The organism is Sphingomonas sp. (assembly GCF_050725575.1).
GTDB lineage: Bacteria > Pseudomonadota > Alphaproteobacteria > Sphingomonadales > Sphingomonadaceae > Sphingomonas.
On sequence record NZ_JBOHHW010000036.1, the window covers coordinates 1 to 55,351 of the forward strand.

The 55,351-nt window shown below is 62.7% G+C and carries 50 protein-coding genes; 17 read left to right on the plus strand and 33 right to left on the minus strand.

Annotated features, from left to right (window positions below; translation table 11 throughout):
- Positions 1-113: 113 nt before the first annotated feature.
- The 12 genes from ACRECS_RS19780 to ACRECS_RS19835 all read right to left on the minus strand — a co-directional run bounded on the left by ACRECS_RS19780 (position 114) and on the right by ACRECS_RS19835 (position 9,122).
- Positions 114-1,955 carry a ParB/RepB/Spo0J family partition protein gene (locus ACRECS_RS19780; RefSeq protein ID WP_431584666.1) on the minus strand — a complete coding sequence of 614 codons (1,842 nt, stop codon included), beginning with the start codon at positions 1,953-1,955 and terminating at the stop codon, positions 114-116.
- An 88-nt stretch (positions 1,956-2,043) separates the two neighbouring features.
- Positions 2,044-2,442 (minus strand): DUF2958 domain-containing protein, encoded by a 399-nt coding sequence (locus ACRECS_RS19785; protein ID WP_431584667.1) that lies wholly within the window; start codon positions 2,440-2,442, stop codon positions 2,044-2,046.
- Complete coding sequence (locus tag ACRECS_RS19790) at positions 2,439-3,521, minus strand: ArdC family protein (protein WP_431584668.1); 1,083 nt, start codon at positions 3,519-3,521, stop codon at positions 2,439-2,441. Before ACRECS_RS19790 ends, ACRECS_RS19785 begins: the two co-directional genes overlap by 4 nt.
- A gap of 403 nt (positions 3,522-3,924) precedes the next feature.
- Positions 3,925-4,128 carry a hypothetical protein gene (locus ACRECS_RS19795; protein WP_431584669.1) on the minus strand — a complete coding sequence of 68 codons (204 nt, stop codon included), beginning with the start codon at positions 4,126-4,128 and terminating at the stop codon, positions 3,925-3,927.
- A 55-nt stretch (positions 4,129-4,183) separates the two neighbouring features.
- A complete protein-coding gene (locus ACRECS_RS19800) occupies positions 4,184-4,525 on the minus strand; it encodes a hypothetical protein (RefSeq protein ID WP_431584670.1) in 342 nt (113 codons plus the stop codon).
- Between the two features lie 61 nt (positions 4,526-4,586).
- On the minus strand, positions 4,587-5,498 hold the full coding sequence (locus tag ACRECS_RS19805) for a hypothetical protein (protein WP_431584671.1): 912 nt from the start codon (positions 5,496-5,498) through the stop codon (positions 4,587-4,589).
- Positions 5,499-5,733: 235 nt separating this feature from the next.
- Entirely contained in the window at positions 5,734-6,096 is a 363-nt protein-coding gene (locus tag ACRECS_RS19810) for a hypothetical protein (protein WP_431584672.1), read from the minus strand.
- 79 nt (positions 6,097-6,175) lie between these two features.
- The gene (locus tag ACRECS_RS19815; protein ID WP_431584673.1) at positions 6,176-7,618 is read right to left on the minus strand and encodes a S1 family peptidase; all 1,443 of its coding nucleotides are present in this window, start codon (positions 7,616-7,618) and stop codon (positions 6,176-6,178) included.
- Positions 7,587-7,721: a hypothetical protein gene (locus tag ACRECS_RS19820; RefSeq protein ID WP_431584674.1), complete on the minus strand. Its 135-nt coding sequence runs from the start codon at positions 7,719-7,721 to the stop codon at positions 7,587-7,589. Before ACRECS_RS19820 ends, ACRECS_RS19815 begins: the two co-directional genes overlap by 32 nt.
- A 12-nt stretch (positions 7,722-7,733) precedes the next feature.
- Positions 7,734-8,021, minus strand: coding sequence for a hypothetical protein (locus tag ACRECS_RS19825; RefSeq protein ID WP_431584675.1), 288 nt, complete (start codon positions 8,019-8,021; stop codon positions 7,734-7,736).
- 314 nt (positions 8,022-8,335) lie between these two features.
- The gene (locus tag ACRECS_RS19830; protein WP_431584676.1) at positions 8,336-8,884 is read right to left on the minus strand and encodes a DNA -binding domain-containing protein; all 549 of its coding nucleotides are present in this window, start codon (positions 8,882-8,884) and stop codon (positions 8,336-8,338) included.
- A gap of 31 nt (positions 8,885-8,915) precedes the next feature.
- On the minus strand, positions 8,916-9,122 hold the full coding sequence (locus ACRECS_RS19835) for a transcriptional regulator domain-containing protein (protein WP_431584677.1): 207 nt from the start codon (positions 9,120-9,122) through the stop codon (positions 8,916-8,918).
- A 176-nt stretch (positions 9,123-9,298) separates the two neighbouring features.
- On the opposite strand from ACRECS_RS19835, the gene ACRECS_RS19840 reads away from it, so the two are divergent.
- The 7 genes from ACRECS_RS19840 to ACRECS_RS19870 all read left to right on the plus strand — a co-directional run bounded on the left by ACRECS_RS19840 (position 9,299) and on the right by ACRECS_RS19870 (position 14,947).
- Positions 9,299-10,078, plus strand: a complete 780-nt coding sequence (locus tag ACRECS_RS19840; RefSeq protein WP_431584678.1) for a LuxR family transcriptional regulator — start codon at positions 9,299-9,301, stop codon at positions 10,076-10,078.
- Between the two features lie 74 nt (positions 10,079-10,152).
- Entirely contained in the window at positions 10,153-10,770 is a 618-nt protein-coding gene (locus ACRECS_RS19845) for an acyl-homoserine-lactone synthase (protein WP_431584679.1), read from the plus strand.
- The gene (locus ACRECS_RS19850; protein WP_431584680.1) at positions 10,760-11,638 is read left to right on the plus strand and encodes a phytanoyl-CoA dioxygenase family protein; all 879 of its coding nucleotides are present in this window, start codon (positions 10,760-10,762) and stop codon (positions 11,636-11,638) included. Before ACRECS_RS19845 ends, ACRECS_RS19850 begins: the two co-directional genes overlap by 11 nt.
- Entirely contained in the window at positions 11,635-12,264 is a 630-nt protein-coding gene (locus tag ACRECS_RS19855; RefSeq protein ID WP_431584681.1) for a GntR family transcriptional regulator, read from the plus strand. The genes ACRECS_RS19850 and ACRECS_RS19855 overlap by 4 nt, the downstream gene beginning before the upstream one ends.
- A gap of 74 nt (positions 12,265-12,338) precedes the next feature.
- Positions 12,339-12,458, plus strand: a complete 120-nt coding sequence (locus ACRECS_RS19860) for a benenodin family lasso peptide (RefSeq protein WP_431584682.1) — start codon at positions 12,339-12,341, stop codon at positions 12,456-12,458.
- A 69-nt stretch (positions 12,459-12,527) separates the two neighbouring features.
- Positions 12,528-13,190 (plus strand): lasso peptide biosynthesis B2 protein, encoded by a 663-nt coding sequence (locus ACRECS_RS19865; protein ID WP_431584683.1) that lies wholly within the window; start codon positions 12,528-12,530, stop codon positions 13,188-13,190.
- Positions 13,187-14,947, plus strand: a complete 1,761-nt coding sequence (locus tag ACRECS_RS19870; protein ID WP_431584684.1) for an asparagine synthase-related protein — start codon at positions 13,187-13,189, stop codon at positions 14,945-14,947. Before ACRECS_RS19865 ends, ACRECS_RS19870 begins: the two co-directional genes overlap by 4 nt.
- 63 nt (positions 14,948-15,010) lie before the next feature.
- On the opposite strand, the gene ACRECS_RS19875 is transcribed toward ACRECS_RS19870, so the two are convergent.
- A complete protein-coding gene (locus ACRECS_RS19875) occupies positions 15,011-16,075 on the minus strand; it encodes an aldo/keto reductase (protein WP_431584685.1) in 1,065 nt (354 codons plus the stop codon).
- A gap of 95 nt (positions 16,076-16,170) precedes the next feature.
- Here ACRECS_RS19875 and ACRECS_RS19880 point away from each other — a divergent pair, with 95 nt between their 5' ends.
- Positions 16,171-17,109 carry an AraC family transcriptional regulator gene (locus ACRECS_RS19880; RefSeq protein WP_431584686.1) on the plus strand — a complete coding sequence of 313 codons (939 nt, stop codon included), beginning with the start codon at positions 16,171-16,173 and terminating at the stop codon, positions 17,107-17,109.
- Between the two features lies 1 nt (position 17,110).
- Here the strand turns inward: ACRECS_RS19880 and ACRECS_RS19885 are convergent, their stop codons facing one another.
- From ACRECS_RS19885 to ACRECS_RS19915, 7 genes are all read right to left on the minus strand, one after another.
- Positions 17,111-18,775, minus strand: coding sequence for a cation:proton antiporter (locus ACRECS_RS19885; RefSeq protein WP_431584687.1), 1,665 nt, complete (start codon positions 18,773-18,775; stop codon positions 17,111-17,113).
- Between the two features lie 236 nt (positions 18,776-19,011).
- Positions 19,012-20,091, minus strand: coding sequence for a PLP-dependent cysteine synthase family protein (locus ACRECS_RS19890; RefSeq protein WP_431584688.1), 1,080 nt, complete (start codon positions 20,089-20,091; stop codon positions 19,012-19,014).
- Positions 20,092-20,094: 3 nt separating this feature from the next.
- Complete coding sequence (locus ACRECS_RS19895) at positions 20,095-22,434, minus strand: S9 family peptidase (RefSeq protein ID WP_431584689.1); 2,340 nt, start codon at positions 22,432-22,434, stop codon at positions 20,095-20,097.
- 83 nt (positions 22,435-22,517) lie between these two features.
- Entirely contained in the window at positions 22,518-24,482 is a 1,965-nt protein-coding gene (locus tag ACRECS_RS19900; RefSeq protein WP_431584690.1) for a S9 family peptidase, read from the minus strand.
- Positions 24,483-24,491: 9 nt separating this feature from the next.
- Complete coding sequence (locus ACRECS_RS19905; protein WP_431584691.1) at positions 24,492-25,319, minus strand: hypothetical protein; 828 nt, start codon at positions 25,317-25,319, stop codon at positions 24,492-24,494.
- A complete protein-coding gene (trxA, locus tag ACRECS_RS19910; protein ID WP_431584692.1) occupies positions 25,316-25,651 on the minus strand; it encodes a thioredoxin in 336 nt (111 codons plus the stop codon). Before trxA ends, ACRECS_RS19905 begins: the two co-directional genes overlap by 4 nt.
- Before the next feature lie 207 nt (positions 25,652-25,858).
- Positions 25,859-28,099, minus strand: a complete 2,241-nt coding sequence (locus tag ACRECS_RS19915) for a TonB-dependent siderophore receptor (protein ID WP_431584693.1) — start codon at positions 28,097-28,099, stop codon at positions 25,859-25,861.
- Between the two features lie 466 nt (positions 28,100-28,565).
- Between ACRECS_RS19915 and ACRECS_RS19920 the strand changes: the two genes are divergently transcribed.
- Positions 28,566-29,489, plus strand: a complete 924-nt coding sequence (locus ACRECS_RS19920; RefSeq protein WP_431584694.1) for a helix-turn-helix domain-containing protein — start codon at positions 28,566-28,568, stop codon at positions 29,487-29,489.
- Between the two features lie 834 nt (positions 29,490-30,323).
- Positions 30,324-32,084: an ABC transporter ATP-binding protein/permease gene (locus ACRECS_RS19925; protein WP_431584695.1), complete on the plus strand. Its 1,761-nt coding sequence runs from the start codon at positions 30,324-30,326 to the stop codon at positions 32,082-32,084.
- Positions 32,085-32,126: 42 nt separating this feature from the next.
- Here the strand turns inward: ACRECS_RS19925 and ACRECS_RS19930 are convergent, their stop codons facing one another.
- The 4 genes from ACRECS_RS19930 to ACRECS_RS19945 form a co-directional block, all read right to left on the minus strand.
- Complete coding sequence (locus ACRECS_RS19930; protein ID WP_431584696.1) at positions 32,127-34,229, minus strand: Atxe2 family lasso peptide isopeptidase; 2,103 nt, start codon at positions 34,227-34,229, stop codon at positions 32,127-32,129.
- On the minus strand, positions 34,223-36,766 hold the full coding sequence (locus tag ACRECS_RS19935) for a TonB-dependent receptor domain-containing protein (protein WP_431584697.1): 2,544 nt from the start codon (positions 36,764-36,766) through the stop codon (positions 34,223-34,225). Before ACRECS_RS19935 ends, ACRECS_RS19930 begins: the two co-directional genes overlap by 7 nt.
- A 72-nt stretch (positions 36,767-36,838) precedes the next feature.
- Positions 36,839-37,831: a FecR family protein gene (locus ACRECS_RS19940; protein WP_431584698.1), complete on the minus strand. Its 993-nt coding sequence runs from the start codon at positions 37,829-37,831 to the stop codon at positions 36,839-36,841.
- 28 nt (positions 37,832-37,859) lie between these two features.
- Positions 37,860-38,441: an RNA polymerase sigma factor gene (locus ACRECS_RS19945; RefSeq protein ID WP_431584699.1), complete on the minus strand. Its 582-nt coding sequence runs from the start codon at positions 38,439-38,441 to the stop codon at positions 37,860-37,862.
- Positions 38,442-38,799: 358 nt separating this feature from the next.
- Between ACRECS_RS19945 and ACRECS_RS19950 the strand changes: the two genes are divergently transcribed.
- Complete coding sequence (locus tag ACRECS_RS19950; RefSeq protein WP_431584700.1) at positions 38,800-39,408, plus strand: TetR/AcrR family transcriptional regulator; 609 nt, start codon at positions 38,800-38,802, stop codon at positions 39,406-39,408.
- A 205-nt stretch (positions 39,409-39,613) separates the two neighbouring features.
- Here ACRECS_RS19950 and ACRECS_RS19955 read toward each other — a convergent pair whose 3' ends face one another.
- The 7 genes from ACRECS_RS19955 to ACRECS_RS19985 all read right to left on the minus strand — a co-directional run bounded on the left by ACRECS_RS19955 (position 39,614) and on the right by ACRECS_RS19985 (position 44,513).
- On the minus strand, positions 39,614-39,910 hold the full coding sequence (locus tag ACRECS_RS19955; RefSeq protein WP_431584701.1) for a hypothetical protein: 297 nt from the start codon (positions 39,908-39,910) through the stop codon (positions 39,614-39,616).
- Between the two features lie 555 nt (positions 39,911-40,465).
- Positions 40,466-41,263 (minus strand): alpha/beta fold hydrolase, encoded by a 798-nt coding sequence (locus ACRECS_RS19960; protein ID WP_431584702.1) that lies wholly within the window; start codon positions 41,261-41,263, stop codon positions 40,466-40,468.
- Between the two features lie 109 nt (positions 41,264-41,372).
- The gene (locus tag ACRECS_RS19965; RefSeq protein WP_431584703.1) at positions 41,373-41,753 is read right to left on the minus strand and encodes a hypothetical protein; all 381 of its coding nucleotides are present in this window, start codon (positions 41,751-41,753) and stop codon (positions 41,373-41,375) included.
- A 73-nt stretch (positions 41,754-41,826) separates the two neighbouring features.
- Complete coding sequence (locus ACRECS_RS19970; protein ID WP_431584704.1) at positions 41,827-42,357, minus strand: ester cyclase; 531 nt, start codon at positions 42,355-42,357, stop codon at positions 41,827-41,829.
- Positions 42,350-42,748: a VOC family protein gene (locus tag ACRECS_RS19975; RefSeq protein WP_431584705.1), complete on the minus strand. Its 399-nt coding sequence runs from the start codon at positions 42,746-42,748 to the stop codon at positions 42,350-42,352. The genes ACRECS_RS19970 and ACRECS_RS19975 overlap by 8 nt, the downstream gene beginning before the upstream one ends.
- Before the next feature lie 7 nt (positions 42,749-42,755).
- Positions 42,756-43,466 (minus strand): SDR family oxidoreductase, encoded by a 711-nt coding sequence (locus ACRECS_RS19980; RefSeq protein ID WP_431584706.1) that lies wholly within the window; start codon positions 43,464-43,466, stop codon positions 42,756-42,758.
- Between the two features lie 24 nt (positions 43,467-43,490).
- The gene (locus tag ACRECS_RS19985) at positions 43,491-44,513 is read right to left on the minus strand and encodes a polysaccharide deacetylase family protein (RefSeq protein WP_431584707.1); all 1,023 of its coding nucleotides are present in this window, start codon (positions 44,511-44,513) and stop codon (positions 43,491-43,493) included.
- 62 nt (positions 44,514-44,575) lie between these two features.
- Between ACRECS_RS19985 and ACRECS_RS19990 the strand changes: the two genes are divergently transcribed.
- Positions 44,576-45,508, plus strand: a complete 933-nt coding sequence (locus ACRECS_RS19990; RefSeq protein WP_431584708.1) for a LysR family transcriptional regulator — start codon at positions 44,576-44,578, stop codon at positions 45,506-45,508.
- Positions 45,509-45,728: 220 nt separating this feature from the next.
- Here the strand turns inward: ACRECS_RS19990 and ACRECS_RS19995 are convergent, their stop codons facing one another.
- Complete coding sequence (locus ACRECS_RS19995; protein WP_431584709.1) at positions 45,729-46,841, minus strand: alpha/beta hydrolase; 1,113 nt, start codon at positions 46,839-46,841, stop codon at positions 45,729-45,731.
- A 105-nt stretch (positions 46,842-46,946) separates the two neighbouring features.
- Positions 46,947-47,150, minus strand: coding sequence for a hypothetical protein (locus tag ACRECS_RS20000; protein ID WP_431584710.1), 204 nt, complete (start codon positions 47,148-47,150; stop codon positions 46,947-46,949).
- Between ACRECS_RS20000 and ACRECS_RS20005 the strand changes: the two genes are divergently transcribed.
- The 5 genes from ACRECS_RS20005 to ACRECS_RS20025 all read left to right on the plus strand — a co-directional run bounded on the left by ACRECS_RS20005 (position 47,149) and on the right by ACRECS_RS20025 (position 55,252).
- On the plus strand, positions 47,149-48,792 hold the full coding sequence (locus tag ACRECS_RS20005; RefSeq protein ID WP_431584711.1) for an acetolactate synthase large subunit: 1,644 nt from the start codon (positions 47,149-47,151) through the stop codon (positions 48,790-48,792). The genes ACRECS_RS20000 and ACRECS_RS20005 overlap by 2 nt on opposite strands.
- 11 nt (positions 48,793-48,803) lie before the next feature.
- Positions 48,804-50,186: an aldehyde dehydrogenase family protein gene (locus ACRECS_RS20010; protein ID WP_431584712.1), complete on the plus strand. Its 1,383-nt coding sequence runs from the start codon at positions 48,804-48,806 to the stop codon at positions 50,184-50,186.
- 138 nt (positions 50,187-50,324) lie between these two features.
- Complete coding sequence (locus tag ACRECS_RS20015; RefSeq protein ID WP_431584713.1) at positions 50,325-51,272, plus strand: AEC family transporter; 948 nt, start codon at positions 50,325-50,327, stop codon at positions 51,270-51,272.
- A gap of 1,119 nt (positions 51,273-52,391) precedes the next feature.
- Positions 52,392-54,179: a hypothetical protein gene (locus tag ACRECS_RS20020; protein ID WP_431584714.1), complete on the plus strand. Its 1,788-nt coding sequence runs from the start codon at positions 52,392-52,394 to the stop codon at positions 54,177-54,179.
- Positions 54,176-55,252: a hypothetical protein gene (locus ACRECS_RS20025; protein WP_431584715.1), complete on the plus strand. Its 1,077-nt coding sequence runs from the start codon at positions 54,176-54,178 to the stop codon at positions 55,250-55,252. The genes ACRECS_RS20020 and ACRECS_RS20025 overlap by 4 nt, the downstream gene beginning before the upstream one ends.
- Positions 55,253-55,351: the final 99 nt, after the last annotated feature.

The following is a 55,351-nucleotide window of genomic DNA, read 5'->3' on the forward strand; positions in this document are numbered from 1 at the left end:
CCCGCGCCCCGTCAGGGGCGCGGGCGCGCGGCCGGATTTCGAGCGGCTGCACGTTCAAAGGCGTGACAAAGGCCCCGCGCGGACAAGGCTCGCGCGGGGATCGTGAGGACCGATCAGGCGGCGAGCGCTTCGGGCGCCACCGCGACCGGCGCTGGCGGCTCCGGCGTTTCGTCCATGCCGGGATCGATGGCGGGCGCGGGCGCTGCCGGATCGGGCTCCGGGCGATCACGTTCGGCGAGCACGAAGGCGACCCTGGCATGAGCCGTCACCGACCCCACACCACCCCGCTTGGTATAAGCGGCGGGCGGGAACCGCATCCATCCAGGGACCCAGCGCTCGACCTTGGTGCGGCCATCGGCACCGGCCAGATGATCCGTGACGATCTTCTTCAGGACCTTGCCTGTCTCGCCCGCATTGGCGCTGGCGATCGTCGGTCCCGCGACCTCGGCGACCATGGCGCCAAGCACTTCCTTGTCGCGGATCAGGTCGAACAAGGCGGGGTCGGCCTGCCACCAATCGGCCATGTCCATACCGAGCGTCAGCCCCAGCGCATCGATCGGCGGGCTGCCCATGGCGAGCGTCTCGCCCATCACCACCGCGACCACATCGAGCACTGCTGTATCGGGCACGTCGAGCAAGCGCAGGAAGATCGCGGTCAGCCGGTCGCCTTGCCGTCCGAACGGGTCACCATCGCCGCCGGTCACCGTTGCTTCCTCGCTGTTAAAGCCCAGAAGGTCGAGCACCGCGCGACGGTGCCGGTCGAAGGCGGCTTCGCCCGCACAAGTCTCGACGCTTTCGCAAACGCCCAAATCGCGTGTGCTTTGCGGCTCGAGACGGACCGACCAGAGCGGCGACCCGGCAATGACGTGCGCCACCATCAGCCGCAGCGCGACATGCGGGTGGCCGGTCATCACCGCGCGAACGGCGGCGTGGCGATGCAGGTCGATATAGGTACCTAGCGCGCTCGTGACTTCCGGACGAGCGGGCTTTGCCTCGCCGCCCGGCTGCTGGCGCTCGGCCCGCGCGTGTTCGCGGCGGCTGACATAGCCTTCATGGAAGCTGACCTCGCCGTTCGACCGGACATCGATATAGACGCGCCCGCCCTTGCGCTTGGAGGTCTTTTCATACTCCCATTGGCTGAAAAACTCGCCGGGCGGCATGATCATGACCTCAGCCCAGCCGACCGCCAGATAGGCCGCGCGGTGTGCCTCGACCGCCGCATTCTGCTCTTCCCAAAATACCATGGGATCGGGGAAATAGCGATCCTCGCCGAACAGGTCGGCGACCGTCGCGAGCCCGCTTTCGGCGATGTCGAACAGGGCATGACTCGCCGGAATCACCTGCCCGCCGAGCAGCCATGCCTTGAGGTCGCGGCCAGTCGGTGCGCAGCATTGCGGATCATTGGCGAGTTGCAGCCAGTCCTGTTGCTGGCGTTTGCTGGCCAAGGTCAAATGGCGGATCGACGCAGCATCGATCTCCTGCCGCGCATAAAGGTCGCGGATACGCGGCAAGAGGTTGCCGAGCGCCAGCACGCGCCGGACCGCAAGGTCGGGCAAGCCGAAGGTCGCGGCGATGTCCTCGGGCGTCCGGCCCTCCTTGACCAGCCGGACAAAGGTTGCCCACCGCGTCACCTCGTCGGGGTCGAGCCGCGCGATATTCTCGATCAGCGACGCCTCGATGGCATCCGCGTCGTCACTGTCGTCAAGGATCGCGCAGGGCAGCGGACCATGGTCGATGCCCTCGGTGCGCGCGAGACTGTCGGCGGTCCAGCGGCGGCGTCCGGCGACGATCCCGAACCGGTCATCGTCAGGCGCGGGCCGCACGACCAGCGGCTGGAGAATGCCGCGCTTGCGAATGGTCGGCATCAGGTCGGATACGTCCGGTGGCTTTTTGCCGTGCCGCATGTTGCTCTTGTCGAGGAACAGCTTGTCGGGGGCGATGAAGTCGAGTTTCATGGGATCACTCCTTGTAAGGACCGGCGCTACCGACCTGTCGGGCCGGGCGGGACCGGTGTTCGAAAGCGGGCGAGAACGCGCCCGCGCGTCAGCCGCCCCGGTCATGGGGCGGAAGCTCCCGGGCACGGTGCGCAAGCCATGCCTCGGCGACCTGGATCGACCCGCCAGCACGGGCGGCGGCGAGCCAGAGCGAAAGCGGATGGACCGTGGCGAATGACAGATCGCGCTCGATGCCGAGCCCGAAGGGCAAGCGAAGGGCGGCGATCTCGCTCAAGCTGAAATAACCAAGCTCGGGACAGCCGAACCCAAGATCGGCAAGGCCGAACAGGCTGTCACCATCGTCCATCAACTCGGTGGCAAGCCATGTCGCAGGGCCCAGCGGGCTGAACAGCTTGAGCACGGGCAACGGATCGTGGCGCGGTTGTTCGGCGGAAGCGACGGCGTTTGCGACAAGCGCGGCGCGCAAGGGGTCGGTGAGCAGGGTCATGACGGGTACACCGGTTGGGGCGCGGTCGCCGCCGGGCCTTGCGCCAGCGCCTCGCCTCCGGCGGCGCGGTGCCGCGCGAGCAGCCAGTCGGCGGCTTTGCTGGCGGCGCTCGCAGCACGGAAGATGGCGCACACGCGCGGCGCGCCGGTCCCCCGCACCGCTGCGTCTTCGCTCAAATCCTCGCGCAGCACATCGAGCCAGCTTGCCAGATAATCGGCATGGCGCACGGTCGGCACGATGCCGAGCGCGGCGCACAGGAACGCCGAGCCGAGTTCGGCGATCAGTTCCTCGCGGGCATAGCCCTTGCTGCCCAAGCGATTGGTCAGGTCGCGCGCCAGCCGCGATGCATGGCCGGTGGCATGAGTCAGTTCGTGGAGCGCAGTCCGGTAATAATTGACCGGCACGAAAAAGGCCGGTTGCGGCGGAACCTGCACGACATCGGGGCCGGGCGCGTAGCAAGCCCGGTTGCCGCCGATGCGGAAATCCACCCCGCTCGCCGCGATCACCGCCTCGGCAAGCGGCACGATCTCGCGGTCGGGGAGCGGCACGGCGTCGGGGAGGAGGTCGGGCGGCAGGCCGTCGATTTGCGCGATGTTGAAGACGGTGAAGCGCTTGAGGAAAGCGACCGGGCGAGCCGCCTCGCCCTCACCCGCCGCACCGCTTAACGGGTGCGCCGCGCGATCGGCGTCGCGGTTCTCGCTGTCACGCGGAACGAAGCGGTCGGCATAGACGATTGTCGTGCCGCGCTCGCCCTTGCGCACCGAACCGCCCGCATCGAGCGCTTGCCGGAAGGTCAGCCAGCCCTGAGCGCGATAGCCATGGGTGATCGCCGCACCCCACAGGATCAGGATATTGATCCCCGAGTAAGGCCGGGCGGTGGCGGCGTTGCACGGCAAGCAGGGCGCGCCGTTCTCGACCGCGCCCCATGGCTGAACCCATGGGAAGCGCCCCTCCTCCAGCTCGCCGATGATCCGGCGCGTGACGTCTTCATAAAGGCTCGCCCGTTCGGGCTGTGCCGCGCGGTTGCGGTTCGCGCGGCGGTCAGCGCGCGCGGCGCGCGCGCAAGGGATCGATGTCATGTCCGTGCCTCCGGCCCCGCCCCAAAACCTGCATGGCCCCCGGAAAAGCGGGGGTGGGCGGCGCCGGCGACCGAAGAGGCGCGGCCCCGAGCGGGGCCGGCACCGTCAGGCCGGAACAAAGTGGAGGAGCCGCGGCACGCGGCTTGCCGGCACCGCGGCCGCGCCTAGCAGGGAGCGCCGCTCACCCGCGCTTGTCCGGGAAAGGCCCGACAACGCCGCCGCGCCAGCGGCGACCGCAGCCCTTGGCGGGCACCGCCCGCCCCGACAATAACGGGCTCCCCGAGCGAGCGGACGGATCAGCCGCGTCGAACCGGGCTTCGCGCCAGCGGACGGGGCCTGTCGTCCGCCAGCGAAACCGGGCGCGCCGCCCGGTCGCCGAGCCGGAGCGCCCGCGGGGCCGCGATCAGGCACCGCACCCTGTCCGGGCGAAGCGCAGCCGCCCGGCAGTGTGCGTCATCAGCCCCGCTCTTTCAGGGTCAGCCGCTGCTGACCCGCGCCAGCCGATCGTCACCGCCAGGTCGAGACCCGGCAGGGCTCGGTGGCGAGGGTCATGGCCCGAGCCATAGAGCGCGATCGCGCGGGCACGGGGCCCGCGCGGGGCGCCCACCTCCGGATCCTCACTGAACCCTTATGAACATCGCAAGCTGCCGGTCGATCACGCGCTACTGCCCGGCGAAATCCCCGATAAGGGTGTTGAGATATTTCCTCGCCGCCTGTCTATAATGTTTGGCGTTGTACATGCCTTCGGCATCGTGCCGACCGTCCGCCACGCTTTCCTGAAGGTCCGCAAGCTGCGTGAGGAGCGCATCCCGGCTCGTCAGGGCAGCACTCGTGCTCAGGAAGGTCGCCATCATGTGCTCGGCCAAGTCCTCATCATGGAACCGCTTATAATCTGTCTTGCCGTTGCGCACTTGGGACTGGCAGCGATCGGCGCCTTGCCTCTTCAAGGCCGCATGCCGGCTAAATTTGCGCTGCAGCGCCTCCCAGTCCCATGGCATCGTCATTCTTGTCTCCCCTGTCGCCGTCCCGCTGATCGTCATCAGCCCCAAGCCGATTCTATCACCCTCAGGCCGTCGATGCGCCAAGACCAGGCACGATGCCGAGTTCAGCCTGGCGCCGCTGGCGATAGCCGTCGAAGCCGTCGGGCTCTCGCACCGCCATGGTGAGATAGTCGTTGAGCAGATACCCCCAAGCATAGATGAAGTCGGCGATCGAGTTCAGTTGGAGGCGGCCGTGGATCAATTGCCAGGTTACAAGACTGACCATGATCACCAGACTGAGCGCATCGCCGAACTGGTCAACCAGGGGTGGCAGGGCTGCCGCGACAGCCGCCCAGGCAGGTGAGAAGAACGCATCATGCGGCGGCCTCAGATGGAAAATCGACCAGGGCGGAAGGAGAGAAGCATCCTCAAGTGCAGCGGTCATTGCCACTGCCATCGCCGCCTCTCGTGAAGACCGGTCCGATGCGGCCGACAGAATCTCTGCATGGATCCATGCCCCTTGCCTGAGATGGTCGACCCATATGCCGGCTGCGGTCAGTGCCCGGCGCGAGGCCAGCCGAAGGAAAATGGCGGAGATGCCGATCGTCCGTGGATCGCGCGATGACCGAACAAGTGACTCGGGGAAGATGCTGCTGAGCCTGAAATAGATCTTCCTGCCCTCCGGGACATCGGGCCCGCCATGCCAAACGCCCGTACCGGGCCAGTCGTCGGCGATTGCGCGCGGAAGGTCATAGCCGATATGGAGAAAGGCACCCGCGACTAGGCGAAGGGCTTTGCTTCGGAAGAGCAGCCAGCGCAGCCGGTAACCGGCCAACTCGGGCCGGGAATTCCACAAGGTGCGTTCCCGCTTAAAGGTGACCACCAGGCGGTGGAGCCATGCGGCATTGGCTCCGGAAAGCTTTTCGGCCTCATCTTCGATGCGCTTGGTGACGTCCGCATAGGTTCGATCAAAGGGGGCATAATAACGCTCGTTCAAGTCCATCTGCCGACCGATCGCCTGTCTATGGTGAACGCGATATCGCGGCCTAGCATCATCTGGAGTGCACGGAGGGAGGACACAGATTGCCGCAATTGCGGGAGCGGCAAAGTCCGGTCGAAAACTTCAGGAAAAGCCATTCAGGCGCCTGCACGGCTTTGCAGCGTCAGACTGCCGATGCCTGGCGTTAGACGGACGACATGGGCCCGATCCGCATCGATTGCACTGGCCATTTTTAATGATCTCCCTGACGCATCACGAGTTGATCCAAGGCTCGATAAACACGAATGCTGTCATGGCATCTGATGATCGCCGCGCTGGACCCGAGCCACAAGACGGGAGCGCCAGCGCATTGCGGGGCAACCTTACTTTCAGCGGAAAGCCTGAGCCCGCTGAGATAGCTCGCCGAGGGGCTGAACATGAACGCGATAAAAATGGCGATCGACAGCGTTCCATAGATCGCGGCGCGGCGAAGAAATCGATGCTTCACCTTCTCAAGAAACGACGCGAATGCGATCGCGTTGGCCAGCGTGCTGATACAAAATGAAATGCCGGTCATGACGCTGACTGCCTCAATCGCTCGCGCAAGCGTGATCATATCTCTATCCAGAATCCCCAAATGGCAGTGGATGCCCCCCCGGTAATAAGGGCCAAAGCCAGACCCTTGCGTTGCGCAGTCATCGCTCCGGCACGAACACGACCACACCCCGGTATCGACGGATGAACGCCGCCGCCTCGGAATAATATGCCTGCTCGTGAAAGAACCAATCGTTGACCAAGCCATATTGCTCCAATTGGTCGCGCAGACGGTCAGCACGGCGCGCATAGACCAAGGCGGCACCGGAGTCCTGGAACGGCCCACCCAAATGCGCCGCGAGCGTGTCCAGTGATTGCAGCATCTGGGAACGGTCAATCCCCTTCAGCACTTCAAAAGTCGTCGTCGCAATGTCCGGCTGAGACCGCTTGATCTGTTCGGCCGTTTGCCGGATTCGTGCGGCGCTTGTTTCATCAAGAGCCGGATTGGCGGCCGCCTGATCCAGCCGCGCCACGGCCGCCCGAAGCCGGCGATCCAGCGAGAAGCGCTCGACCAGCAGGACGCGGACGTCGCGGAGCGTTTGCGGGTCCCTGTCGGCAAGAGAATCGTTCAACCGCTCCACCGGCCATGGGATCGGCCCATTGGCGAGGATCCGCGCGCTTGAGCGGTGAGCGCTCACCGCGCTGCTGAAAGACGATAGCGACGAGGTGGCCCAGAACATCTTGAGGCCGACTTGGCGGTTTACCTCGGCCAGACGGTTGGCGAGGGCCGTGAAGTCGTCCACGGTGGCCGCAACGCCGGGATCGAGGGTGCGAACATAGGCAAGCGACCTCGCTGCCCCCGACCGCAATCCGCGAGGCCATGCGAAACCGGCGATCGGACGCGCGAGGTCCGGCTGGGCAAGCAACCGCCGGATCGCGGCGCTCGGTATGGCCCACCCAGCAGCACCCCCGATGTTCAAGCTACCACAGATCAGGCCAAGCGCGGCCCCGTCCGCATCGAGAAGCGCGCCACCACTCAGACCGTTGTAGATAATACCGCCGATATGAAGGACCTGAATGTCCCCCATATTCGGATAAAAGGGCCGCCCTTGCCCATCCGCGAACGACGTAAGCGGGATCGGCTTGGCATGGGCAAGGCTGGCCCGATATGTAGACCCTGCGATGCCTGCCGCGGCGCCGACCATCTTTAAGCCGGTATCGATCGTAGGAAGCGTCAGGCGGAGCTGAAGTGGCACAACCGATCTTAACGCCGGTACCGTCAGAAGCGCGAGATCCTGGCGCGGCGCAATAGCCCTGATTGCGGCCGCGCGGATCAGCGGCACGGTACCGGGCACCGCAATCTCGATCGTCGTTGCACCTTCCACCACGTGATAAGCGGTAGCGACAACACCCCCGGCGACGACAAAGCCGCTGCCCAGGGAAACGCGCTTGCTGCCAAGCTCACCATAGATGGTGACGATTTGCCTTTCGCTCCGCTGCGCGTGCGCCGGCACCGCCCATGCGATCGACGAGATCAGTCCGATGAACAGCGGAACAGCGACTCCCCGCCGGTCAGCGAGCAACCGCGCGAGCCAATTCTTCATAGCCCTGTTCCCTAGTGATTTCGCCGGTATCGACCCGCCGCTTGGTCACATCGACCTTTGCCCGGAGTTCCTCCGACCTGAGATAGCTGGAGGAGATCTCCACCGGCTTGGCATCCTACCGGCTACTGGCAGCAACGCTTTGGAAGGGAGGCGGCCCGAGCATCTGGCGGGCATTGACCGCAATGCCGCAATACACCCCGATGAGACATGCCAGCGAGAATGCCGCGAGACAGCGTGAGCTGACAATTCTGAGCGCTTCATCGAGCTTCGAAAAATAGGCCAGTAGCGATCCGCCAAAAAGCGTGAACAGCGTGGGGATGAGAACGGACGCAATCGGGGACGCGCTCAATCCGGTAAGATTGCCGATCAGGAAGCCGAGAAAACCAAAAGCAAGCCAAGTCAACCGACATCTCCCCCGGAATGCCAATCAATTGGTAAAACTATATCTTTAAATCCGAACTTCTGCGAGCCATTTCTTGATACAAAATCTTTGTGATGATCAGGACTTGCTCCAGATTACTCAAAAAGATGGCCATAGTTGCTCAGGAATAAAGAGCCAAAATGGTAATAAATTCTCCATCTTCCGAAAATCTTTCCCGCCAGCTGTCTTGTTCGATTCCCGCCATCGATCGAAATGCACGGCAGGATGATCGCAAGGAGAAATACGGCGCACCGATGTCGGGAAGCCCAACCCGTCATGCCTTTTGCGGCACATCATCACTCGCGCCGCATCAGCGATCGCCAGCCGCCTCGGGCGAGCCGCCGCGCTTCCGTCGCCAGCCGGCGCACGCGCGACCGCAGCGACTCCGAGGCGCCGTCCCAATCTGCCGCGACCCGCTCGATTCCGTAGAGCGCCTCGCCGATTTCGCGCAGGCTCGCATCCGATGCGAGGCCGTCCCGGACCTGGAGCGCCACCAGCCAGCGGGCGACGCGCGGATCGGGCGGATAAAGCGAACGCAGGAAGCGGCGATGGAGCGAAAATTCGATCAGGCGCCGCAACGGCAGCAATTTCGGCCGCGCCGACACGCTGCCCTTGAGCCGATAACACAAGGCGACCGGTCCCGACGACAAGGTCCCGATCTCGACGTCGAACCGAATGCGATGCCAGCCATCGCTGAGCACAGCATGTTCGCACCCCTCCTGGTCGGCAATCGCGGTCAGCCAGGCGCCAAGCGCCGCCGGATCGATCGCATCGGGATCCAAGCACGACGTCGGCACCGCCTCGACCGCCAGCGTGCCCGGATCAAGATCGGCATGCCAGATCAATCGCGCCTCGGGGGCGGTAATCGCTGGATCCTCAGCGAAAATGAAGCCCCCAGGACAAGGCGTCCGGCGGCATCGCCCCGACGCCCCGCGTGACGTCGCTCGCACGGGCATACCAGGCGATATAATCCGGATCACGGCGTAGCCATTCCCACATCAGGCCGGCACGATCGATGCCCGCCAGTGAGCGATAACGCGCCGCGTCGCGCCAGTTTCGATCCCCCTCCGCCTCATCGGTCACCGGTGATCGCAGCCAGGAAAGATCCAGGACTGCCGGATTACATCCGAAATGGATTTGATCGTGGCGGCGAAATCAATAAAACGTCCCGTCTTTTCAACCGCGTTCCAACGCCGGCGCGAGGACCGGCTGGCGAGGCGCACGGTCAAGGAAAGGTCGGCTGCGGGAGCAACGGCGGCTTGAGACGCCGCCCGAAGCCGGTGTGCCTCATGGGCATGTGTAATGCGTTGGCCCGGTTCATCGAGTTCGTCGCGGGCGCGAACAGTCCTGCCGATCTGGCAGATATCCTGAGCGAGATCACCGCCGGGATGGGCTATGATTATTTCGCGCTCACCCACCATGTCGATTTGCAGGCCGCGCCCGGCTCGACGATCCGGGTGCATAATTATCCCGCACGCTGGGTGGAGTATTTCGATCGCAACGGCCTCGCCGCCGCCGACCCGATCCATCGCGCCAGCCAGCAGACCGCGGTCGCGTTTGCCTGGCAGGACGTCCCGGAGATGATTTCGCTGACGCCTCAGGACCGCTGCATCCTCGCGCTTGCCGTCGATCATGGCATCGGCGGGGGATGCACGATCCCGGCCCATGTCCCGGGCGAGGTGACTGGATCGTGCTCGTTCGCGACCGCAACCGGCCAAACCCTCCCGCCAGGCAATCTCGCGCTGGCGCAACTGGTCGGCGGTTTCGCCTTTGAGGGCGCGCGACGGATCTGGCGAGTGCGGACGCCTGGACGCAATGAACGCCCTCGACTGACCGACCGGCAGCGCGATTGCCTGATCTGGGCGGCGCGGGGGAAAAGCGATTGGGAAATCAGCCGGATCCTGGAGATCAGCGAGGAAACCGTCGCGCAGCATATCAAGCAGGCCTGTGAGCGGTACGGCGTGCAGAAGCGGACATCGCTCATGATCCACGCATTGTTCGACGGGACGATCAGCTTCGCCGACATCGCCCGGCGCTGATATCCCCCTTTTCCGGGATAGCGGCTGGCGGCCGGACCCGCGACGCTTGCGCGAACCTGCATGGGAGGTTCGCGATGCTATACCTGATCGAAGGCGTGCGACCGCATCTTGGCGATGCGGTGCTGCGCAACATGTTCGACGCGCGCAAGCGCGTGTTCGTCGACTTGCTCGGCTGGGACGTGCCCGTGCGCGCCGGCCGGTTCGAGATCGACCAGTTCGACACGCCGAACGCGATCTATCTCGTGCTCGCCGGTGCCGATGGCGCGCATCGCGCCTCGGCCCGGCTGCTGCCGACCACGCGCCCGCACATTCTCGATACGATGTTCGCCTGTCTGTGCGACGGACCGCCACCGCGCGGCGAGACGATCTTCGAGATCACGCGCTTCTGCCTCGAGCGCTCGCTATCGACACGCGAACGCCGCGCCACGCGCAACGAACTGGTCAGCGCGCTTGCGCGGTTCGGCGCGAACAACCGCATCACGCTCTACACCGGCGTCGCCGAGCAAGGCTGGATGGAACAGGTTCTGGCGTTTGGCTGGCGCGCGCACCGGCTCGGCGCGCCCCGCAACATCGCGGGATCGCGTCTCGGCGCGATCGCGATCGAGATCGATGCGGAAACCCCGGCACTGCTTGAGCGGGCCGGCATATGCGGCACGCCGAGCTTTGTCGGCGAGATGCCTCATGCCGCATGACCGCGCCGCTTGCGCCGGGCCGGACCTGGTGCAAGCGCTCAGCACAAATGGCTATCATATCCTGCGCGGCGCGCTGCCAGCGGCGGCGGTCGAAGCGTTGGACCGCGCGCTTGTTCCGGCGTTCGACGAGACACCGTTCTGCCAGGGCGATTTCTACGGCGAGCGGACCAAGCGCTTCGGGCGCCTGCTTGCCCGCTCGCGCGACACGGAACGGTTCGTGCGCCATGCCGAGGTGCTGGCGCTCGCCGAGCAGGTGCTGGCGCCGTGGTGCGATACGATCCAGCTCAATCTCGCCCAGGCGATCGCGCTCCATCCCGGCGCGCTCCCGCAATTGCCGCACCGCGACCAGGACATGTGGCGCGGCGCCATCGGCGAGGTCGAATATCTGGTGAACGTCATGTGGCCGTTCACCGACTATCGCGCCGATAATGGCGCGACCCTCATCTGGCCGGGCAGCCACGGGGCGAATGCGCTGACCGATGCGCCTACGGGCGATCCGGTCGTCGTCGACATGCAGCCGGGCGATGCGTTGCTATTTTTGGGTTCGACACTGCACGGCGCCGGCGGCAACGAGTCCCGCGACATCCGGCGCGGCATGATCATCAGCTACTGTCTGGGCTGGCTCAAGCCCTATGAGAATCAATGGCTCGCCTATCCGCCGGCGATCGCGCGCGGCTTCTCGCCCGAGCTCGCCGCACTGGTTGGCTATCGCCAGCATCGCCCCAATCTTGGCAATTATGAAGGGCGCTGCCCCTCGGTGTTGCTCTCGGATTCGGCCGACGCGCCGCTCGGCGCCATCGACGAGCTCCGGCCCGACCAAGCCGAGCTGGTGGCCGCCTATGTCGCCGACCAGCGGCGGCGGCGGTGAATTCGGGCGCCACGGCCGAGCGCGTCTATGACGCGCTGAAGGAGCGGCTGCTCTCCGGCGATCTGCGGCCCGGCGAGCGGCTCGAACCGGCGCGGCTGGGTGAGGCATTCGCGAGCAGCGTGACGCCGGTGCGCGACGCGCTCCATCGCCTCGCGGGCGAGCGGCTGGTCGAGACCCGGACCAGCGACGGCTTCCATCTGCCGCTCGTGACCGAGTCCGGCCTGCGCGCGCTTTATGCATGGAATGACGATCTGGTCCGCCTCGCCGTGCGGACCTGGCCGCATGGACAGGAGATGGGGCGCGGCGACGCGCTGTCGGCGGACGCGGCGCGCGCGACACGGCAATTGTTCGCGCTGATCGGCGCGCGCTCGGCCAATGCGGAGCATGGTGTCCAGCTTCAGGCCTGTAGCGATCGGCTGGCTGCGGCGCGCAGCGCCGAACGACGCGTGCTCGACGCGATCGATCCGGAGATCCGCACAATTGCGACGGCGTTCGATCATGGCGCGCCCGGCGAACTGATCAAGCTGGTACGGGCCTATCATCGTCGCCGGATCGCGGCGACGCCGCGCATCGCACACGCGCTCTATCAACCCGACGCCAACAATCGCTTTATTGCTGACTTATAAAGTTCGGATAGTCGCTCGCTCGCCCTAGCCTTTCCGGTGCCGCAATCCAGCGGCGACAACCAAAGGAATGTGTGATGGATCGCGACGACGACATCATCGAGCTGGGCACCGCCAGTGTCGAGACCAAGGGCCAGTTCGGGCCGAAGCCCGATATAGCACTGGGCCAGCTCGTGCCCGGCCTCAGCGACGACTGACCGGAACGGGATGCGCGACCGCTCGGCCGCGCATCCTTGCCGCTCCTTTTTGCCGCGGGGGATGCCGCGATGCCCTATATGCTGCGCGCGGGCCTTTCCTTCTGCGCGGTCGAGGACCGGCTGCTGTTCCTCGACCTGCCTGCGGATCGCTATTTCTGCCTGTCGCGTGCGGCCGAAAGCGCCTTCACGCACCTCTATCGCGGCGCCAGGCTCGAACCCGGCGACCGCACGCGGCTGGCGGGCCTTGCCCGGGCGACACTGCTCGTCGAGAGCGACGGCGCGATACCGATCGCACCCTGCCCCGCGCCGCCCACTGCTGTCGCCAGCCTGCTCGACTCCGGGATCGACCGAGCCCATCCGCTCGATCTCTCGCTCGCGCTTCTCCATCTCTCGGCCGTGCGGATCGAGCTTCGCCTGGCGGGATTCGCGCGTTCGATCGCCCGTCTGCGACGCCGCAAGGCGCGACGGAACGCACACCCCCGCTGCGACCGTGTCGCGGCCATCGCGACAGCGTTCGATGCGGCCGGCGCCTTCGTCAGCGCGCACGACCGCTGCCTGCCGCGGGCGATCGCGATCACGCACCGGTTGCTCGCGCTTGGCGTGATGCCCGATCTCGTCGTCGCGGTGCAGCTTGCTCCGTTCCAGGCGCATGCCTGGGTGCAGTGGAGGGATGTACTGGTCAACGAGCGCGTCGAGGTCGCGCGCCAGTTCACCCCGATCCTGGTCGTATGAAGCGCGCGCGGTTCGTGCTCGGGGGCGAGTTCGGTGACCTTGCCCGCGACCGGTTCCGGCAGCGCGCCCGGCAGAACGGGCTCGCGATCGCGTTCGATATGCCCGGACTGATCGTCGCGATCGCGCCGGGCACGCCGGCCATAACCCTTGGCGAACAGGGCCTGGTGCTGGGCGCGTTATTCGTACCGGGGGCACCGCACGCGCTCGAAACGCTCCCGCCTGCAGCCATTGCCGCGATCCTCGGATCCGCCGGCCGGCATCTCCTCCAGGCCTATTGGGGCGGCTATGTCGCAATCCTCCTGCTTGGCGAGGCGGTCGCACTGCTCCGCGCGCCGTTCGGCGACCTGCCCTGCCTGTGGACAAAGACCGGAGACGGCCTGCTCGCTGCGTCCGATATCGATGCCCTCAGCCTCGGCGGCGCGCCGCGCTTCGCGATCGATCAGGACGCGGTGGCGCGCCAGCTGATCGCCGGCGACCTCCGGCAGGACACGACGTGCATCAGCGGGATCGAGGAGGTGCGCGGCGGCGACCGCCTCACCATCGCGCGCGGCGCCGTGACGCGCGAGCGGCTCTGGTCGCCCTGGACCTTCGTGGCGCCGGCGCGGCGCATCGACGATGCGGAAGAGGCCGCGCGGCGCTTGCGCGATCAAGCGGTGGCGTGCGTAACGCGCAGGACGGGGAGGCTCGCCCGGCCGCTCCTCTTGCTCTCGGGCGGGCTCGATTCCTCGATCACCGCCGCCTGCCTCGCCGCGGCTGGCCGCGACTTTGCCTGTCTCAACCTGATGACCACCAACCCGACCGCCGACGAGCGCGACTATGCCCGCGCGGTCGCGACACGGATCGGCAGGCCGCTGGTCGAGCGCGACATGGCCTCGGGGCAGCCCGATATCGAGCGGCTGGCGGCGGTGCGCCTGCCGCGTCCGGTCGCACGAAGTTTCGAGCAGCACGTCCATGCACTGGCGCTCGACCAGGCAGCCGCAATGGGGTGCGACGGGCTGGTCGATGGCGGCGGCGGCGACAATGTCTTCTGCTCGCTGCAATCGCCCTCGCCCGCGGCGGACGCATGGTTGGACCCGGCAGGGCGACCGCATTTCTGGCGGCTGTGCCGGGACATCGGCCTGCTTGCCGATACGTCGCACTGGAAAGTCGCCTGGCGCGCGATTGCGCGCGCCCGTCAGGCCGACCGTCCATTCCGATGGACCGTCGATCTTCGCTATCTCGCTGGCGAGGTCTGCGGTCTTGCCGGCGATGCGGTGCGCCATCCCTGGCTCGACAATGTCGCGTTCGCACGACCGGGGCGCGCCGCGCACATCGCGCTGCTGGTCGCTGCCCAGGGTTATGTCGAGGACGGCCCGCACGGCACCAGACAATGCACAATCTCGCCACTGGTATCGCAGCCGCTGGTCGAGCACTGCCTGCGCGTGCCCAGCTGGGACTGGTTCGCGCACGGGCGCAACCGCGCGACGGCACGGCGGGCGTTCGAGCCGCTGCTTCCACCCGAAATCGTCTGGCGGCGGAGTAAGGGATCGCCGAACAGCTTTGTCGCCCTGTTGTTCGAAACCAACCGCCTGTGGATCCGTGACCATCTTGGCAGCGGTGTGCTTGCAGCGGCCGGGCTGCTCGACCGCGATGCGATCATCGCCGCGATCGACGATCCGCGACCGCCGCACGGGACCGGATTCGGCCGTCTTCTGAAGCTTGCCGATACGGAGAGCTGGGCACGCGGCATCCTCGCGGACCGGGCCGAACCTTTTTGAAGTCGCAGCGCCAGCATCTCTTCGAGACGATGCATCGTCGATCTGGCCGACATCCGACTTAGCTCATTTGAACCGCGACGAGCCGGGAACGGTGCGTCCGTCGATCGTTGTGCCGGGGAAGCCAAGTACCGGCCCCAAGACCGCGTTGTTCTCGGCCGGGAAGTTGAGCTTCGGCTTGGACACCTCCTCGAGCCTGGCGATCTGCCCATCGGTCAGTTGGACATCCAGCGCGTCCAAATTGATACGAAGCTGGTCGAGACTGCGTGCGCCGATCAGCGTCGAGCTAATGCCAGGTCGGGCATGAATCCAGGCGAGCGCGACGGACGCGGGACTGTTCCCGACCTCTTCGGCGACGTCGACCAGCGTCTCGATCACGTTGTAATCGGCCTCGCTCGGCCGGCCGACCAGCCCCGCGCGCCTGGTGTCCACCTCGTCGGTATGGCCGCGCCGCCACTTGCCGGTGAGGAAGCCGCTCCTGAGCGGCGACCAGGGCATCACGCCCATACCCATTGTTTGCGCCATCGGTATCAACTCGCCTTCGCTCGTGCGTTCGAGGAGCGAATATTCGAGCTGCAGGGCGATGATCGGCGACCATCCCCGGAAACGGGCGATCGTCTGCGCCTCCGCGGTCTGCCACGCAGGCACGTCGGAGAAGCCAATGTAGCGGATCTTGCCGGCGGCGACGAGATCGTCAAGGCCGCGCATCGTCTCCTCGATCGGTGCGGTCTGATCCCAGTTATGCAGCCAATAGATGTCGATATAGTCCGTCTTCAGTCTACCGAGTGATGCTTCGCACTGCTGAATGAGCGCCTTGCGACCGGCGCCACCGCCGTTGGGATCGCCCTGGAACAGGCTGCAATAGAATTTTGTGCTGAGCGCGATGCCGTCGCGTCGCACGCCATTCCCGGTAAGATAATCGCCGACGATCCGTTCCGAGTGGCCGCCTGTGTAGATGTTGGCGGTATCAATAAAGTTGCCGCCGCGGCCGAGATACTCGGCCAACATTCTGTTGGATTCCTCCGGGCTCGCACCCCAGCCGAAATCTTCGCCGAAGGTCATCGTGCCGAGACAAAAGGGGCTGACCCGCAGGCCGGACCGGCCGAGCGTGATATAATGGTCGAGCGGCATGCAATTTATCCATTCCTCAAAAAGAGCATCCTACTGTGGAATTTGCGAATGAATGATGCTTGATCGTACGTATTTTATGAGAGATAGTTCGGTTCATGCCATCTGACCCGTTATCCGACATCCTGAATTTATCGAATGCCCGTTGCCTGACCTCCGGCACGCTGATCGCCGGAGGAGATTGGGCACACCGGTTCGAGCACAGCGAAACCGTGAAATTCTGTGCAGCGATGCGCGGCGGTTGCTGGCTTGTCGTCAACGATGATTCAGCGCCGCGGCGTTTCGTCGCGGGCGACGTCGTCATAACCAACGGCGCGCGCGCACTCACAATGGCGAGCGCCCTTGACCTGTTACCAACGGCATCCAGCACCCCCCTTGCGAGTGACGAGCATGGCATCCGGCGTCTAGGCACCGGCTCTGATTTCGAGATGATCGCCGGGCTCGTGGCGGTAGATGCGCGACGGGCCGCGCTTCTGATCAATATCCTGCCGCCATTCATCCATGTCCACGACCAAGATGGCGCCGCCGCGAAGCTGAGTTCGCTGATCGAATTTCTTGCACAGGAGACGTTCGAGCACCGCCCAGGTGCCGAGGTGTTCAAGTCGCAATTGCCGAAGTTGATGGTCGTGGAAGCGCTTCGTCTGCACATGGCCAGCCAGGGAGGGGAGAAGACGGCTTGGTCGAGGGCGTTGACCGACGACCAGATCGCGCGCGCGCTCCACAGCATCCATGCCGAACCCGGATATCCCTGGACGCTGGAGGCGCTCGCCAGGGTGTGCGCGATGTCAAGAACGTCATTCGCGGTCCGATTCAGGGCAATGGTCGGCGTCCCGCCGCTCACCTATGTCCTCAACTGGCGTATGCGGTTGGCCGAACGCGACCTGAGCGAAACCGCCCGATCGATCGCCGCCATTGTCTGGTCACTCGGCTACGCATCGGAGAGCGCCTTCAGCAATGCGTTCAGCCGGATATTGGGGATGTCCCCAGGGAAGTATCGTAAGGCAACCAGGCAAATCGAGTGCGTTCTGGAGACGTGACCTATGGCAGTGGACTGGCGCGAACAACGCTGCCCGCTTCGCGCGGAGAATGTACCGCGCGGGCCAGCAGGGCCGCCTGCTCGATGTCGATCCCTGTCAATAGATCGCGCACAATCTCATCCTCGAGACGTTCGGCGTTTCGCTCCGCGATAAGCGCCTTGCGCTGGGCGGTCAGGACGGCATCGGCCGCGACGAGTGCATTCGCGTGAGATCGGACAAGACCCGGCTGCGCCGGCACCGTGCCATCCTCGATGAAAGGCTGCATCCTCTCGAGCATCAGCCGAGCCATGGAAAGGTCAGCGGCGCTGCCCTGTTTTGCTGTCAATTCGTCGAACGCCGCCTCACCAGCCTTCGTCATGATCGCATAGGCGTGACTGAGCTCCAACTGGCGTCGCTCGATATCCTCTGCGCTTTCAACACCTAAACGCCGGATCAGCCAAGGGAGAGTGAGCCCCTGGAGAAGCAGGGTTGCCATTGCGACAACAAAAGCGATCGGCAACAGGGCCGCCCGACCGGCCAGGGGCGTTCCCTCCCCGGTGAAAAGCGGCGTACCGGCGGCCGCAGCGAGCGTGACGACCCCGCGCATGCCGGCCCAGGACAGAACGAGGTTCTCACGCCATCCGAGCGGTTCGGCCAGTTTGCGCCGAGGAGATGACGCCGTGGCCGATCTCAGCCTTCGGCGCAGCCGTCCCAATTCCGCTGCCCCAAAAATCCACAGCATGCGCATCAGAACGACTGTCGCGAATAGTGCCGCAGCCGCAGCCGCAAGTGATGTTAGACTGTACCCGCTCTGGCCGGCATCGCTGATGATGAACCTGAACTGGAGCCCCATATAGGCGAACACGCAAGCTTCCAGCAGCGTGTCCGCCACACGCCACACTTCGCGTTCCTGGATCCGGCCCGCAAAGGGCATTTGCGCCGCATTGTGCCCCAGTGTGAATCCGGCAAACACCACCGCGATGACGCCGGAGGCATGGGCCTCCTCGGCCAAGGCATAAGCAGCGAACGGGGTCAAAAACGCCAAAGCGGTCACCAAGCTCGGATTGAGCAGTCGCCGTCGGATTGCATGGACCAGCCTGGCCAGGACGATGCCGATGATCAGCCCCGCCACCGCGGTATAGAGAAAATACAATGCGCCGTTTCCAATCAAGGTATGGCGCCCCGTGGCTGCTGCGGCGGTCGCCGAGAAGAGCGTCAGCGCGGCAGCGTCGTTGATCAGGCTCTCGCCTTTCAGGATCGTCATCAGCCTGCTCGGCAAACCCAGCGTTCGACCGATCGCGACGGCACTGACTGCGTCGGGCGGCGCGACGGCGGCGGCGAGCACAAAGGCAAGCGGCAACGATAAGGAAGGCAGCATCAGACCGACGACAGCGCCACCGGCGACAGTCGTTGCCAGAACGAGGAGAACGCCCAAATTCAGGATTGAGCCGATCCTTTTCATGAAACTGAAAAAGGAAAATTCGAGCGCAGCTGAATAGAGAAGCGGTGGCAATACGAGGCTAAGGATCAGCTGCGGCGCAAGCGTAATTTCGGGAAACCCGGGAATTATCGACGCAGCGATGCCGACCGCCGCGAGCAGAAGTGGCGCCTGCACTTGTCGACGCTCGGCGAAGATCGTCAAACCAATCGCGGCTATGACGACAACGAGCAGATGGGTGACCGCCATGCCTCACTCCATTCAACAAGGCGGATGACCCATTGGCTGCCCGACAGCTCAGATGGGGTTCGCAAAAAATACACTCGCTGTCTTTTTACAGCACGTGACAATTCAACGCAATTGCAAGATCTGAGATCCGCCTTGCTCAAACTTTGATGAAAATTGGCGATACAGCCGGTCGATGGACCTGCAGGGCGCGATCGTCGAGCAACGCGCAGCCTGGGCGGTGGGGATGCCACGCTCGATCAAGCTTCGGCAGACCGCGCGTGGTTCTCGAACAGCGTCGCGACGGACGCCGCCGCGCTCGACCAATTGATGCCTCGTTCAGCCAGCCAATGGTCGTCATAATAGGTGCATCCATATCGCTCGCCGCCGTCGCACAGCAGCGTGATGATCGAGCCGCTTCTGCCGGCAGCCGCCATCTCCGCGATGATCCCGGCGCACGCCCAGAGGTTCGTGCCCGATGATCCTCCGACGCGGCGTCCCAGATGCCTCGAGATTGCCCGCATGGCGCCAATGCTTTCGTGATCTTCAACCGCGATCATTCTGTCGATCACGCTTGGCACGAAGCTTGGTTCAACCCGCGGCCGGCCAATACCTTCGATGCAAGAACCGCGGGCTTCCGGCAGGGTCGTGACCGTCCGGTCGGCAAAATGGCGGTGGAATATCGATGCCATCGGATCAGCAACGCACAATCTGGTTGCGTGCCGCTGATAGCGAATGAAGCGTCCGATGGTCGCCGATGTCCCGCCGGTGCCAGCTCCGCACACGATCCAATCGGGAATGGGGCGTTCTTCATGCGCCATTTGCGCAAAAATGCTTTCGGCAATGTTGTTGTTGCCACGCCAGTCCGTCGCGCGTTCCGCATAGGTGAACTGGTCGAGATAATGGCCTTTTGCGTCATGAGCCAGGTTCCTGGCTACCTGATAGACGCTCCGCGGATCGTCAACCATGTGGATCTCGCCCCCGTAAAAGCGGATCGCCTCGAGTTTCGGCGGCGCGGTCGTGGTGGGCACGACCGCGATGAAACGCAGCCCCAGCATCCGGGCGAAATAGGCTTCCGACACAGCGGTCGAACCTGACGACGCCTCGATCAAGCAAGTATCCGGTCCGATCCATGCATTGCAGAGTGCATAAAGGAACAAGGAGCGCGCGAGGCGGTGCTTCAGACTGCCCGTCGGATGCGAACTTTCGTCCTTGAGATATAGCGTGATACCGGGATGCCGCGGAAGATCGACGCGGATCAGATGCGTGTCCGCCGAGCGATTATAGTCCGCCTCGATGCGTCGGACCGCCTCGGACAGCCAGACAGAATCCTCGCTCATCGGTTATTGCCCAGCCTGCACGTGTCGATCCATCCAATCGACCATCTCGGCCAGCACGTCGAGATTGCTTTCGCGAGCGCGATAATCATGCGCCTCATAGGGCAGCACGACATAACGCGTCGTGGCGCCCACGCCCTTCAACGCTGCATAGAAGCGTTCGCTCTGTAACGGAAAAGTGCCGTCATTGTCGTCGGCCGCGCCATGTATCAAGAGGAGCGGCGCCTTGATCCGGTCGGCATAGGCAAAAGGGCTCATCGCATTATAGGTCTCGGTCGCCTGCCAATAGGAACGCTGCTCCGACTGGAATCCAAAGGGTGTGAGCGTACGGTTATAGGCGCCGGATCGCGCGATCCCTGCGCGAAACAGATCGGTGTGCGCAAGCAGGTTGGCGGCCATGAACGCGCCATAGCTGTGTCCGCCGATGGCGATCCGGCCGCGGTCGATCGCGCCGGTCGCAACGGCGGCGTCAACCGCCGCCGCAGCATCGGCGGTCAACTGCGCGATATAGCTGTCATTGGGCGGCGCGCCGTCTTTCCCGACGATCGGCATCGAGGGCCCATCGAGCACGGCATAGCCCTGGGTCAATAAAAAGAGCGGACTTGCACCTGCCGGGCGCAGAAAGCGGTTCGACATGTCGATCGTCTGGCTGGCGACCGCGGCGTCGGTATAGTCTTCGGGATAGGCCCAGATCAGCATCGGCAGCGGACCGTCGCGATCCTGGCGATACCCGGCCGGCAGATAGAGCGTCCCCGAAAGCTTCACCCCATCCGCGCGGGCATAATCGAGCGTCCGCTTGGTGACGCCGGCGAACTGCGGCGCGGGATCGACGAAGTGGGTGAGCGCATGTGGAGCACCGCCGGCGAGGCTGCGCAGAAAATAATTGGGTGTGTCGTCACGGCTCTCGCGCCGCGTGATGATGCGCGTGCCGGCAGCATCGGCAATGCCCATCGGCACCTCGAAATAGGCCGCGTCCGACTGCCAGAGCTTCGTCAACACGCCGCTCGTCAGATCCAGCCGCCCGAGAAAGGGGAAAGCGCCGCGCGGCGTGAATCCCAGGCCCGTGGTCAACACGCCGCCGCCATCGGCAGTCAGGTGCAGGACTGGCGCGCCTCGGGGGCCCGGTCGCACGGCAATGGTGCCCGGATCATCATAGCGACCCTGATAATTGCGCCGGAGGATGGTGCGCTGCGTATCGGGGCGTGAAGGATCGGTGACGACATAGCTTTCCATGCGGGTTCGCGACCACCGTGTGCGGACGAGTGCCATGCTTGGGGTGCCCCAGTCGATCGTCTCGACCCGGTCGGGCACATCGAGCAGAATGGCTGGCGTACCGTCAAAGGGCGCGGACAGCATGGACACACGGTCGCGCATGGGGGCGCTGCGCTGCGGATCGCCATTGTCCAGGGCCTCGACCCAAATGAGCGTCGACGGGGCATCAGCGCGCCAGGCGACATCACGCGGCCCCGGCACGCGCGCATCGAAGTCGGCCGGCACCTTGTCGGCCGCCAGACGATCGACAACCAGCTTGGCCAGCGTGCCGCCGGCCACCGCCAGCACGGAGATCTCGGTCGGGAAAAGGGCGGCAGGGACGGTATGACTATAGGGCCGTTTTACCCGTTCGATCAGCAAGTAGCGACCATCGGGCGACAGAGTCGCAGTGCGATAAAGGCCCGGCGCGCCGATCGCGCGGATCGTGCCGTCCAGGCCAATAATGGCTATCCGGCTCGTGAAATAATAGTCGAATGCCTGCTCGTCGGCAGGCCCGCCCAGCAGATCCTGATAGGTGCGGCGGCCGATTACGCCTCCACCGTTTTCCTCGACAATCGGTGCGGGCGCCGTGGCGGCCGCCGCCGGCGCGGCACCACGTCCGGGCGGTACCATCAGAGCCACTAGGCCACTGCTATTCGGGAGCCAGGAGAAAGCCGTGCCGAACGCGGCGTTCAGGCTTGGCCCGCTCAACCGTCGGGCTGTCCCGTCCCGCGCATCGGCGATCCAGAGTTCAAGACCCGTCGAAACGCCCAGAACGAAAGCCAGATACCGCCCGTCGGGCGACCAGGTTGCCGCGAAAAACCGGCCGGCTCGCGGAAGCGAGATGACATGGCTTTGCCCAGTCGCGACGTCCTGCAGGGTGATCCCGATCTGCCAGCGCGCCCGGGCTTCCACCGGCCCGTTGGTACGCGGGTTCAGCCGCTGGCCCGCGAGCCGCACCGCAGGCTCGGCGAGCGACCGCACCGGCGGCATGGTCTCGCGGTCCAGCAGCGCAAGCGTAGCGCCGCCCGGTGCGATCAGGACATCCGGCGTCGGTGCGTGGTCGAGGATGGTTCGGATTGGTTCGGGCGGCAATCGATATCCGGCTGGCACCTCCGCTCGCGCCCCCGGCCATGATGTGAGTGCGAGAAACGCGATGACCAGTCCCCGGATGACCCTCATGCCGCAACCGTCGCCATCGACGCCGTCAGCCAGTCATTGCCCGTCACGATCTGGAGCGAGCTTTGCTCGCGTTCCAGGTCATGCATCGGCTCTGCACGACCGCCCAGACACCGGGCCAGGAATATTTCCCGCAACGCCGCAAAGGCGCGGGCATTGGCAGGTCGGCCAAAACCATGCCCCTCATCTGGAAACAGGGCATAGGTGACGGGGACGTCATTGGCCTCCATCGCGGCGACCATCTGGTCCGCTTCCGCCTGCTTGACGCGCGGGTCATTGGCGCCGTGACCGATCAGCAATGGCCGGGTGATCGCACCCGCCTGGTGGATCGGAGAACGAGCGCGCAGCGAAGCGCGGCCCTCCTCCGTTGCCGGATCGCCGACCGAGCGCAGCCAGGCAGTGCGGATTGATGCCCAATAGGCCGGCACAGTCTCGACCAGGGTCTCGAGGTTCGACGGACCAACCAGATCGATCCCGCATGCATAGCGGCCCGGTTCGCGGGTCATTGCCACCAACACGGCATAGCCGCCATAGCTGCCGCCGCTAATCGCCAGGCGCGCCGGATCGGCGATGCCTTGCGCGACCGCCCAATCGACCGCATCGTCGATGTCATCGCTCATCGCCAGGCCCCATTGCAGGTTCCCGGCATCCTGGAATGCCTTGCCGAACCCGCTCGAGCCGCGATAGTTGACGCGGAGCACGGCATAACCTCGGTTCGCCAACCACTGCGCCTCGCCATCGAAACCGTAGCGATCGCGCGTGGCGGGCCCGCCATGGACGATCGCAACCAGCGGCAGCGCTGCGGCGATTGCGGGCAGATTGTTCTCCGGGACCATAGCGGTGCCCGCCGGCAATGTCAGATAGCAGATCAGGGACAACCCATCGCGCGCGACGAGCCGCAGCGGATAGGTGTGTCCGAGCGTCGCTGCGGCGAGCGCGGGCCGCATGTCGAAAAGCTTGGTGATGCTGCCCTGCTGTCTGTCGTAGAGCCAGATCGTGCCGGGCTGCCGGTCGGCGCTTGCGGCGACCACCCAGAAGCGCATGTCGTCACTGAGGCCGGTTGGCCTCCAGTCACCCGGGACGGCAAGGTCGATCCGGGCGATATCCTGCTCGAACGCGGGGTCGATCGCACGATAGCGCCGGCGCAGCGCCCCGCCCGCCCAGGCGAGCGGCCGCAAGGTCTCGCCATTGAGCAGCATGCCATCGATATCGGCTTCGGCATCGGCAGCGAGTTCGGATTTCGTCCCCTCGGCGAGATCGATCGCCACCAGGGCCGCGGTTTCGCGGCCACGGCTGTCATAGAAATAGACCGTGTCCGCTTCGGCGTTCAGATGCGAGGCTCGGGTGGTATTCGCGTCTTCAGGACCGATCTCCTGCCAATCGACCCAGGCGCCATCGTCCGCCCGCCGACGCAACACAGCCCCGCCATCGGGCCGCGAGAGGCGCGCGATGCGAAGGCGGAAGTCCTCATCGACCAGATAGGTCGAATAACCGGCTTCATTGGCTTCGATCAGCACACGGGCGCCGGTCGCGATATCGACGCTGTAGATATCGTGATAGCGTGGATCGCGGTCGTTGATCAGAACCAGCAAGGTTCCAGGAAGCCGGCGGCTGGCCCCCATCACCATGCAGCGCGCGCCGGGCACTGGCGTCAGATCGCGCGCCGCGCCACCCGCAAGCTCGAGCGCGAACACATGGCTGTTCTCATCGCCGTCACCATCCTTGGCGAAAAGCAGATGTCGCCCGTCATAGGCAAAGGACGGCGCGCCCGGCGCGCGGTGGCGTTCGAACGTAACAGCGCGCGCCTCCCCGGGACGATCGCGCGGGGCGAGCCAGATGTTGGCGACACCCTTAACGGGTGCAAGCCAGGCGAGCCATTGCCCATCGGGACTGATGGTGACGTCGCGTACCACCGGATCGCCGAAAAAGTCGCTGCGCGGGACGAGCCGATCAGTCACTGCCATCTGCGTGCCTCAAGCCTCGACCTGAGTGGTGGCGTGGACCAGTTCGATCAACGCGGCGCTGCTCGCTTTCCTCAACTGTTCAAAGGCGGCCAACACCAGGTCGCGCACGTCACGGTTACGGAACAAGTGCGGATCGTTCAGCGTATCCAGTTGGGCGACCATGGCCGTCGTCAAGGCGGACCGCTCAGCATCCTTGCCGAGCCTCTCCTCGGCAATGCCACGTTGTTCAATGATGATTTCCTGGATGCGGCCACGATCGGCATCGGTCCAGTTCTGCTCGCGATTGATCCGCGACATCTCCGCCTTGTCCCACGCGTTCGCCATATCGTGCGCGGCGCCGGGCACCGTTGCGAAATCCCAGGACCCGGCCGCCAGCACAGAAGCGGCATCGGCCATCACGTCATTTCCATTGGCAAGCCGATTCAGTGCACCGCGGACCGACCGCCAGACCCCACTTTCGACCGTGTCGCCCGCCGCGACACGTCGATGCAGCGAGACCATGGCTTCTCCGGCATCGCGATAGCGTGGATCATCACTCGCCACACATAAGGGTGCGGGGGCATTTTCCCACGCCCACACCACCCAGCTATGAGCCACCGGTATCAAGTTCGCACCCGGCTCCGCAGGCTCGAGCAGCGTGCGAAGGAAGCGCTGGCCGCTCTCATCCTCGCCACGCGTGAGATAGGTCGCAAGCAGCACCAGCGCCGGCGGCAACCCCGCACCATCAGCCCAGACAGAGAGTGTCTCGGCCGATGCATCGTTATCCGGGACTGTCCCTGCGTCCAGCTCCGCCAATATTTTTGTCTTGATCGCCGCGTCGTGATGAAAGGCGCTCATTTTTTCTCGTCCAGCACTTTTTCGATCACTGCGGCGAGCGCGGATCGCGGCGCGGCTCCAGTGATCCGATCGACGACGTCGCCACCGTTGAACATCAAAAGCGTCGGAAGCCCCTGCACGCCGTATCTGGTCTGCAACTCCGGATCGGCCTCGACATCCACCTTCACCACCCGTGCCTCACCGGCATATTCGCGAGCGACATCCTTCAGCGCAGGCTCCATCCCGCGGCAGGGACCGCACCAGTCGGCGTAGAAATCCACCAATACCGGAAGCTCGGCGCCGAGCACCTCCGCCTCGAAGGTGGCCGCCGTCACTTTGCTTACGTTGCTCAACTTGAATCTCCTGGATTATACTATGACTGGATCAGCATCAGGCGCTGGCGAGGTTGCGCGCGATGCGGCCGGTTGGTGGCGGGCGGCAATCAGGTATCGACCACCGGCATGGTTTCGCGCCGCATGGTTTCGCACCCAGAAGAGAATAGGCGGCCACGCGTCTGCGGCCGCCCTTCCCTGTTTCGACGCGCTGCCAAACCTATCACTCTAGAACTTTGTGCTCACGACCAGACGGACGACGCGCGGCGGCGCATCCTCGAGCTGGAAGGCCGCGCCGGACAGCGCATAATTTTTGCGATCGAGAATATTACTGACCGTCAAATTGAGGCGGAGCTTGTTGATATGATAAGCGATTGACCCGTCGAGCGAGATATTTTTACGGCCGAAATACACGTAGGAATTGTGGCTTCCGAGATAAAAGCCATCGAAATAATTCCCGCCAAGGCCGAGATCGAAGCCCGACCTTTCGCCCACGGGAATGGATTTCACCACCCAGACATTGGCGACATTTGTCGGCGATTGATCGAGTGGATCGCCATTGATCAATATCCCGGTGGTATGTGTGTAGCCGGCGGTGACCTTCAACGTCGGCGAGATGGCACCCGTGGCCGAAATTTCGAACCCATGGGTTTTTCGGCCCGGTCCGGGGACCGAGTATGTGGGATGCTCAATATCGATGCGTGCCTCGTTATCGGTGTTCAGCCAGAATATTGCCGCATTCACATCGAGCTTGTCGCCGAACAATCCGAGCTTGATACCGCCTTCATAGCGCTTGCCGAGCGTCGGCGGCAGCGGGTCTCCGGTATGGGTAACCGTAGTCGCATTTTGCGGCGTGTAGGACTGGGTATAGCTGCCATAGACCGATCCCCATTTTGTGACGTCGAACACCGCGCCAGCGGTCGGGGTCCATTTTTGCGTATCCACGACCTTGATTGCGACCGTCGGCGCCGATTGAGTCGTTGAGTGATACCAGGACTGGCGCGCACCCAGGAGAAGGTGCAAACGACCCCAGTTGATCTGGTCCTGGATAAAAACGCCATATTGGCGATATCGTTCGTCCGATCGCACGCCGGTATAGGGAATGGGTGCGATCCGTGCTTGCTGCGACAACGTCAAAGCGGGGTCTACAACCGCCCCTGCCGCCCGACCGAATTTGCGGTAATTGAAATCGCCGCCAATGATCAGTTGATGCTCGAGCTGGCCCGTGCTGAATTTGGCATAGAGGTCGGCCGCGTGGCTGGTCGTCCATTCCGGCGCATATTGCGAAATGCCAACGACGGTGAATGTGCCATTCGCATTGGCTCTGGAGACGGCCGAGGCCGCGATTTCTTTCTTGCCGTCCTGATACAGTCCGCGGGCGCGCAGCTTCAGCTGGAACCCGCCGCTGTCGGCCAGGACCTGCTCGGCATTATAGCCGACCTGCTTATATTCGATCCGAATCAGCGCATCCGGATTATAGAGACCGGCCAGTGACTGGACCGGGCCGCTCTGTATGAGTTGGACGAATTGTTGGCCGACGACCGGGGTCGTCGGAAAATAGGATCGACGCGTAAACGGCACGCGCTGATTGGAATATTGAAAGCTCAAATCCAGTGTCGTGTTGTCGCCGCGATAACCCAGCATCGGCGTGATGACATATTGATAAGGCTCATTGCCGCCTGCCGGATTCTGCGCTGCGTGCTGCGCGAACGCAATCACGCGGAAATAGAGATTCTTGATCGGCAATTTGTAGCTGACGTCGCCGCTCGCAATCGTTTCGCGACCGGTCCCATAGCCCAGCATGATCTCCGTGGGCGCGACACCGTTGGCGCGCTTTGGGACAAAATTCACCAGACCGCCGCCAACTGAGGTCCCGGTCAGGATCGAGGCCGGGCCCTTGACCACCTCGATGCTATCGACCAGCGGCGTTGGCAGATTGTCGCTCAGCGATCCATTGCGCAGACCATCGGTGAAGGTGACGCCATTCGTGCTGCTCGCTCCGAAGCGAACCTGGTTCGGCGCCCCCGCTGCCTGGAAGATCGCACCCGGGATGTTGCGGAGCGCATCGCCCAGTGAATAGGAGTTGCGGCTTTCCAGCACATCAGCCGTAACGGTGTCGATGATCGCCGGCGTTTGGCGTGGCGGCGTTGCGGTACGGGTCGCGGCCGAGGAGATGTTCTCCTTGAAGGCGGCGCGGCGCGCGGTGACGATGATATCGGCTTCACCGGCCTGCGGCGCCGCCAGTCTGATCTGACCGCGTGACACGCTGACCACGCTGATACCGGTGCCCGCGATTGCGCGCACGACAGCCTCGTGCAGCGTCATATAGCCGGAGACACCCGGCGATTTCAGAGCAGGGATGACCCCATCGTCGGAGCGGTAGGCGGAACCCGACTGGGTGGCGATATCGTCCAGCACCCGCTTCAACGATCCCGGTTTCACCTCGAATGTGAACTTCGGTTCCGGCACGTTACGAAGGTCTTCGTTCGCTGAGCCCGATTGTCCGACAGTGTTCGCTGGCAGTGCGGTATCCACTGCAGCTGCTTGCGCCGATGCCATCTGAGGCAATGTACAAAGGCCAAGCAGGCTGGCCGTTTGAAGTAAAAGGACGGACGGGCGTCGGTTGTGTTGCATGCGGATCATCATATTCCCCCGATAGACGTTATCCGCTGCACGAGCTTATCCAAGGCCGGAAATCCAACGACTGGACGGGCCGGGACACGACTCTATTGCATACTGCAAGCAGCGCAAAGCAGCGGCCTTAAGCGTTCCCTGATGCGGCGTAGCCCGGCGGAATCCTGTTCCGGCTCCTTCCTGTCTACGCTTTGAAAGATGTACCCCCGCTGTCAATCTGTCTTGCCCTTCAGCACACGATAAATTGCTTCAGCGTGTAATATGGGCCATTGTCGCGGCTCGTGCCGGTGAAGGGAGTATGATGACGGACACGGAAAGTGCGCCGCCCGCGGCAAACGATTGGTCGACTGCGATCCAGACCCTGTTCGGAGAATCGCACCCGGAAATGCTCGGTGCTGAGGAAGCGACGCATGCGTCGAACGGGATCTGCGACTTAATTCGCTACTGGGAGCTGCGTCATGGCGCGTTGCGCATCGCGACGCGCGGCAGCGGGCGGCGAACGGATTTCAAAGCCGGCACTTTCCTGCTTCTGTTGGTAGAATCCGGAAGCGCCCGCGTCGAATTGTTCAACGTTACCCGGGACCTTCGCCGCAGCGACGCTCTCCTCTTCACCGCGATTGAACCGCTGGTGTTGACGACCAGCGCCAACTTTGCCGGGGCGTGGTTTGAACTGCCGATCTGGTGGCTTGTTGACCTGTTTGGTGGCGGCCTTAGTGGCGCGCGCGAACGCCTGGACGGCGCTCTGGGTTCGACCTCGATGCTCCGGGCCGTGCTGGAGCTGATGCGACGGCGCAATACCCCTGATGGTGCGGAAGACCTTGTCAGCCTGTTCGGCGATGTGTTGCACCGCTGCCTTCTGATCGCGGGGCGTGGCGACGCCGAGCCAGAGGGGCAGTTTGACCGCATCAATCGTTTCATTGCCTGGAACTACCGCCAGGAAGGCCTGTCGCCACAGCATGCCGCCGCCGCGCTTAGCTGTTCGCTGAGCAGCATCCATAAGACATGCGCCGCGGCAGGCACGACTTTCGGCACGATGGTGTCAACGATGCGGCTCTCGGTAGCGGCATTCCGGCTCGCGCGAGATCCGCAGCGCATATCGGAAATCGCCTTCGATTGCGGCTTCACGTCGTTTTCGCATTTCTGCCACGCTTTCAAGGCCCGCTTTGGGCTGACCGCGAATGAGGCGAGACGCCGCGTCTCTCCGCCTGATGCCCGTCGGAGCTAATTCGCCCGCCGCCCGCTGAATTTCCGGAGCAAGCTCAGAGAGCCGCCGATCCGTCTGTCGGGCTCCGGCCTGGTGAACCGATTGCGAAGCGATCGCGGAAGAAAAGCGACCGTCGCGGAGTCATCAAAAACATGCTCCTAACATATGTGCCGGGCACATTGATCAAACAGGCCGCTCATGTCCTTTCGAGGCTAGCCCAAGGCCGCTCGCGGGCATTACCCCGCCTCGACCGTTCCACTCTCAGACAATCAATCATAAGCTGTAGGGCAAGACAGAACCGCGATATGGCGACATCATCCCTGCGGGGATCATATGAACCTGCATTCAGCCCTCCAATTTTTTGCCCGAACGCTCTGAAACAGTCACGCATATTAATATGCACCCCATTCAAGCGAACAAGAGAACAATCTTTCTGTTTCAAGAGGATAGACGATAGCCCATTACGTAAAATCTTCTTTAAGCAGTCATTACTTTTTTGGAAGTTGCGTGGGAATTTTGAACTTTGAAACGCGTCCCGGACAAATACAAAAATGGCGAGCGTTGCGGAAGTAACGCCACGCCTCTCGGGTGCGTTACCTTTTACCCTGGGCGATCAGCTGCCATTCCCTCTTCGAACACTGTGGAGCAATCCGCTGACGGATCGTGGCAAGAGTCTCCGGACCAAGCGGGAAGAAGTTTCGGCTTACGCGTGGCGCGAGTTTCAGTCCCGGGATATCACGGGCGGTATCGTCAGCGCGCCAAGCGTTTCGGGCGCAAGTTTTCAACGTATCTTCAAAGCACGCGCCGCCACAGCGCTGGGTCCATGGAGCAAATTTCAGGAGCGCGCGCAAAATCATGATAGCGACGATCGAGGATCAGGAGCGCGCGGCGATCGACGAAAAGCCGCCAGAACTCGTGCGGGATACGCTCTGGCGCGATACGAAATATATGGGCTCGATGTTTGCCCGATATCTCGCGAACGATCCTTGGCTGGGGTCGGCGCTCATCGTGCTGATACTCGGCGCAAGTATCGTCACCGGATATATGGCGATTCTAACCACCGTCCGGTGGGGGGCGTTGATGGACGCGCTTGCCACGCGAGACGGCCATAAGACCACTGCGGCATTTGTCGCCTGTGTGCTCAGCCTGCTCGGGATGATGCTCGTCCAGATACTGACCGGTGGAGCGAGGTATATTTTCACGATACGCTGGCAGGGTATTTTTACGCTGAAGTTCATCCGCGACTGGATGGCAGGCAATCGCTTTTATCATCTCCAGCGCGAAGGCAGGATCGAAAATCCCGAGCAGCGTATCCAGGAAGACGTTTTCCTGGTCGTCGATAAGATCGTCGTCCTGATGCCCCAACTTATCACGATTGTCGTGACGTTCGTCCTAGCGATCGGCGTGCTTTGGAAATTGTCTAAACCCCTCCCCCTTGGCACCATCGGGCTTCCGTTTTCCCTTCCTGCGCACTTAATGACCTCGGCATTGATTTTCGGGGTAGTCTGGACGATCGGGGCGCACTTTGCGGGCAAGGCAATCACGCGCGTCGAGATCGTGCGTCAGCGTCTAAACGCCGATTTCCGCCATGGGCTGGGTCAGGTCCGCGAGCATGGCGAGGCGATCGCCTTCGAGGCTGGTGCCGCTCACGAGAAGGAGCGGGCCGACGCGATGTTCTCGTTGATCCGCCGTAACTGGTGGAAGTTTACGGGTGCCCAGATCCGATTGCTCACGTTCAACCTCTCGATTGCCTCCATATTGGAGCGTCTGCTGCCGGTTCTCCTCAGCATCCCGCAAATCATGGCCGGGGAAATGACGATCGGGCAACTGCTGGTTGTCATTCCTGTCTTCCAAACCGTGGTCTCCAGCCTCAGCTTCTTCGCGCTCTCCTATGCCGAGATTGCGACACTCAGGGCCGGTGTCGCGCGTATCCGGATGCTCGAACAAGTGCTCGCCGAACCGCTCGCCAGCGGCATTGCCATCGTCCAGCGCGGTGACCGGGTGGCGATGTCGAATCTTGCGATCGATCTGCCCGATGGGCGTCGACTGCTCGATGTCGATCAGATCGAAATCGGTTCGGGTGAGCGCGTGCTGGTGCGCGGCCGATCGGGATCAGGCAAGAGCACGATGATGCGCGTGCTGGGCGGCTTGTGGCCCAACGGGTCGGGATCGGTCGAAATGCCCGCGCGCGATCGCGTGATGTTCCTGCCGCAGCGCGGCTATATGCCTGACGGAACGCTGACGGACTTGCTTGCCTATCCAGGTTCTCCCGAAGGAATTGCTCGGGCGGCGTTGGTCCAAGCACTGCAAAAGCTTTCTCTCGGCGCCTATGTTGACCGGCTGGATGAGAAGGGAGAATGGCGCCGTATCCTCTCGCCGGGCGAACAGCAGCGCTTCGCGGCCGCCAGGGCCTTGCTGCGCGCGCCGGATTTTCTGTTCCTCGACGAAGCGACCAGTGCTCTTGATTCGGAACTGGAGGCAGAGCTCTATGAAGCACTCGCAGAATCACTGCCCAACACGGCAATCATTTCGGTCGCCCATCGACCAACGGTCGCTCGTTTCCATGATCGCGCAATAAACATTGCCCAAGGCCGCGCCGTCTCAGTGCCTATCTAGGTCCACTGCCAGAACCGTCGCCATGATTCGTCCAGCCATCATCTAGCCGGGCGGCGGCCGCTGAGCTGCCGCGCGCAAGCTCTCCCACCGCTCATATTGCCGCCGCTTGTCCGCAGCCGGATCCTCGTACCGGCTGAGCCAGAAAGCGAACCAGTCGATGTTGCGCTCATAGACCGCGAGCCGGTGCAGCGGTTGCCATTTGTAGTGATATTCGTCGGGATAGACATACATCTCGACCGGCTTGCCCGCCTCGCGCAGTGCACCATAGGATTCGAGCGACAATGCCGTCTCGCGATCGGCGACCTGGAACAGGATCGGCGTGGTGATGATGCGGGCGTTGATCGAGAGCGAAATCGGTTTCCAAAAGGCGTGATCATTATCGACCGAGGGCGGAAAGCCAACTCGGCGATTGGCATCCCCCCATGCCTCACCGCCGAGCACGAGCGAGGTCAACCGGTCGTCGCAGCATGTGCTCATCGCCGCCGCCGCGAAACGCTGCGAGTTGACCAAAGCGTACTCGACCGTCGAGGCGCCATCGCTCAAACCCGTAATGCCGATCCGCGCCGGATCGATCGCTCCGGTCGCGATCGCCTTGTCGATGCCGGCCATCACCGCCGAATGGATGCTGCGCCGCTCCTTCCAATCTCGCTGGTCGGCGGCCAACTCCTCTTCCCAGCTGGTGATGCCTGGGTCGGACGACGACACACCCGGCGGCCGCTCGAAGCTCAGAACGGCAAAGCCCTTCGCGGCCAGCGGAAAAATCGGATATTCGTCGCCGGTGCCGCCACGCAGAAAGCCGCGGCTGTGATAGACGACCACCACGAGCGGCAACTTGACCTTGCCGTCATAACCGGGTGGCAGGACAAGGTCGCCCCAGGCCGGCAGCCCGCGGTCGTTGCGCCAGCGCAGCCGTTCGACTCTCCCCAGACGAAGCCGGCCGAACTCCGGATTGGGGTCGAAGATCAGCCGGTCACGTCCCGTTGCAAGGTCGATTGCGACGATGCGGCGCGGCGTCGTGGCATTCTCACGGCCGCAGATCAGCGTCATGCCGCCCTGGATGCAGCCGGTCAGGCTGTCCGTCGTCCGAAGCACCGTCGACAACCGGTTGCTGCCCGGTATCCAGCGATAAAGCACGGTCTCCTCGCCATGCCAGCCGTCGCGATTGAGGAAAACCAGCGAGCGCCCCGATCGGTCCCAGAATATCCGCGAGATCCGACCGACACAGGCGGCCAGCCGGCAGGCGATACGCTCGCCGCGCGCACCGGTCGCCCAGAGCCGGTATGGTGCTTCGGGATGCTTGCTGAGCGGAATGGTCCAGGCCCTGGCGCCGGTCCCGGAAGCGGCGACCACATCATAGGGATAACCCGGTATCGGTGCCCGATTGACCAGTGTTTCCTCGTCCGGCGACGCCGCACGCGTTGCGCCGGTGGAAAGCGCGACGATGAATCCCCTCGCCGGAATATCCCTGACCCAGAGATTGGGACGCCAGCTGATCTCGGGAATGACGCGTGCGTCATAGAGCCAGCCCGCCTCGCCCTCGCGTTCGATCTGGCGATCGCCGTCAATCCGGCCGGCACGCGCGGTATAGACAATGCTCGCACTGTCGGGCGTCCAGGCGAAATCCTCGACATCGACCGGCGCATGGGTGACCGCCGAGGCGCCGCCACCATCTGCCGCCGCGCGGATCAGTTGAACAATCCCGTCGACCGGCTTGCGGTAGGCCACCGACCGGCCGTCAGGCGACCAGAGCGGCGCGATCTGCTGCGGGAAGCCGGTGGTAATGAAAAGCCCGCGGAACAGGCCGGCGAGCAGGGGCAGCCGCCCGCCCCGGTCGATGATCCGCAGTCCCCCCTTGCCGTCGACCGGTGCCACCACCAGCGCACTACAGACCATATTCGTCGCCGGATCGGCCCGCACAATCACAAAGGCGAGGCTGTGCCCATCCGGCGAAAGCGCATAGGGGCTGGTCGCGCCATTGACGACTTCCGGGTCTCCCACATCACGGATCCGCACGAGGTCGCGGGTCGTGATGTCGCGGGCCGCCATGGGTGCCACATCCGGCAGCAGGTCATCGCACGCGGCATGCGCCATTGCCGGGAAGGCCGCCAGAAAAAGGGCGAGCGCGCTTGCCAGGCCCCTTACCACGACTTGGTTACCGTCAGGCCGAGCACGCGGCCGAACGGCGCGTAATTGGTGCTGTCATATGGCGTATCGAGGAACAGGCTGGTCGCGATCGGCGCGGGCTTGGCGTTGAACAGGTTTTGCGCCGAGACGATGATGTCGATCCCGTCGAACAGCCGCCGACCGCGGGCCGTTTTGTATCGGATGGTGAGGTCGAACGGCATCATGCCTGCGATCCGCGCCGCAGGCGACACCCGGGCGTCGCGCACCGGACCGATATAATTGAGATCGGCGGTCACGGTGAGCGCGCCGCCAGTCCAGCTGAGCTCGCCGCGCCCGCGCAGATGTGGCGGGTTGAACAGCACGCCGGCAAGCTGTGTGAGTGGCTGGCCTGGCCCGATCTGCTGGTCGCTGTCGAGCCAGCTCAGGTTGAGCGTTGAGCTCATCGTACCGCCCCCCAGCGCGAAGCGGTAGCGTCCGAGCACATCGACGCCGCGCGCGGTCTGGCGGCCGGCATTGACGTTGCTGTTGTCGACGATCGCGATGACGGTCGCCGGATCATAGGCACTATTCGCAAAATTGGTGAAGGAGACCGCTTGCGCAAGTGCGGCGGTCTGGGTGGCGAGAGCCGGATTGGCGGTGATGCGGGCCCGGTAAAGCGGATCGGACAGCGCCACGCTCTCAAACAGGATCGGCGTGACGATCCGGTCGCGATACTGGACGCTGAACCAGCTGATCTCGAGCTCCGCGCCGGCGAATGCGCGCGGATGGAGCGCAAACGTCGCCGACCAATTGGTCGAACGCTCGGGGCGCAGGTCAGGACTACCGCCCTCAAGCAGGATGGCGGTCGCTCCAGGCACGGCGGCGGCGCCGAGGCTTGCCGCGCTATAGAGATAGGCCGTTCTGGGCAGATATTGTTCGTAGAGCGTCGCCGCGCGGAACGAGCGGCCCCAACTGCCCTTGAGCGCGACATCGGGAGTCGGCGCGTAGATGATACCGAACTTCGGCGTCGTCACCGTGCCAATCCCGGGATAACGCTCGTGGCGCGCTGCGAGGCTGAGATCGAGGCGATCGATTAGCGGGACGGACTGGCCGGGGCCGACCAGCGGCAGGCTCAGTTCGGCAAAACCGTAATAGCTGTCCTGGCCGCGATCGACTTGCTCCTGTGCGCCCCGCGCCGAGACGCGCTGAAAGCCATTGTGCCGAAAGCCAGCGCCGAACGCCAGTTTCGCCGCACCGCCGGGCAGGTCGATCAGCTTGCCATTGGCTGACAGCTCGACATTGTCGGTGATGTTGCGATAGGCCCCCGACCCCGCGTCGATCGCGGAAGAGCCGAACACATAGGTTCCGCCGTAGCGCACTCGGTTCCAGCCATGGCTGCCGGCCAGGACCGCCTGCCACTTGGCGGGAAGCGTAAGCTTGAGCGATGGCGCGATCGCCCAGGACTCGGCGCTATTGACCCCCTCGAACCGGCTGATCAAGAGATCGCCGTCAGGATTAAGCGGCGCGCTGAGTTGGCGCCGGCGCTTGTTATAGAGCCCGTCGAGATCGAAGGTCAGGCCGGGCGCGAGCTCCTGGCGGAAGGTCAGCGCCACATTATGGTGCCGCAGATAGGGGAAAAGCGTGACACCGGGCGTGCGCGTTTCGGCATAAGAGCGCTCGCTGGCGGTGATCGGCGTGGTGCGCGCGAACTCATATGCCAGGAGCGCGCTGCCCGACGCCCAGGTCTGTCCGGCCGTCGCGCCATATTGCTGCTGGAAATTGCCCCCGTCGGTCGAGCCCGCCACGCGCGCGCTGGTCTCCAGTCCGTTGAAATCACGCCTGAGGATGATGTTGACAACACCGGCCACGGCATCCGACCCGAACAGGGCGGAGGCGCCGTCGGGCACCACGTCGATCCGATCGATCGCACCGAACGGGATCGCCGAAACATCGACGCTCTGTCGCGCCGCGTCGTAGCTCAGCCGCCGGCCGTCAAGCAGGGTGAGCGTGGCGTCGCTGCCGAGCCCGCGCAGATTGACCGAGGCGCCCCCGCTCACATCCGCACCCTTGCCGGACGGCACGTTCGAACCGATCCCGGGATTCTGCCCGCCCCCGAAATTCTGCGGCAACGCGCGAAAAACATCGGCGACGCTCGACTGCCCAGCATTGCGCATCGCCTCACGATCGATCCGGATCGTGGTCGACGCGACCGGCGCGCCACGGATGCGCGTACCGGTTACCATGATGTCGCCTTGCGCATCGGCGATGCTCACAGCCGGCCGGATTGCGACACCGTTGCCGACCGGGGCTGCCTCAAGGCCAGTCCCCGCCAGCAGGGTCGCCAATGCCTGATCGAAGCTCAGAGTGCCGTCGAGCGCAGGAGCGGTCCGGCCGGCAACAAGGTCGGCATCGACGGCGACCGTCCGCCCAAAAGTCAGCGCCACGGCGCGCAGCGACACAGCGAGTGGCTGTGCCGGCAGATGGAGCGCGCGGCGCCCGGCATCCTGCGCGGTGGCGGGCAGGCAGGCCATACAGGCGATGGCGGCAAGGCCGCAGCCGGTCAGATGATCGTTTCGCATGGTCTCTCCCCGAATTGGGCGCGCTTTCAGAGCGGCCCTTCGGGGGGCGAGACGCCGGGGAACCGAGTTACCCTATGGTTTTTTTGAGCCGGCCGCCGATTGTCCGGGAACGAGCGACAAGGTCGCATCGGCATTGCGCCGGACCGTGAGGCCGAAGGTGGCGGCAAGAGTATCAGCGAAGCCTTGCGGATCGTCACGGCGAAAGGCGCCGGTCACTCGCAGCCGCCGCGCAGCCAGATCCTCGACCAGGATCGTCCGCCCGCCGATCCGGTTGAACGCCGCGACGGCGGTGCCGAGCGGCACTGCCTCGAATTCGACCATGGTCTGCGGCCATTGTACATCCGTGTGCGTCACAGCGACCGGCTTGCTGATTCCGGCAGTGAACAACGCGACCTTTTGCCCCGGCTGCAAATGCCGAACATGCAGCGGCGCGCGAGCGCCCGACCCGTCGCGGACCTCGACAGCGCCGCGAAGCAGCATCACGTCGATTTGCTTCGATGTGACGGCGATGTCGAACATCGTCCCGTGCGCGATGACGCTGCCGCCGCCCGCAGCCACCACGAAGGGGCGCGCCCGATCATGGGCGACATCGAACCGCGCACGGCCTGCGACGAGCCGCAACCGGCGCTCGGTACCGGTAAAAGCGATCTCCAGCCGCGATGAACGATCAAGCATGATTCGCGAGGCGTCAGAGAGCCTGATGGTGCGTACCCCTCCCCCGCTCGATGCTATTTCGGTCGCGACGGCACCTGCCTCGACACGCCTGTCGGGAGCACCAAGTCGGGCAATCAGCACGAGACCAAGGGCGATGGCGAGCACGACCCCGGCGCAAAGGACTGCAGCGCTTCTGTAGCCGCCACCGGATCTTGCAGGCGTGAGATCCCGCGCCCGGCCGGTCGACGTGTTGGCAAGGAACATCGACTGGTCCCAGGCGCGCACAAGATGCTCATAGGCGGCCGCGTTGTCCGGATTGGCAGACCATTGCGCAAAGGCATGGCGTGCATCGCCCGCATCCGGACCATGCATCCTCGCAAACCAGTCAGCGGCGCTCTTCTCGGTGGTCATCGAAGGATCGACTCACAATGCTGCGCCCTCATCGCCGAAATTGCCGGCCAAGAAAGGCGATGGCACGGCTCATATGCTTCTCGACCGTCTTGATGTGCAACCCCGTCCGCAATGCGATCTCGCCATAGCTGAAGCCGTCAATGCGATGCGCGAGGAATATCTCGCGCGTTCGCGGATCAAGCCGCGCGACTGAGGCTTCAAAGCGCTGCAGCATATCGCGCGCCTCCAGCGCCGCGATCGGATCATGCGCAGCCAGCGGCACATCGTCGAGGCAGATGTGAAGATGCGCCGAGCGGCGCTCGGCAGCCCGCGCCTCGTCGCGGATCAGGTTGCGCGCCGCCTGCTGGAGATAGGCGTCCGGCGCCCTGATCGCGGGCATCGCATCGACCGCTTGCGCAGTCAGCCGCACGAACAACTGCTGTACGATATCGGGGGCCAAATCCGGCGGGCCGCGGCGCCGGACAAAGCGCAACAGCTTGTGCCAATATGCCCGGTACAGCAGGTCGAGCTCGGCCGCCGGAGCACGCGGCACGCGATCGACCGGCGGCAACGGATCGGCTTCGGCGATCGGCTTGCCGACCAGCGGTTCCCCGTCGAGGTTCAGACGCATGGCAGCGCTTCGCTGGCCAATTGGCCAGCGTGTCGATCGCGCGGCGCGCACGCGACCCCCGAGCCCAACAGCATGGGCCATTCTCCGGCAGGAAAGCCGTTCGGCGCGGCCGAACGTGCGAGACGGCCGGAAGCTGCACCATCGCCTTTAGCCGCCACGCGGCCTGGACATTCGCGACAGTCGTCCGGACGCTCTGACGCTCCGGCCCATCTTTCCGACAACGCTGCTCGCGTGCCTTCGCGTCACCATGGCGACGCGCCATCAGCTTAAAGATCAGCCCCGGCAATGCAAGTGGCGGTCCCGGGACCGCCCACCGTCGCGTCGACAGCTATTCAACGATCGTTGATTAAAATCCATTATGTCGAAAGGCGACACCACCGAGCAACCACGCCGCCAACGGCGCGCGGCGCCACGCGATCCGGACCGGTCGCGTCGCCGCATCCTCGACGCCGCTAAGATCCGTTTCTCCCACGCAAGCTTTGAAGGCGCGGGCGTGCGCGATATCGCCGCCGATGCCGGGGTCGATCCGGCCTTGGTAATCCGCCATTTCGGCTCGAAGGAAGCGTTGTTCCGCGCGATCGTGGATAGCGCATTCGGCACCGACGACCTGCTGGCTGATGGTGTCGCCCGGTTGGCAAGCCATGCCTCCGAACTGCTGCTGGGCGATTGGGAGGACGGCGTCTGGCAACACGACTATAATCCCCTGCTCCTGATGCTCGCCTCGATCAGCAGCCCATTGGCAGGACCAATCCTCGCGACGGGCCTCGACCGGGATTTTCTCGCGGCCCTGGCGACCGCGCTTGGCGGCGCCCGGTCTCGCGAAAGGAGCATGATGATCGCCGCGCAGATTCTCGGCCTGGCCCTCATCCGTATCGTGGCCAGTCGCGACGGCGCGGCGCCCGTTGATCGGCAGGCGCTGGCGGAGATGCTTGAAGGCACGCTCGACAACCTGCTCCGCCAAAGCTGAGTGTCCTGACCTGGTCGGGCACGCGGCTGTCGCGATCCTCCTGGTTTCGGACATCGAACAAGCAAGACAAGCGCGCCCGAGCGACGACCCGACCGAATACCGCACCGCGCAAGCCGGGTGTCGAGGAACATGCTTGAGGCATGCGCCGAGGCCTTTAGCCCTGCGGGCCTGGACATGCGCCTCGGCCACCCGGCCCGATGAAATCCTAAGAGCGGACTCCGGCGCGAGCCGGGCCGTCGAGACCGAAACATTGCCGCACCAATGCGGCCATCGCCATGCCATCAGCCGGAAAGTCCGGTATCGGTAGGGCAGGATGATAGTCGATGGCGATGTCAGCCTCCACAAAGTGCATTGCGGTCACTTGATCAAAACAATGTGCGCTGATCAGGCACGATGGACGGCTTAGATCAACGTAGAGATCGACTTGGACGGTCATCGCTATTTCCTTTCGGCGTAGCGCATCATCAATCAGCGTCGTCACCATAAATGAACGATGAATCATGATTCTTCAATACTGCAATACACCTTACTCAGTCTTCGGAAGCGCAGCCGCTGCGCATGGACATGCATACCAGGGTAGAAAGCGGACTGGACGGCAGCCATTGGCTCGCCTTGCATGCTCCGTCTTAACCCGCCCCGCGCAGACGACAGTCCATCGCTACCGAAACGACTGCCGTATCGGGAAATGTGAAGCGTAATTCATCCCGGGCACTGACCGGCCTCGGCTTTCGTGCATCGCTGCTGCTTGCTGTGCCGGCAAGGCCGCCCGGCGCTTGTTCATCAGGTGCTCCTGATGGGCGGCTGACGGAGATAAGCGCGCCGCGATGGCAACTCAGGTCGGGAGGAACATAAACCGTCGCCGCCGCCGCATATCGTGCGCGCGGCCTTTTCCAAGCGGGTCGCATGGCAATGCGGCACCTGTGCGGGCGGCGCCCATTGTTGTCGGCCCAACGGCGCTCGCGGCCGGAAAACGAGCGTGTCCTTGGCGAGGACGCAAATGCTGTCCTAGCCGCTCATCCGCCAAGCCCTACCTTGGGTCCGGGCTAAACCACATTCCTCACCGCCCTCGCTTTTCGGACACGTCTGATGCGCCGGCGGCTTCGAGGATCAACTGCGTGATTTCGTCGGGATGAGAAATCAGCGCCAGATGGCCGGCCTTCACTTCGATCGTCTTGGCACCCATGCGCTTGGCCATGAATCGTTCGAGATCGGGATCGATTGTGCGATCTTCCGTCGAAACGGCATAGTAGCCCGGCTTCGTCCGCCAGGCCGCCTGCGTGGTCTTGCCCAAGAGCAGCTCCTTGTGGAACGGTTCCTGGACCGCATAAAGTATCCTTGCCTTTGCTTCCGGCAGATCGCCCGCGAAATCGCGCAGGAACGCAGCCTCGCCAAGGCGCCCTTCGTCGCCGTCGAAGACAATCCCGGCGGTTGCGGGCGGCGTCGGATACCTCTTCGCCAAAGCCGTGTAATCTTCGCCGGCATCGGGTGCTCGTGCGGCCACATAGACCAGCGCCGAAACATTTGGATGCATGCCCGCCTCGGTAACGATCATCCCGGAAAAGGAATGCCCGACCAGGACTGTCGGACCATCCTGCCGCGCCAGCACGCGCTCCGCCGAAGCGACCGCTTCAGGCAATGTCGTCAAAGGATTCTGCACGGCCGTGGCGTTCAGCCCTGCCGCCTGCAATCGCCCGATCACCTCCGACCAGCATGATCCATCAGCGAACAACCCGTGGACGAGGACGACATTGCGCGCCTTCACGGGCGCGGCAAGCGCCGCCATGGCGCGGTTGGGTATCAACGACGCCGCGGCGGTGGAAACCAATGCTGTTGTGAATGCGCGCCGGGTTATCATGGATGCGGGCTCCCTTGAGGTTGCGAAGCGGTTGAGGCGCGAATATCGCCGGGCGCGCCGTGGCAGTGCTTTGCCGGCACTTCGACCATCACGTCCGCTACGCCGCGCGTCACGAGTTCGCCCCTCCTCCCTGCGAGTCGGTCTTGAAATAGTCGGCCCGCTCGAACGGCTCGTTTAGGACGCAGCATTGCCACCAATAAGGGCGAAGCTCCGTCTCTATCGCCGCAGTGAGCAGATCATGTATCGTCTGAGCCATGGCGCGCTGGACGTCTGCGGGTCGCGGATTGGTGGTCATCAGTCTGGCAACCAGAATCTCACCGTCCGGATCGTCGCCCGCAAGGTGCGTTGCGGTGACGTGTACCCGGCTTTTGAAATCATCGAGCTTGCCATGACCTTCATCGGCGAGGCGGTGGTGGATGGCCGCGAACACGCTGCGGAAATCCAGCGCGGCTGCCAGCCGCGGCGTCGCCTCAATGCTGATATGGGGCATAAGCGATCCTCCAAAGGCGATGTGGTTCAACGAGCTTCATAATCAAGATACCCTTCCCGCCAGTCGCGAGCGTTCACTGCTCGACTTTGGCGACGCCCATCTGCGAGAGAAGCGTCAGATTGTCCTCAATGTGCCAATTGTCAGTGATGCGACCGTTGGAGACCTTGATGAGATCGGTCGCGATGAAATCAATCGCCTGGCCCTTGCCCTTGACCTGCCCGAAACTGCCCGTGAAATGACCTGTGAATTCCATGTGTACGGTCACATAGTCGCCGGCCACGACCATCTTCCGGACTTCGACGCTCAAATCGGGAACCGCCGCGCGGAACCGTTTCGAGGCGAATGCCGGGCCTTGCGGTCCCTGAGGTCGCCCCGGCGGAAGCGTATGATCTGTGAAGTCGGGCGCGATCGCGGCCTTCAGCAAGGCTTCGTCACCGGTGTTCCAGAACTGATAAAAGGCGTTTGTCGCGTCGATCGCGGCATCCCGCTGCGCCGCTGGCATCGATGTGACGACGACAAGGTCGTCGATCTTCACTTCCTTTGCCAGCGCAGGTGCCGAAAGCATCGTCCCGGCAAGAGCGATGACCACGAGAAACTTATGCATGACGTTGCTCCTGCCGGGTTGGGGATGCGGCATCATTCTCCCGGAAAACCAGTTCGAGCAGGATGCCTGTGGGGGTTCGTACGAACAGCCGCCGCTCACCGAGCTCGGGCAATTCCATTTGCGAATACGAGACGTGGAGAGCCTTGAGCTTGCGACGATAGGCGTCGTAATCGGTCAGCCGAAAGCCGACATGATCGATCGCCTCGCCGCCGCGATCGATTTGACCACCGTCGCCTGGAATAAGATGCACGACAGGCGCGTCCCCGGCGTAGAGCCAGTAACCGGGAAAGGAAAAATCTGGGCGATAGCCGGGCTTCAGATCCAGGACCGCTTCCAGAAAGGCACGCGTCCCCTCCGGATCGTGCGTGCGCAAGGTGGCATGGTCGAGCATGCCGGCCTCACGCGATCGTGCCGCCGCCATCGACCGTGACGGTCGTGCCGGTGACAAACGGATTGGTGGCGACGAACAGGATGGCCTGCGCGATATCGTCTGGTTGACCGACGCGGCGCGCGGGCAGGCTTCCGGCGGTGCGGACGAACATCGCCTTTCGGTCGGCCTCCCGCATGCCGCTCCAGAGCGGTGTGTCGATCAGGCCGGGTGAGACCGTATTGACGCGGACCGGCGCGCGTTCGAGTGCCAGTCCGCGGCCGAGCGCTTCCAGAGCGGCATTGATCGCGCCCTGCAGTACAGCGCCGGCGTTCGGGCGGTGCGCGAGAAAACCCGACACAAAGGTGATCGAGCCGCCGGCGACGACTTTCGCCGCCCGAGCGATGCGGTAGGCACCCCAGAATTTGCTGTCCATCGACGCTTTGGCGTCGTCGAGCGCCAGCCCGGCAACCGAACCGCTCCTGGTCGCGGCGGCCGCAATCACGACGTGATCGAACGGCTCCGCAGCGGCAAAGAACGCTTCGATCGCAGCGTTGTCGAGCAGGTCGAGCGCTACCGCCTCGCCGTCGGTTTCAGTGCTGACGGCATCGAGTCTTGGTCCGGGCCGGCCGGCAACGAACAGCTGTGCTCCGGCATGACCGAACGCTGCAGCGGTGGCGGCGCCGATGCCGCCACCCGCGCCCACGACAAGGACGCGTTTCCCTATAAGATCGAAAGACATGATGAGGCTCCTTGCCGCCAAATCTCAGGCCGCCGAACCGGGCAGGCCGCTAACCGTCGGAGCACCGCGATCATAGACGGGCGTGATCGCACGATGTTCGAGCGCCCATTTGGCGATCTCGTCCTTGCGGGCGAACCAGACGCCCGGCTTCGACTTGGCATAGGCCAGAAAGCGATCGAGTACGCGTACCCGATTGGCATGGCCCGAGATGCGGTCGTGCAGCGAAATAACCATCATGCGCCGACGATGGGCACCTTCCTCGTAGAGCTGATCGAACTCGTCCTTCAGCGCCTGCTCATAGGCGGCCGGATTCCAGCCGACGAAAGGAAAAGAGACAATGTCGTTCATATGCAGGGTGTACGGAACGGTGACAAAATCGCCGCCCTTCAGCTTGACGATGAAAGGCTCGTCCATGCTGGGTTCGTCGATATGGTATTTGAAACCGAGCGACTGAAGAATATCGAGGGTGTGAGGCGAATTGCGCATCCAATAGGCGTTCCAGCCGATCGGCTGCTGACCGGTCGCTTTCAGGATTGCCTCGACGCCGTTGGTGATGAAGCGACGCTCGGCATCGGGATCGAGGGCGTAGCTGTTTTGCCAGGTTTGGCCATGGGCTGCGGCCTCATGCCCGCGCTTGACGATTTCGCGGGCAAGATCGGGAGCTTTCTCGACCGCCTGGCCAACCATGAATGAACTGAGCTTGACCTGATGCTTGTCCATCAGGTCAAGGATGCGTGGGACGCCTTCATAAATTCCGTACTGGAAAAAGGCATTGGTCGGCAGATCCGGCAAGCCCTTCTCGATCGGCTCGGGGACGACACCGCCCGCACCGGAGATCGACTGACCGCCAGCTTCGAACATCAGCGAGAAGCTGACGGCAAGGCGGGCGTTGTTGGGCCAGAAAGGTTCAGTTGCCGACATGATGAACTCCTTTGCATTGAGAGCGGATGAGAGGGAGGCCGCCGCCGCTGTAGCAAGGCCGCTGCCCAGCAGCGTCCGGCGGGTGAGTGGGAAAGCTGGATCTGTCATATCGACGAAATAGACCATTGCCTCACGCGTGATAATCGTGCGAGCAAGCGAGTCTTATTTGCATTCAAGTTGATAATTCGATGCTTGACGATCTGAACGAATTGAAGACTTTCCGTGCGATTCTGGCCGAAGGCAGCCTTTCGGGCGCGGCTCGCCGTCTGGGCGTCACATTGGCGGTGGTCAGCAAGCGGCTGACCACGCTCGAGGCCCGTGCGGGTGTGAGCCTGATCCATCGGACCACCCGGGCTCTCAGCGCAACAGAAGAAGGCAAGCGCTTGCTGATCGACATTGAACACGCGCTCGACGCGATCGAAAGTGGTGAGAAGCGCCTGGCCGGCGGACGTGACGAGCCGACTGGCACTTTGCGGGTCAGTGCTCCGGTCTCTTTTGGTCGGCGGCATGTCGCGCCGGTGCTCGGTGAGCTCGCCCGACGCCATCCTCGACTTGGGATATCGCTCCAGCTCGATGATCGGTTGGCCGATCTCGTCAGCGACGGCCTCGACCTTGCCGTTCGCATCGGCGCACTTGCCGACAGTTCTTCGATGATGCGCAAGCTTTCCGACAACCATCGCATCCTGGTCGCGGCGCCGTCATATCTCGATCGCGCAGGTCGCCCCGCGACACCGGCTGACGCAGCACGGCACGACTTTATTCGATATGGAAACGCGTTTGAACCTTGGCGTCTCGAACGAGCGGACGGCGCGACGGCCACCCTGTCCGCATCGGCACGGCTGCGGGTCGACAATGGTGATGCCGTGCGCGATTGGGCGCTCGCCGGACTTGGGATCGTTCTCAAATCCGAGATCGACATCGCGGAGGACCTTGCAATTGGCCTGCTCGAACGCGTGCTTCCCGAATGGCATTGCGGGCAGGCACCGATCGTTGCGCTGTTCCCCAGTGCGCAGCATTTGCCCTTGAAGACTCGCGTTTTGCTGGACGAACTCGCCGCCCATGTCGCCGCGGTGCTGCGTGCGGGTCGGAATCGTCGTCAGACACATGAAGCGCCCGCTTGAACCCGGGCATCCGCTCCACGCCACGCGCTGGCATCATGGAGCCAAGCGTCGATATGTCTGCCCCGAAAAACGCAGCGGTCGGGTCGCGAATTCCATCTGTGAACACATTGCGCGGAATGCGCGGACGCCGCCTGATGCGACGACACGCACAGCAGCGATCCTCAACCCCGCCGAAATAGCCTGTCGCAATCGGCCGCACGCTCGGAACACTCTCGCGCATTCAGACATGCTCGCTCATCCACCGGGTGATCAGTGCGACGACAGACTGTTCTATTCCATAATAGCCATGGGGCGTGAGGGAGCCGCAAGCGTCGTTCGAGCGCTGCTCACCACCATCGACCATCCGAACCTGCACGTCTGGAGAATGGATCATGGCCCGTGCGATCCGATCCGCGTTCTGAGGCGGCGCAACCGGGCATGCATCGGCCTGATTGGCAACAACCAGCGCCGGAACTCGAACATCGCGTGGGTCCGCGTCGAAAACGGTCTCATGGCTGCCGCCGAGCACTGAAACGGACTCTGTCAGCACGACACCCGCGATCGAACCGGCGCGCGCATGAGCCGCACCATTCATCGCCGCGATCGACCCCTGGCTCGTGCCGAGAAGATAGACGGGGCGCGCTGCCCGATCATGCGCGAAGGCAACGAGCCGCGCGACGATGTCGGCATAGACAGGCGAACTCCGATCTCCGCGCAGATTTGCGCGATCGATGGTGTCGGGGATAATGACGGCATAGCCATGAGCGACCCATAGTCGCCGAGTCCGAACGACGAAATTGTCGCCGTGACGCACATCACCATCGGCCGTCAATCCGAGCTCGCCTGCCCCGCCGGGCAGCATGACGATGGTCCCCCGGGGCTCGGCAGGGGCTGCGTAGAGAAGATTTTGGATCGCGCGCCCGGGCAAGGGGAGATGATATACTTGTTCGCTGGGAACGGCGATCGAATCCGGGGTCAATGTCCGATCCGAACGGCCGCCTGAAAATGCCAGAGCGGTGGTCGCAACAGCCACGACCAGCCCGGAGGCGATCATCAAGCGCACAAGTATTTTTTGCATCGGAATTCCTTGCAGCAGGAGACGGCTTTCAATCGCCCCCGACAAAACGTCGTCGCCGGCTTCACACGGCAAAATATTGCCCGGGTGAGGTGCCCCTCCCTCCCCGCTCCGCTCGATAAAAGCCGGCCGCGAGCGCGTTTTTTCGGAGCGCTTGCATGCTGTGGATGGTGCAGCACAGCAAACAGAACGCTCGATTCGTATATTGCATCTGAAATCGCCGCAAGCGCTGCTGGCGATGACATGGTCGCAGCAAGCTGCCTTTCCTTGATCAAGCACCGTCTAAATACAGGAATATTTACGTGTTATTTCAACTATATATAGCCAGATTCCACTTAGTTCCTCAACTGTAATTTGACACTGACTTGCCCTTCTTGCCCATAGTCACGATGCACCGGACTCAACATATTTAGCCCATGCAAGCGAGCGAGCCGCATCTCCCCAGCCATCGAACAGCCCGGCGGGCGAGCGTGCCGGGGGCGTTTCCTGCCCCGGCAAACATGAGGCAATCAGTTCGAACATTGTGCCAGCCGGAACGGCAATATTCCACCAATCTACCATCAGATTTATATAGGAGATCGTTGCCATGAAAGGGTCTGACCTTCTTATCGCCGCCCTCGAAAATGAGGGAGTGGAGCGCATTTTCGGCATTCCAGGAGAAGAGAACCTGGACGTCGTCGAGTCTCTTCGGAAGTCATCCATCAAACTCGTCGTGACTCGCCACGAACAGGCTGCCGCCTTCATGGCTGCCACATATGGAAGGCTCACCGGAAAGCCCGGCGTTTGCCTGACCACGCTCGGGCCCGGCGCGTTGAACCTCACGACTGGGGCCGCCTACGCGTTGCTCGGGGCGATGCCGATGATCATGATCACGGGTCAGAAAGGAATATTATCGTCTCGGCAGGCACGCTTTCAGATCGTGGACGTCGTTGCCGCGATGAAGCCTCTCACTAAGCTTTCGCGCCAGATCGTCTCCCCCATGTCGATCCCGACACTTGTCCGCGAAGCGTTTCGCGTCGCGCAGGAGGAGCGTCCGGGGCCTGTACATCTGGAACTTCCCGAGGACATTGCCGCCGAGGAATGCGCTGACGTCAGCTTGGTTCCTCCCCATCCCGTGGAGCTTTCGCAAGCGAGTACGAGCGCCCTTGATCGCGCCGCGGCGATCATCATGCAGGCTCAACGTCCGCTGCTCATGCTGGGGGCGGCGGCTTCCCGGCCAAGATCGACACCCGATCTTGCCGAGTTCGTATTGCGAATCCAAATTCCCTATTTCACGACCCAGATGGGCAAGGGCACCGTACCCGGGGGAACCAATCTCTACATGGGAACGGCAGCGCTTTCCGAGCGCGACTATATACACGAGGCGATAGAACGAGCCGATCTCATCGTCACCATAGGTCATGATACGGTCGAGAAGCCGCCGTTCATCATGGGCCCGGATGGACCACAGGTCATTCATGTCGGATATCAGCCCGCCACCGTCGAGCAGGTCTATTTTCCCCAGACCGAGGTGGTTGGTGATCTCGGCTTGTCGCTGAGGCTGTTGGCGGATCGCGTCGAAGGGAAAATTGCCAATGCGCAAGCTCTTCTGCCCATGCGCGAAAACATTCTGAGCCGCGTTGCCGCCGGGGCCACCGACGAACGCTTCACGCCGCAACGTCTGGTGCATGACGTGCGCGAAGTCATGCCGCCGGACGGCATCCTGGCTCTCGACAACGGGATGTATAAGATCTGGTTTGCTCGAAACTATCGAACGCAGATGGCGAATACGATATTGCTCGATAACGCCCTGGCCACCATGGGGGCCGGCCTGCCGTCTGCGATGATGGCCGCCATGCTTTACCCCGAACGCCGCGTCATGGCCATTTGCGGCGACGGCGGCTTCATGATGAACAGCCAGGAGCTGGAAACGGCTGTCAGGCTCAAACTCAACCTCGTCGTGCTGATCATCGAGGATCACGCCTTCGGCATGATCCGCTGGAAGCAAGCGGTCGACGCGTTTCCCGATTTCGGCATGACCTTTGGAAACCCGGATTTCGTGAAATATGCCGAGGCCTATGGGGCAAAAGCATCCCGGATCGGGGCAGTCGCTGAAATACAACCCACTCTCGAAAAAGCGTTCTCCGCCGGCGGCGTGCATCTCGTCATCGTGCCGATCGACTATTCGGAAAATAAGCGCGTTCTGGTTGATGAATTGCGTGAACGACTGACCGCCAGGAAGGGAATGTGACGGTGTCGCGAATGATGCCGGTCGTGCAGGCCTTCAACCGCTCGGTCATTGCAGAAATCGCGCTCGACGACGCCCAGGCGTTGGAAATCAAGCTCGCTTCAGCGTTGCGAATGACGCGGGACCGCGATGCGTGGCTGAAACCGCATCAACGTAGCGCCATCCTACTGCGCACTGCGGGCCTGCTGGAGACCCGACAGGCGCATTTCGCCACGCTCATCGCCATGGAAGGCGGCAAGCCGATTGCGGATGCGGCGGTCGAAGTGCTTCGGGCGATCGATGGCTTGCGCAATGCAGCGGATGAACTGAGGCATTTCGCCGGCCGGGAAATCCCGATGGGCTTGACGTCTGCCAGCGAGGGACGTTGGGCGTTCACGACGAAAGAGCCGATTGGGGTGGTGGCGGCCATCTCGGCCTTCAATCATCCACTAAACCTGATCGTTCATCAGGTGGCTCCTGCCGTCGCCGTTGGCTGCCCGGTCATCATCAAGCCGGCCACGGCAACACCATTGTCGTGCCTCGAACTGGTTGCCCTGTTCCGCGAGGCGGGCCTCGATGAGCCCTGGTGTCAGACCTTTGTCACCGACGACAACGCACTCGCGGAACGCCTCGCAACGGATCCGCGCGTGTCCTTTTTGAGCTTTATCGGATCGGCCCGCGTCGGCTGGCAATTGCGCAGCAAACTGCCGCCGGGGACGCGCTGCGCGCTGGAGCATGGTGGCGCGGCACCTGTCATCGTCGATCGCAGCGCGAATCTCGACAAGATCATCAAACCGATTGCCAAGGGCGGCTATTATCACGCCGGCCAAGTCTGCGTTTCAACACAGCGGATCTTCGTTCATACGGACATCTTGGCGGATTTCGTGGATAAGTTTGCCACGCATGTGCAATCTTTGCGCGTCGGCGATCCCCTCCTGCCGGAGACCGAGGTCGGCCCCCTGATCACCGCTCGAGAAGCAGATCGGGTGACATCGTGGATCGGCGAAGCGGCATCCGCTGGCGCGCGCGTGATCGGCGGAGGTTCTCTGTCGGAAACGACGCTCATCCCCGCCATCCTGCTCGACCCGCCCGGCGACGTGAAACTATCTCAGCTCGAGGTTTTCGGCCCTGTCACTTGCGTCTACGGCTTCCAGGAGATCGGGCAGGCGATCGAAACCGCCAATTCCTTGCCCTTTGCCTTTCAAGCCAGCGTGTTTTCGACTGACATTGGCCCCGCGATGCAGGCGGCACATCGTCTCGATGCCTCTGCGGTCATGATCAATGATCACACTGCATTTCGCACCGATTGGATGCCGTTCGCGGGGCGGCGCCAGTCCGGTTACGGCATCGGCGGGATACCATGGTCGATGCGGGAAATGTCACAGGACAAGATGATCGTCCTGATGCACGACGACTGAAGCTACCGCGAGAAGCCGAATTCCGCCCGGCACGAACATGTTCAGCTGAATACCGGACGACCTGCTTGAACAGGGGCAGAGCGATCGCGTGCGCGCGATGGACACCACCGACCCCGAAAACCCCGGAAGAAATATGCCATGATCAGCATCATCATGTTCGCGTTGCTTCCCATATTCTTCATCTTATCCCTGGGATTTACCGCCGGAAAGCTCAACATCGTCAACAACGCCCATGCGGGCGAACTGAACACCGTTCTCATGAACTATGCTTTGCCGGCCGCTCTTTTCATTGCGACAACCTCGGCAACCCGGGAGGAGATATTCGAGCAATGGCCGGTACTGGTCATTGTCGGCGGCGCGATGATGTCGGTCTATGCCCTCTGGTATCTGATCGCCTTTGGTTTTCTGAGGCGCGTCAGCAGTGATGCGGCCCTGCAGGCGTTGACCGTTGCCTTACCCAACGCAGCGGCAGTGGGCCTGCCCGTTGTCTCCGCCCTGCTCGGGCCCGGCCATGCTGTTCCGGTGGCCATGGTAATTGCGACGGGCACGTTGCTCCCATCACCTTTGACCCTGGCCTTGCTCGAGCTTTCGGTGGCCCGCGCCCCGACAGCGAATGGCGGGGCCGCACTGCGTTTCCTGCGGGCGATATCCCGGCCACTGGCAAAACCGATCATGCTGGCACCAGTGGCTGGTACCGTGCTTTCCTTGCTTGCCTGGCGCCTTCCTCCGCTTGCGGAAGCCTTGTTGCAGCCGCTTGGCGCTGCGGCAGGCGGCCTGGCACTCTTCATTACAGGCCTATTGTTGTCCGGCCAGCGGTTCCAACTGAGCTGGAGTGTCGTTGCAGCAACCACTGCGGCGAACATCCTTCGGCCCGTTCTCGCACTCGGCATCGCCGCACTGTTGCCTGTGCCCGAGACGACCGCAAAGATGGCCATAATGTTCTCTGCATTTCCATCAGGTTTCTATGGCGTTCTGTTCGGTGCCAATTATGGCCTGAACACGAAGGAAGTGAACTCGACGGTTATCGCCAGCACCGTCTCCTCCGCCATCACCTTATCTTTGACGATCGCATGGCTCTATGGCTGATGGGATCCGGCAAGCACCTCACGGGTCACGAAGTCGCGGATTGGCCAGCCATTGGCGTCTATCGGTTATTCTGGTCGGACCCGACGCAGATTTACCCCAGCGCAGCGACAGTGTCGTTCATCGCTTTTAACAGCGACAACGCAGCCTATCCCCACTCGCGCGCCCGGCGGTTCCGCGGTTTTCGAGACGTTGGCGCTCCGGATCACCACAGAGGAGCAATTCCGCCACCTGCAAAGGCTCGGCCTTGGCGTTGCCAGCTTCAGATTTTTCCTCGGCCACACCGTCGCCGATCAGACACATGCGCGCGAAGTCTGGGACCCTATCGAAGCGCTCAGGTTAATGTTCGACGAATGGGCGTGGATGGCACACCCCACGCGTTTGGCCGGTCCCGCTGATGTCGGTTGAAGGCGGCGAGGCGAATATATTGCCATTTGCGCCGACGGCTGCCGCGATGCCGCGCCGACCATCTTCGTTGAATGTCGATTTAGCAGGACCCGTCAGATATCGGTGAACGCTGTTATCGAGTAGTGCCAATCCGTACGGCTTCGATCAGAGGCGACCAGATTGCAGTCTCGCGGGCAGGCGGATCGGCGTGGATCCTGCTGCAGTTGCTGGGTCGCAGGCGGAGTACATTTTTTGCTCCTTAGATCATCATTTATATCCCCACAGTCCCCAGCTGCTGTTTGCCTATTGCCAAGCTCCTGAAGCGATGAGCACCCACTACCGGTTTGCGGGATGAGCGGAGGGGGCGATGAGTCGGGTTAAATCCTGGTTGTTGGGTTCTGTGGGCGCTGCCGGCATCGTGGCGTGCAGTGCGCTGGCTCAGGAAACGACGACTTATTCCTATGATGGTCTAGGCCGATTGAAGGGGGCGACGATCACGGGCGGAACCAACAACGGTCGCGTGACGGGAACCTGTTTCGACGCCGCCGGTAATCGCACGCGCTACGACGTGGCGACAAGTTCGCCAGCCGTCTGCCCAAGCCCTACACCAACTCCGTCACCTTGAACCTTCAAGCCACGAGCAGAGAGGGTTGGCCTGCTCAGTTAGGAAAGGTTCGTCGAAAACTTTTCCGGGATTCTCAGATTTCTCGAGAGCGAAATGCCTGTGAGGAACTAATGCGCAAGTTTCTACCGATCATTTTCATCATCCTGGCAGGGCCTGTGTCCGCCCAGACGGTTCAGGTAAGCATTCCGCCGCCGATACCTTATCAAACCGAGGATGAGAATGGCATAGATCCGGTAACGCTCCGAATGGCGAGCCCTGGTCCGAGCCTTGCTATCGGATCTGGTGCGGGTGAGATGAAAATGGCGTTCAGTGGCGAATTTCCGATGTACGGCAATAACCTGCTTGGTCGTCTCAACTTTGATCTGCTGGACGTGTCGTTCACGGTCTCGTTCGATGGAAAATCGGAGGATCTGTATCCCACAACCGGACAGATCAATCTGAATGAGGACAGCATGGTCGGCGCCCGGGGTGGTACGTTGACCTTCTCAGACGCAACAAAATCAGCAGTTTATATTTCTGGCGATGGCACTCGCATCGATTTTAAGTACTCACTCGTGTACGGTCCGATATTTGGCGGAACAGGTTACGGTCTCTACCTTGGTGGACCCGTGTCTGGAGTCGCCACTAAGATAGCTTATCCCAGTGGAAATGTTATCGACATAAATTATACATTGGGTTTTGCATCATCATATCCTTCTAATTGTAACATTGGTAGTGAATGCAGCACATTGTATGACGCCTACAGAATAAAGTCATTACAGACGAGCTTTGGATATCAGGCAAAATTTGAATATCATAATAGCACCGACATGTGGCTTTTGAAGAAGGCCTATTGGATCAACGAGGCGACCAAATATTGTAGCCTGGCTGTCGACTCCTGTGGCTACGGTACCATCCTTCCGTCGATCAAGAACGAGCCCAGGACGTCGAATGACATCCAGGATGCGCTCGGCGGCACCTACTCATTTTCATATAATGTCGCTGGCGACAACGATTGGGTGATGCTTAGCGCGAGGACGCCGGTGAGTTCCTCTGCCTTGTTAAGCAGAGACTCGGTCTGGAACGAGACATCGTCCGCCCCATTCCATGTCACCAAAAACGGCCAGACCTGGACCTATCAGCGATTGGAGACCGACAACTTGTATCCGACATATGATTTCGTCAAAAATAAGATTACCGATCCGCTAGGAAACGTCACCACTATTGAGGGAAGTTATCGCCGGCACCTGATCACCAAGGTTACCGATTCTCTTGGGCACGCGATCTCTTACGAATATGACAATTACAAGCGCATCACAAAGGTGACCCTGCCCGAAGGCAATTATGTTTCCTACACCTATGATGGTCGGGGCAATGTTACTCAAAAGACGGTTCTCCCCAAGCCGGGGTCGGGGTTGGCGGCGCTAACCGAAAGCGCCATTTATCCAGCAACATGCGGCAACGTTTTCACCTGCAACAAGCCTACAAGCATGACTAATCCCAAGGGTAACGTGACAAGCTATTCCTATGACGTTGTCCATGGCGGGCTCCTGATGGAAACGTTCCCGGCCGTAAGTGGCGTGTCCCCCGTAAAGCGCTACTCATACACGCAGCGCTATGCCTGGATTAAGGATAGTACTGGCGCGTATGTACGCGCGGCACATCCCATCTGGCTTCTTGCCGATGTGAAGACCTGTAAGACCAGCGCGACAGCCGGAAGCTCGTGCGCTGGCGGAGCATTGGATGAGGTGGTCACCAGTTATGACTATGGTGCGGATAGTGGCCCTAATAATCTTCTTTTGCGAGGAACGACGGTCAGCAATGGCGGCGTCTCCTTGCGGGCCTGTTACGGTTACGACGAAATGGGCCGAAAGATCAGCGAGACGGCGCCGCGTGCCGGGCTGGCAAGCTGCCCATGATCTATGCGGTTGCTATGAAAATTCACAATCCTCCTGGGAGCTTGGGAATGATCAGACGAATTGTCGTCTTGGCGATCGCGTTTTGTTTCACAGCGGCGCTGGGGGCGTCCGGCGCGCGCGCGCAAGCCAGCTCGTCAGATTTTACGGTCGGTTATCGTTATGACCTCAATGGAAGAGCCACAGGCACCATAAGCCCTGATCCCGATGGGGCAGGTCCACTGCATTTTGCAGCGACGCGGACTACTTATGACAGTGCGGGGCGCCCGACGCGGGTGGAGAATGGCGAACTGGCGAGCTGGCAGTCCGAAGCGGTGGCGCCCGAAACATGGCCTGGCTTCACTCTGTTTAGCCAAGTCGATACGACTTATGATCTGATTGATCACAAGCTTAAAGAGACCGTATCGTCGGGTGGAACGGTCTATCGGGTCACGCAATACAGCTATGATTCGGCCGGTCGGCTTGAATGCACTGCTGTACGCATGAATCCGGCCACCTGGAGCGCTTTGCCAGCTTCGGCATGTAATCTCACGACCACCGGCAGCATTTATGGTCCGGACCGCATCACCCGGAATGTCTACGATGCTGCGGGACAGTTGCTCAAGCTGACCAAAGCCTACGGCCAGACCATTGCAAACGGGTTGCCGCAGCTCCAGCAGGACTACGTCACTTATGCTTACACACCCAACGGGAAGCAGGCGAGTGTCAAGGATGCCAACGGCAACTTGGCGGGCTATACTTATGATGCTTTCGACCGGCTGGTCGCTTGGTCGTTCCCGTCGAAAACCGTAATCGGAAGCTCAGCATCATGCACTGTCGGAACGATCGCTGAGACGACCGACACGTTTGGAGCGGTTGTGACGGGTCCATCAGAAACGCGGACCGCCGGCAACGATTGCGAGAAATATGCTTACGATCGCGGCGGCAACCGCGCCAAGCTGATGAAGCGCGATGGCAATGTTATCCGCTACGCCTATGATGCGCTCAGCCGTAATATGATAAAGGATATCCCGGGCTCGACCGTGGCTGATGTTTACTACGGCTATGACCGGGACTGTCAGGAATTTTGTGCGTGAGGTCATATAGATGGAAGAGAAAGGACCATCGATATGGCAATCGACAAGGACGTTTTGGACCAGCTTCTGGCTGGTCGTGACCCGCAGGAACTGTTTGCC

Bases quoted from the DNA above. Each gene is read 5' to 3' on its own strand.
- ACRECS_RS19920 (WP_431584694.1), top strand. From the start codon at position 28,566: ATGACGGACACGGAAAGTGCGCCGCCCGCGGCAAACGATTGGTCGACT.
- ACRECS_RS19985 (WP_431584707.1), bottom strand. From the start codon at position 44,513: ATGGTCTATTTCGTCGATATGACAGATCCAGCTTTCCCACTCACCCGC.
- ACRECS_RS20000 (WP_431584710.1), bottom strand. From the start codon at position 47,150: ATGGCAACGATCTCCTATATAAATCTGATGGTAGATTGGTGGAATATT.
- ACRECS_RS19935 (WP_431584697.1), bottom strand. From the start codon at position 36,766: ATGCGAAACGATCATCTGACCGGCTGCGGCCTTGCCGCCATCGCCTGT.
- ACRECS_RS19880 (WP_431584686.1), top strand. From the start codon at position 16,171: ATGCCATCTGACCCGTTATCCGACATCCTGAATTTATCGAATGCCCGT.
- ACRECS_RS19890 (WP_431584688.1), bottom strand. From the start codon at position 20,091: ATGAGCGAGGATTCTGTCTGGCTGTCCGAGGCGGTCCGACGCATCGAG.
- ACRECS_RS19780 (WP_431584666.1), bottom strand. From the start codon at position 1,955: ATGAAACTCGACTTCATCGCCCCCGACAAGCTGTTCCTCGACAAGAGC.
- ACRECS_RS19900 (WP_431584690.1), bottom strand. From the start codon at position 24,482: ATGGCAGTGACTGATCGGCTCGTCCCGCGCAGCGACTTTTTCGGCGAT.
- ACRECS_RS19815 (WP_431584673.1), bottom strand. From the start codon at position 7,618: ATGAAGAATTGGCTCGCGCGGTTGCTCGCTGACCGGCGGGGAGTCGCT.
- ACRECS_RS19850 (WP_431584680.1), top strand. From the start codon at position 10,760: ATGCCGCATGACCGCGCCGCTTGCGCCGGGCCGGACCTGGTGCAAGCG.
- ACRECS_RS19845 (WP_431584679.1), top strand. From the start codon at position 10,153: ATGCTATACCTGATCGAAGGCGTGCGACCGCATCTTGGCGATGCGGTG.
- ACRECS_RS19965 (WP_431584703.1), bottom strand. From the start codon at position 41,753: ATGCCCCATATCAGCATTGAGGCGACGCCGCGGCTGGCAGCCGCGCTG.
- ACRECS_RS19955 (WP_431584701.1), bottom strand. From the start codon at position 39,910: ATGATTCATCGTTCATTTATGGTGACGACGCTGATTGATGATGCGCTA.
- ACRECS_RS20005 (WP_431584711.1), top strand. From the start codon at position 47,149: ATGAAAGGGTCTGACCTTCTTATCGCCGCCCTCGAAAATGAGGGAGTG.
- ACRECS_RS19785 (WP_431584667.1), bottom strand. From the start codon at position 2,442: ATGACCCTGCTCACCGACCCCTTGCGCGCCGCGCTTGTCGCAAACGCC.
- ACRECS_RS20010 (WP_431584712.1), top strand. From the start codon at position 48,804: ATGATGCCGGTCGTGCAGGCCTTCAACCGCTCGGTCATTGCAGAAATC.
- ACRECS_RS19810 (WP_431584672.1), bottom strand. From the start codon at position 6,096: ATGATCACGCTTGCGCGAGCGATTGAGGCAGTCAGCGTCATGACCGGC.
- ACRECS_RS19905 (WP_431584691.1), bottom strand. From the start codon at position 25,319: ATGAGCGCCTTTCATCACGACGCGGCGATCAAGACAAAAATATTGGCG.
- ACRECS_RS19865 (WP_431584683.1), top strand. From the start codon at position 12,528: ATGCCCTATATGCTGCGCGCGGGCCTTTCCTTCTGCGCGGTCGAGGAC.
- ACRECS_RS19990 (WP_431584708.1), top strand. From the start codon at position 44,576: ATGCTTGACGATCTGAACGAATTGAAGACTTTCCGTGCGATTCTGGCC.
- ACRECS_RS19860 (WP_431584682.1), top strand. From the start codon at position 12,339: ATGGATCGCGACGACGACATCATCGAGCTGGGCACCGCCAGTGTCGAG.
- ACRECS_RS19970 (WP_431584704.1), bottom strand. From the start codon at position 42,357: ATGCATAAGTTTCTCGTGGTCATCGCTCTTGCCGGGACGATGCTTTCG.
- ACRECS_RS19875 (WP_431584685.1), bottom strand. From the start codon at position 16,075: ATGCCGCTCGACCATTATATCACGCTCGGCCGGTCCGGCCTGCGGGTC.
- ACRECS_RS19800 (WP_431584670.1), bottom strand. From the start codon at position 4,525: ATGACGATGCCATGGGACTGGGAGGCGCTGCAGCGCAAATTTAGCCGG.
- ACRECS_RS19925 (WP_431584695.1), top strand. From the start codon at position 30,324: ATGATAGCGACGATCGAGGATCAGGAGCGCGCGGCGATCGACGAAAAG.
- ACRECS_RS20025 (WP_431584715.1), top strand. From the start codon at position 54,176: ATGATCTATGCGGTTGCTATGAAAATTCACAATCCTCCTGGGAGCTTG.
- ACRECS_RS19790 (WP_431584668.1), bottom strand. From the start codon at position 3,521: ATGACATCGATCCCTTGCGCGCGCGCCGCGCGCGCTGACCGCCGCGCG.
- ACRECS_RS19940 (WP_431584698.1), bottom strand. From the start codon at position 37,831: ATGACCACCGAGAAGAGCGCCGCTGACTGGTTTGCGAGGATGCATGGT.
- ACRECS_RS19870 (WP_431584684.1), top strand. From the start codon at position 13,187: ATGAAGCGCGCGCGGTTCGTGCTCGGGGGCGAGTTCGGTGACCTTGCC.
- ACRECS_RS19980 (WP_431584706.1), bottom strand. From the start codon at position 43,466: ATGTCTTTCGATCTTATAGGGAAACGCGTCCTTGTCGTGGGCGCGGGT.
- ACRECS_RS19960 (WP_431584702.1), bottom strand. From the start codon at position 41,263: ATGATAACCCGGCGCGCATTCACAACAGCATTGGTTTCCACCGCCGCG.
- ACRECS_RS20020 (WP_431584714.1), top strand. From the start codon at position 52,392: ATGCGCAAGTTTCTACCGATCATTTTCATCATCCTGGCAGGGCCTGTG.
- ACRECS_RS19885 (WP_431584687.1), bottom strand. From the start codon at position 18,775: ATGGCGGTCACCCATCTGCTCGTTGTCGTCATAGCCGCGATTGGTTTG.
- ACRECS_RS19975 (WP_431584705.1), bottom strand. From the start codon at position 42,748: ATGCTCGACCATGCCACCTTGCGCACGCACGATCCGGAGGGGACGCGT.
- ACRECS_RS19945 (WP_431584699.1), bottom strand. From the start codon at position 38,441: ATGCGTCTGAACCTCGACGGGGAACCGCTGGTCGGCAAGCCGATCGCC.
- ACRECS_RS20015 (WP_431584713.1), top strand. From the start codon at position 50,325: ATGATCAGCATCATCATGTTCGCGTTGCTTCCCATATTCTTCATCTTA.
- ACRECS_RS19950 (WP_431584700.1), top strand. From the start codon at position 38,800: ATGTCGAAAGGCGACACCACCGAGCAACCACGCCGCCAACGGCGCGCG.